58 protein-coding genes (3 of these 58 running past the window's edge) are annotated in these 56,613 nt (G+C 70.6%); 39 read left to right on the top strand and 19 right to left on the bottom strand.

Going from position 1 to position 56,613, the window contains the following annotated elements; translation table 11 throughout:
• A protein-coding gene (locus tag ACFVSU_RS03850; protein WP_387138254.1) for a DUF6716 putative glycosyltransferase crosses the window boundary here: on the top strand, positions 1–33 show its 3' portion. It extends 1,320 nt beyond the left edge of the window; the window shows 33 of its 1,353 coding nt (coding positions 1,321–1,353); its start codon lies off the left edge, out of view; its stop codon occupies positions 31–33.
• On the opposite strand, the gene ACFVSU_RS03845 is transcribed toward ACFVSU_RS03850, so the two are convergent.
• Together ACFVSU_RS03845 and ACFVSU_RS03840 are read right to left on the bottom strand one after the other, a co-directional pair.
• Positions 1–593 carry the 5' portion of a hypothetical protein gene (locus tag ACFVSU_RS03845; RefSeq protein WP_387138251.1) on the bottom strand. 49 nt of this gene lie to the left of the window's left edge, so 593 of the gene's 642 nt are visible here — the first part of the coding sequence; the start codon lies at positions 591–593; the stop codon falls past the left edge of the window. The genes ACFVSU_RS03850 and ACFVSU_RS03845 overlap by 82 nt on opposite strands.
• Before the next feature lie 116 nt (positions 594–709).
• Positions 710–1,225 carry a hypothetical protein gene (locus ACFVSU_RS03840; protein WP_387138248.1) on the bottom strand — a complete coding sequence of 172 codons (516 nt, stop codon included), beginning with the start codon at positions 1,223–1,225 and terminating at the stop codon, positions 710–712.
• A 322-nt stretch (positions 1,226–1,547) separates the two neighbouring features.
• Here ACFVSU_RS03840 and ACFVSU_RS03835 point away from each other — a divergent pair, with 322 nt between their 5' ends.
• The 7 genes from ACFVSU_RS03835 (at position 1,548) to ACFVSU_RS03805 (ending at position 5,664) form a co-directional block, all read left to right on the top strand.
• Positions 1,548–1,913 carry a hypothetical protein gene (locus ACFVSU_RS03835; protein WP_387138245.1) on the top strand — a complete coding sequence of 122 codons (366 nt, stop codon included), beginning with the start codon at positions 1,548–1,550 and terminating at the stop codon, positions 1,911–1,913.
• 49 nt (positions 1,914–1,962) lie between these two features.
• Entirely contained in the window at positions 1,963–2,328 is a 366-nt protein-coding gene (locus tag ACFVSU_RS03830) for a TraR/DksA family transcriptional regulator (protein ID WP_387138242.1), read from the top strand.
• A 1-nt stretch (position 2,329) separates the two neighbouring features.
• Positions 2,330–2,770 carry a YchJ family protein gene (locus ACFVSU_RS03825; protein WP_387138239.1) on the top strand — a complete coding sequence of 147 codons (441 nt, stop codon included), beginning with the start codon at positions 2,330–2,332 and terminating at the stop codon, positions 2,768–2,770.
• Positions 2,771–2,809: 39 nt separating this feature from the next.
• Positions 2,810–3,586, top strand: coding sequence for an isocitrate lyase/phosphoenolpyruvate mutase family protein (locus tag ACFVSU_RS03820; RefSeq protein WP_387138236.1), 777 nt, complete (start codon positions 2,810–2,812; stop codon positions 3,584–3,586).
• A gap of 62 nt (positions 3,587–3,648) precedes the next feature.
• A complete protein-coding gene (locus ACFVSU_RS03815; RefSeq protein ID WP_387138710.1) occupies positions 3,649–4,743 on the top strand; it encodes an NAD(P)-binding domain-containing protein in 1,095 nt (364 codons plus the stop codon).
• A gap of 10 nt (positions 4,744–4,753) precedes the next feature.
• Entirely contained in the window at positions 4,754–4,966 is a 213-nt protein-coding gene (locus ACFVSU_RS03810; protein ID WP_387138233.1) for an SCO4848 family membrane protein, read from the top strand.
• A gap of 53 nt (positions 4,967–5,019) precedes the next feature.
• Positions 5,020–5,664: an NAD(P)H-binding protein gene (locus ACFVSU_RS03805; protein WP_387138230.1), complete on the top strand. Its 645-nt coding sequence runs from the start codon at positions 5,020–5,022 to the stop codon at positions 5,662–5,664.
• 3 nt (positions 5,665–5,667) lie between these two features.
• On the opposite strand, the gene ACFVSU_RS03800 is transcribed toward ACFVSU_RS03805, so the two are convergent.
• A complete protein-coding gene (locus ACFVSU_RS03800; protein WP_056367137.1) occupies positions 5,668–5,961 on the bottom strand; it encodes a DUF503 domain-containing protein in 294 nt (97 codons plus the stop codon).
• A gap of 54 nt (positions 5,962–6,015) precedes the next feature.
• On the opposite strand from ACFVSU_RS03800, the gene ACFVSU_RS03795 reads away from it, so the two are divergent.
• From ACFVSU_RS03795 to ACFVSU_RS03760, 8 genes are all read left to right on the top strand, one after another.
• A complete protein-coding gene (locus tag ACFVSU_RS03795; protein WP_387138225.1) occupies positions 6,016–7,065 on the top strand; it encodes a zinc-dependent alcohol dehydrogenase family protein in 1,050 nt (349 codons plus the stop codon).
• A 115-nt stretch (positions 7,066–7,180) separates the two neighbouring features.
• On the top strand, positions 7,181–7,348 hold the full coding sequence (locus tag ACFVSU_RS03790; RefSeq protein ID WP_157005503.1) for a hypothetical protein: 168 nt from the start codon (positions 7,181–7,183) through the stop codon (positions 7,346–7,348).
• Positions 7,349–7,350: 2 nt separating this feature from the next.
• Positions 7,351–8,127, top strand: coding sequence for a PH domain-containing protein (locus ACFVSU_RS03785; RefSeq protein WP_387138216.1), 777 nt, complete (start codon positions 7,351–7,353; stop codon positions 8,125–8,127).
• Between the two features lie 278 nt (positions 8,128–8,405).
• Entirely contained in the window at positions 8,406–9,854 is a 1,449-nt protein-coding gene (rpsA, locus tag ACFVSU_RS03780) for a 30S ribosomal protein S1 (protein ID WP_310290426.1), read from the top strand.
• A 122-nt stretch (positions 9,855–9,976) separates the two neighbouring features.
• Complete coding sequence (locus ACFVSU_RS03775; RefSeq protein ID WP_387138212.1) at positions 9,977–10,546, top strand: GIY-YIG nuclease family protein; 570 nt, start codon at positions 9,977–9,979, stop codon at positions 10,544–10,546.
• A 102-nt stretch (positions 10,547–10,648) separates the two neighbouring features.
• Positions 10,649–11,302 carry a hypothetical protein gene (locus ACFVSU_RS03770; RefSeq protein WP_387138209.1) on the top strand — a complete coding sequence of 218 codons (654 nt, stop codon included), beginning with the start codon at positions 10,649–10,651 and terminating at the stop codon, positions 11,300–11,302.
• A 99-nt stretch (positions 11,303–11,401) separates the two neighbouring features.
• Positions 11,402–13,075 (top strand): sensor histidine kinase, encoded by a 1,674-nt coding sequence (locus ACFVSU_RS03765; RefSeq protein ID WP_387138206.1) that lies wholly within the window; start codon positions 11,402–11,404, stop codon positions 13,073–13,075.
• A complete protein-coding gene (locus ACFVSU_RS03760; RefSeq protein ID WP_387138203.1) occupies positions 13,072–14,238 on the top strand; it encodes a hypothetical protein in 1,167 nt (388 codons plus the stop codon). Before ACFVSU_RS03765 ends, ACFVSU_RS03760 begins: the two co-directional genes overlap by 4 nt.
• 30 nt (positions 14,239–14,268) lie before the next feature.
• Here the strand turns inward: ACFVSU_RS03760 and ACFVSU_RS03755 are convergent, their stop codons facing one another.
• Positions 14,269–15,012, bottom strand: a complete 744-nt coding sequence (locus tag ACFVSU_RS03755) for a response regulator transcription factor (protein WP_387138200.1) — start codon at positions 15,010–15,012, stop codon at positions 14,269–14,271.
• 502 nt (positions 15,013–15,514) lie between these two features.
• Between ACFVSU_RS03755 and coaE the strand changes: the two genes are divergently transcribed.
• The 3 genes from coaE (at position 15,515) to uvrB (ending at position 18,993) form a co-directional block, all read left to right on the top strand.
• Positions 15,515–16,138 carry a dephospho-CoA kinase gene (gene coaE / locus ACFVSU_RS03750; RefSeq protein ID WP_387138197.1) on the top strand — a complete coding sequence of 208 codons (624 nt, stop codon included), beginning with the start codon at positions 15,515–15,517 and terminating at the stop codon, positions 16,136–16,138.
• Positions 16,139–16,164: 26 nt separating this feature from the next.
• Complete coding sequence (locus ACFVSU_RS03745; RefSeq protein WP_387138193.1) at positions 16,165–16,830, top strand: hypothetical protein; 666 nt, start codon at positions 16,165–16,167, stop codon at positions 16,828–16,830.
• Between the two features lie 81 nt (positions 16,831–16,911).
• Positions 16,912–18,993: an excinuclease ABC subunit UvrB gene (gene uvrB / locus ACFVSU_RS03740; RefSeq protein WP_387138190.1), complete on the top strand. Its 2,082-nt coding sequence runs from the start codon at positions 16,912–16,914 to the stop codon at positions 18,991–18,993.
• A gap of 31 nt (positions 18,994–19,024) precedes the next feature.
• Here the strand turns inward: uvrB and ACFVSU_RS03735 are convergent, their stop codons facing one another.
• A complete protein-coding gene (locus ACFVSU_RS03735; RefSeq protein ID WP_045298856.1) occupies positions 19,025–19,279 on the bottom strand; it encodes a hypothetical protein in 255 nt (84 codons plus the stop codon).
• Between the two features lie 43 nt (positions 19,280–19,322).
• Between ACFVSU_RS03735 and ACFVSU_RS03730 the strand changes: the two genes are divergently transcribed.
• The 11 genes from ACFVSU_RS03730 to ACFVSU_RS03680 all read left to right on the top strand — a co-directional run bounded on the left by ACFVSU_RS03730 (position 19,323) and on the right by ACFVSU_RS03680 (position 31,332).
• A complete protein-coding gene (locus ACFVSU_RS03730) occupies positions 19,323–19,766 on the top strand; it encodes a MarR family winged helix-turn-helix transcriptional regulator (protein ID WP_387138186.1) in 444 nt (147 codons plus the stop codon).
• An 82-nt stretch (positions 19,767–19,848) separates the two neighbouring features.
• The gene (uvrA, locus tag ACFVSU_RS03725) at positions 19,849–22,800 is read left to right on the top strand and encodes an excinuclease ABC subunit UvrA (RefSeq protein WP_387138183.1); all 2,952 of its coding nucleotides are present in this window, start codon (positions 19,849–19,851) and stop codon (positions 22,798–22,800) included.
• Between the two features lie 5 nt (positions 22,801–22,805).
• A complete protein-coding gene (gene uvrC / locus ACFVSU_RS03720) occupies positions 22,806–24,740 on the top strand; it encodes an excinuclease ABC subunit UvrC (RefSeq protein WP_387138179.1) in 1,935 nt (644 codons plus the stop codon).
• Between the two features lie 61 nt (positions 24,741–24,801).
• Entirely contained in the window at positions 24,802–25,683 is an 882-nt protein-coding gene (gene rapZ / locus ACFVSU_RS03715) for an RNase adapter RapZ (RefSeq protein ID WP_387138176.1), read from the top strand.
• A gap of 69 nt (positions 25,684–25,752) precedes the next feature.
• The gene (gene whiA, locus ACFVSU_RS03710) at positions 25,753–26,730 is read left to right on the top strand and encodes a DNA-binding protein WhiA (RefSeq protein WP_375872262.1); all 978 of its coding nucleotides are present in this window, start codon (positions 25,753–25,755) and stop codon (positions 26,728–26,730) included.
• Positions 26,731–26,884: 154 nt separating this feature from the next.
• Complete coding sequence (locus tag ACFVSU_RS03705) at positions 26,885–27,511, top strand: Fe-Mn family superoxide dismutase (RefSeq protein ID WP_341999834.1); 627 nt, start codon at positions 26,885–26,887, stop codon at positions 27,509–27,511.
• 103 nt (positions 27,512–27,614) lie between these two features.
• Positions 27,615–28,619, top strand: a complete 1,005-nt coding sequence (gap, locus tag ACFVSU_RS03700; RefSeq protein WP_310290460.1) for a type I glyceraldehyde-3-phosphate dehydrogenase — start codon at positions 27,615–27,617, stop codon at positions 28,617–28,619.
• A gap of 5 nt (positions 28,620–28,624) precedes the next feature.
• Positions 28,625–29,839, top strand: coding sequence for a phosphoglycerate kinase (locus tag ACFVSU_RS03695; RefSeq protein ID WP_387138171.1), 1,215 nt, complete (start codon positions 28,625–28,627; stop codon positions 29,837–29,839).
• On the top strand, positions 29,830–30,621 hold the full coding sequence (gene tpiA / locus ACFVSU_RS03690) for a triose-phosphate isomerase (RefSeq protein ID WP_220289374.1): 792 nt from the start codon (positions 29,830–29,832) through the stop codon (positions 30,619–30,621). Before ACFVSU_RS03695 ends, tpiA begins: the two co-directional genes overlap by 10 nt.
• 106 nt (positions 30,622–30,727) lie before the next feature.
• Positions 30,728–30,976, top strand: coding sequence for a preprotein translocase subunit SecG (gene secG, locus ACFVSU_RS03685; protein WP_045298839.1), 249 nt, complete (start codon positions 30,728–30,730; stop codon positions 30,974–30,976).
• Positions 30,976–31,332 (top strand): RNA polymerase-binding protein RbpA, encoded by a 357-nt coding sequence (locus ACFVSU_RS03680; protein ID WP_056367156.1) that lies wholly within the window; start codon positions 30,976–30,978, stop codon positions 31,330–31,332. The genes secG and ACFVSU_RS03680 overlap by 1 nt, the downstream gene beginning before the upstream one ends.
• Positions 31,333–31,395: 63 nt before the next feature.
• Here ACFVSU_RS03680 and pgl read toward each other — a convergent pair whose 3' ends face one another.
• The 6 genes from pgl to tkt are packed head-to-tail and all read right to left on the bottom strand — an operon-like array spanning position 31,396 to position 39,610.
• Positions 31,396–32,175: a 6-phosphogluconolactonase gene (gene pgl, locus ACFVSU_RS03675; protein ID WP_387138166.1), complete on the bottom strand. Its 780-nt coding sequence runs from the start codon at positions 32,173–32,175 to the stop codon at positions 31,396–31,398.
• Positions 32,176–32,211: 36 nt separating this feature from the next.
• On the bottom strand, positions 32,212–33,168 hold the full coding sequence (locus ACFVSU_RS03670) for a glucose-6-phosphate dehydrogenase assembly protein OpcA (protein WP_387138163.1): 957 nt from the start codon (positions 33,166–33,168) through the stop codon (positions 32,212–32,214).
• Positions 33,165–34,715, bottom strand: a complete 1,551-nt coding sequence (zwf, locus tag ACFVSU_RS03665) for a glucose-6-phosphate dehydrogenase (RefSeq protein ID WP_310290474.1) — start codon at positions 34,713–34,715, stop codon at positions 33,165–33,167. Before zwf ends, ACFVSU_RS03670 begins: the two co-directional genes overlap by 4 nt.
• 15 nt (positions 34,716–34,730) lie before the next feature.
• A complete protein-coding gene (locus ACFVSU_RS03660) occupies positions 34,731–36,353 on the bottom strand; it encodes a glucose-6-phosphate isomerase (protein WP_387138159.1) in 1,623 nt (540 codons plus the stop codon).
• Positions 36,350–37,471, bottom strand: coding sequence for a transaldolase (tal, locus tag ACFVSU_RS03655; protein WP_387138156.1), 1,122 nt, complete (start codon positions 37,469–37,471; stop codon positions 36,350–36,352). The genes ACFVSU_RS03660 and tal overlap by 4 nt, the downstream gene beginning before the upstream one ends.
• 18 nt (positions 37,472–37,489) lie before the next feature.
• Positions 37,490–39,610, bottom strand: a complete 2,121-nt coding sequence (tkt, locus tag ACFVSU_RS03650) for a transketolase (RefSeq protein WP_387138153.1) — start codon at positions 39,608–39,610, stop codon at positions 37,490–37,492.
• A 334-nt stretch (positions 39,611–39,944) separates the two neighbouring features.
• Here tkt and ACFVSU_RS03645 point away from each other — a divergent pair, with 334 nt between their 5' ends.
• On the top strand, positions 39,945–40,946 hold the full coding sequence (locus ACFVSU_RS03645; protein ID WP_387138150.1) for a heme o synthase: 1,002 nt from the start codon (positions 39,945–39,947) through the stop codon (positions 40,944–40,946).
• Positions 40,947–41,008: 62 nt separating this feature from the next.
• Here ACFVSU_RS03645 and ACFVSU_RS03640 read toward each other — a convergent pair whose 3' ends face one another.
• Together ACFVSU_RS03640 and ACFVSU_RS03635 are read right to left on the bottom strand one after the other, a co-directional pair.
• Positions 41,009–41,488, bottom strand: a complete 480-nt coding sequence (locus ACFVSU_RS03640; RefSeq protein WP_387138147.1) for a dinucleotide-utilizing enzyme — start codon at positions 41,486–41,488, stop codon at positions 41,009–41,011.
• Between the two features lie 93 nt (positions 41,489–41,581).
• Positions 41,582–42,544 (bottom strand): heme A synthase, encoded by a 963-nt coding sequence (locus ACFVSU_RS03635; protein WP_387138144.1) that lies wholly within the window; start codon positions 42,542–42,544, stop codon positions 41,582–41,584.
• 258 nt (positions 42,545–42,802) lie between these two features.
• Here ACFVSU_RS03635 and sufB point away from each other — a divergent pair, with 258 nt between their 5' ends.
• The 8 genes from sufB (at position 42,803) to ACFVSU_RS03595 (ending at position 51,122) form a co-directional block, all read left to right on the top strand.
• Positions 42,803–44,221 (top strand): Fe-S cluster assembly protein SufB, encoded by a 1,419-nt coding sequence (gene sufB / locus ACFVSU_RS03630; RefSeq protein WP_310290495.1) that lies wholly within the window; start codon positions 42,803–42,805, stop codon positions 44,219–44,221.
• Entirely contained in the window at positions 44,222–45,409 is a 1,188-nt protein-coding gene (gene sufD / locus ACFVSU_RS03625; RefSeq protein ID WP_387138140.1) for a Fe-S cluster assembly protein SufD, read from the top strand.
• The gene (locus ACFVSU_RS03620; protein ID WP_045298814.1) at positions 45,406–45,735 is read left to right on the top strand and encodes a non-heme iron oxygenase ferredoxin subunit; all 330 of its coding nucleotides are present in this window, start codon (positions 45,406–45,408) and stop codon (positions 45,733–45,735) included. Before sufD ends, ACFVSU_RS03620 begins: the two co-directional genes overlap by 4 nt.
• 15 nt (positions 45,736–45,750) lie before the next feature.
• Entirely contained in the window at positions 45,751–46,545 is a 795-nt protein-coding gene (gene sufC / locus ACFVSU_RS03615) for a Fe-S cluster assembly ATPase SufC (RefSeq protein ID WP_387138135.1), read from the top strand.
• A 10-nt stretch (positions 46,546–46,555) separates the two neighbouring features.
• Positions 46,556–46,885, top strand: a complete 330-nt coding sequence (locus ACFVSU_RS03610) for a metal-sulfur cluster assembly factor (RefSeq protein ID WP_045298811.1) — start codon at positions 46,556–46,558, stop codon at positions 46,883–46,885.
• Positions 46,886–46,946: 61 nt separating this feature from the next.
• Positions 46,947–48,545: a serine hydrolase gene (locus ACFVSU_RS03605; protein ID WP_387138131.1), complete on the top strand. Its 1,599-nt coding sequence runs from the start codon at positions 46,947–46,949 to the stop codon at positions 48,543–48,545.
• A 43-nt stretch (positions 48,546–48,588) separates the two neighbouring features.
• Positions 48,589–49,749 carry a MalY/PatB family protein gene (locus ACFVSU_RS03600; RefSeq protein ID WP_387138128.1) on the top strand — a complete coding sequence of 387 codons (1,161 nt, stop codon included), beginning with the start codon at positions 48,589–48,591 and terminating at the stop codon, positions 49,747–49,749.
• Positions 49,746–51,122 (top strand): MFS transporter, encoded by a 1,377-nt coding sequence (locus ACFVSU_RS03595; protein ID WP_387138125.1) that lies wholly within the window; start codon positions 49,746–49,748, stop codon positions 51,120–51,122. The genes ACFVSU_RS03600 and ACFVSU_RS03595 overlap by 4 nt, the downstream gene beginning before the upstream one ends.
• 15 nt (positions 51,123–51,137) lie before the next feature.
• Here ACFVSU_RS03595 and ACFVSU_RS03590 read toward each other — a convergent pair whose 3' ends face one another.
• From ACFVSU_RS03590 to ACFVSU_RS03565, 6 genes are all read right to left on the bottom strand, one after another.
• Positions 51,138–52,046 (bottom strand): siderophore-interacting protein, encoded by a 909-nt coding sequence (locus tag ACFVSU_RS03590; protein ID WP_387138122.1) that lies wholly within the window; start codon positions 52,044–52,046, stop codon positions 51,138–51,140.
• 2 nt (positions 52,047–52,048) lie between these two features.
• The gene (locus ACFVSU_RS03585) at positions 52,049–52,912 is read right to left on the bottom strand and encodes an ABC transporter ATP-binding protein (RefSeq protein ID WP_387138119.1); all 864 of its coding nucleotides are present in this window, start codon (positions 52,910–52,912) and stop codon (positions 52,049–52,051) included.
• Positions 52,909–53,958 carry a FecCD family ABC transporter permease gene (locus tag ACFVSU_RS03580; protein WP_387138116.1) on the bottom strand — a complete coding sequence of 350 codons (1,050 nt, stop codon included), beginning with the start codon at positions 53,956–53,958 and terminating at the stop codon, positions 52,909–52,911. Before ACFVSU_RS03580 ends, ACFVSU_RS03585 begins: the two co-directional genes overlap by 4 nt.
• Positions 53,955–55,001 carry a FecCD family ABC transporter permease gene (locus ACFVSU_RS03575; protein WP_387138113.1) on the bottom strand — a complete coding sequence of 349 codons (1,047 nt, stop codon included), beginning with the start codon at positions 54,999–55,001 and terminating at the stop codon, positions 53,955–53,957. Before ACFVSU_RS03575 ends, ACFVSU_RS03580 begins: the two co-directional genes overlap by 4 nt.
• 22 nt (positions 55,002–55,023) lie before the next feature.
• Entirely contained in the window at positions 55,024–56,058 is a 1,035-nt protein-coding gene (locus tag ACFVSU_RS03570) for an iron-siderophore ABC transporter substrate-binding protein (protein WP_387138109.1), read from the bottom strand.
• A gap of 179 nt (positions 56,059–56,237) precedes the next feature.
• Positions 56,238–56,613 carry the 3' portion of a biotin transporter BioY gene (locus tag ACFVSU_RS03565; RefSeq protein ID WP_056367174.1) on the bottom strand. It continues 272 nt past the right edge of the window, so only the last 376 of its 648 coding nucleotides appear in the window; the start codon falls outside the window, past its right edge; its stop codon occupies positions 56,238–56,240.

Below are 56,613 nucleotides of genomic sequence, written 5' to 3'. Positions count from 1 at the left end.
GCGGTGCGCACCTCGACGACCCGTACGCCGTAGCCGGCGGCCGCGGCCCGGACCACGCCGGGAACCGTCCGCCACGTGCCGCTTCCGAAATCGACGGATGCCTCGAACTCGACCGTCACCGACACCGGATACGTTCCGCGGGCCCGGTACGCGTGGCTGGTCGCGGTCGGGGTGAACTGCCCCTGCCCGAGCGCCGTCCATGACGCGCCGCCCGTGTTCGCCCGCGTGGTCGTGCCGTCGCCGTTGTCGAACACGTAGGCGACCGGGACGAAGCGCACTGTCACGTCCCAGCCGAGCACCGTGCCCGGGATGCGCTGCTCGGACGCCGAGGCCAGCAGGTTCGTCGGCATGCCAACCACGCCGAAGCCCGCAGGCTCGCCGCCGAGCGTCGGCTGGGCGGGCCGGAAGGACGCGAGGTCCGCGAGGGTGACGTCCGGCGGGCCCGCGACGACGTAGTTCTCGCACCGGTTGAGCGGACCGCAGTCCTCGGGCTCGGCGGACGCTTCGGGTCTCGGACCGGCGCCTGAATTGGAGTCGGGCTCCCTGTCGGCGGCCTTGCCGGGCTGTGTCTCAGAGCGGATGATTTCGACCACTTCGCCTGTGTTGCGGCCGCACAGTCCCGCCGCTGCGTCGGCGAGGCTGCAGTCGCCACTCGCAGCGTATGGAGCGGGTGCAACCATAGCCAACGCGATGGACAGAGTCGCCGCGATCAACACGACTCGCCGTCTCCAACATCGCTATCAACGATGAGGAATGCGTCACCCACCCACTTGAACGACACCATCAATTCGAGCACTGGATCGCGTTCCGTGGGGGTTACGTCGTTTCCCGATTGGTCCACCAGTCGCGCGTCTGTTGAATCCAGACACACGACCGCGGCGACCTCGGTCCGATCGCTCGACGCGCTCTGCCCGGCGAATGAAGCGACTTCGCTCGGGCCGACCAAGTGAACGCCCAATTCCTGGAAGCGTTGCTGGCTTTCGATGTCTATCTCCAGCGCGTTGCCGCTTAGAAACACTTGAGGATCTGGTGCCGATGGATCATCGCGCCGAGCATTCTCAGCTCCCGCGTAGGCGCGGTACGTCTCCTCCGCCGCCGCGAACGCCTCTTCGTCGCTCGAGAACGCCGGAGTCGGCGTGGGCTCCGCCGGCCCGGGCGGGGTGCACCCCGCAAGCCCGAGGAGGAGCAGACCGCTGAGCACCGCCGCCGTCACCCGAGTCCGCACGCCCCCACGGTAGCCGCCGGCGTCGACGCTCCGACCGAGTTATCCACAGCGCATGCGAAGAAGCCGGCGATCGCGTCCGGGGGGTGTCGCGGATCGCCGGCTCCGGGCGGGTCGGTGAGACCGCCCCTCGTGCCCTCCGGGCGTCGGGCACGAGGGGTGGTCCCGGGCGACGCATCGCCTGCAGGGGTTTCGCGGAGGGGACCGGGATTCCCCTTCACCGCGATGCCTCCACGTTCCCAGGCCGACCTGGGAGATCCCTATCGCCGGGCCATACGAACGCCGGGCGCTGGCCGTGCAGCCGCTGGGCTGTCATCATGACGCCATGCGCATCGTCGGACCGGTCGCCTGCCTCGTACTCGTCGCCTCGCTCGCCGCGCTGAGCGGCTGCGCGTCGTCTCAGCCCGTGATCGCGCCGGTCACCCGCGACGTGGGCGACCTTCAGGGCGAGACCGTCGAGCTCGAGGTCGGGCAGGTGCTGAACATCGACACCGGCGACCTCGCCGTCGACAGCTACAGCGGCGTCGTCTCCGATCCGTCCGTCGCGAAGTTCACCGCGGGTCGCGAGGAGGGCGGCGCGACGTACAACCCGGGGGTCGAGGGACTCGCCGACGGAACGACGAAGGTGGTGCTGTCGAACGAGGACGGCGGCATCCAGGACGTCACCTTCACCGTGGAGGTCGCGGGCTGATCCGGCACGGCTGCGGCCACGACGCGGCATCCGGGCGTAGTCTCATGCGATGACCTCCGCCGCGAGCCGGACCGAGCTTCGTGGGCTTCTGGACGAGCTCCACGACGCGGCCATGGTGCGCATCGCGGCGATCGACGAGACCCTCGAGGAATTGCGCGCCGACCGGGGCTCCGACGTCGCCGACGACGAGCACGACCCCGAAGGCGTGACGCTGTCGGGGGAGTGGTCCCGCGCCGTCGCCCTCGAAGAGGCCGCACGCCGCGAGATCGCCGAGATCGACGAGGCCGTCAAGCGCTGGGAGGACGGCACCTACGGTGTCTGCGTGGACTGCGGTCGAGGCATCCCGATCGCGCGTCTTCGCGTGCGTCCCTTCGCGACCCGCTGCGTGTCGTGCGCCGAGAAGGCCGGCGTCTGACGTGTCGTTCGGCTCCGCGGCATCCCGAGCCGCCCGCGACGGCTTCCCGCGCGTCGCGGACACGGATCCCTGTCCGTGCGGCACCGGCGATCGCTTCGACGGATGCTGCGCCCCCGCGCTGCGCGGAACACCGGCGCCGACCGCCGAGCGCCTGATGCGCTCGCGCTACACGGCATTCGTCGTCGGCGACGCGGCGTATCTGCACGACACCTGGCACCCGGGCACGCGTCCCGCGGAGCTGACGCTCGACCCGGAACAGCGCTGGACCGGGCTCGAGATCGTGGACACAACGGATGGCGGCGAAGGCGACAGGCGCGGTGTCGTCGAGTTCCGCGCCGCCTGGCGCCACGGCCGCGACAGCGGCGTGCTGCACGAGCGGAGCCGCTTCGTGCGGCAGGGCGAGCGCTGGTGGTACCTCGACGGCCAGATCGATCCGGCCTGACCGGTCCCGACGGTGCCGAGCGCCGATAGCGTGGCAACCATGACCACTCAGGCTGAGAAAGCACAGACCCTCGCCCGACTGCACGCCGCCCCCGAGATCCTGCGCGTCGTGAACGTGTGGGACGCCGTGTCGGCCCGCACCATCGCCGCCCTCCCCGAGACCCGCGCCATCGCGACCGCCGGCCACTCGATCGCCGCGACCTTCGGCTACCCCGACGGCGAGATTCCCCTCGAGACGACGCTCGACATGGTCGGCCGCATCGTCGAGGCCGTGGGCGACCTGCCGGTGAGCACCGATCTCGACGCCGGGTACGGCGATCCGGGCGAGACCGTGCGCCGCGCCATCGGCAAGGGCGTCGTGGGCGCCAACGTCGAGGACCGCCTCGTGCCGCTCGCCGAAGCCGTCGCCAACGTCGAGGCGATCGTCGCGGCCGGTGCGGCAGAGGGCGTCCCCTTCGTCCTGAACGCCCGCACCGACGCGTTCGTGCGCGCGGGCAAGCGCCCGCTCGAGGAGTCGATCGCCGATGCGATCGAGCGCGGCCGCGCCTACCTCGCCGCCGGCGCCGACCTCGTGTTCGTGCCCGGCATCCTCAACGCCGACATCACCCGGCAGCTGGTCGAGGGGATCGGCGAGCGCAAGATCAGCGTGATCGGCCTGCCCGGCGCCCTGTCGGCGGGGGAGTACGAGGCGCTGGGCGTGGCCCGCATCTCGTACGGCCCCACGACGCAGCGCGTGGCCCTGACGGCGCTGCAGGACGTCGCCGCCGATCTCTACGCGGACGGCGTCATCCCCGCCTCCACGCGCGCACTGAACTGACGCGCACCTCGTCCGATCGGCCCGTGGGGAATCCCCGCGGGCCGATCGTCGTTGTGACGGGCATGGAGCCCGCACCCGTCGACGTCGTCGTGGTCGGTGCCGGGCAGGCCGGTCTCTCCGCGGCGTATCACCTGCAGCGCCGCGGATTCGTCCCGCTCGAGCGCGCGGAGGCCGCGGATCAGACGTTCCTCGTGGTCGACGCGAATCCCGAGCCTGGGGGAGCGTGGCAGCACCGCTGGCCGTCCCTGCGGATGGCGACGGTGAACGGCATCCACGAGCTGCCCGGATTCGCGGTGCCGCCTGCGGATCCGGCGGCCGCGAGCCGCGACATCCTTCCCGCCTACTTCGCCGAGTACGAGGAGCGCTTCGCTCTCGACGTGCTCCGGCCCGTGCAGGTGAAGGCGGTGCGCCGCGCCGACGACGACCCGAGCGGCCGGCTGGCCGTCGAGACCGACCGCGGCGCGTGGGCCGCCCGCTTCGTGATCAACGCGACGGGCACGTGGACGCGTCCGTTCTGGCCGCGGTACCCCGGCCAGGAGCGCTTCCGCGGACGGCAGCTGCATGTCGGCGACTACGTCTCGGCCGAGGAGTTCCGCCGCAAGCGCGTCGTCATCGTCGGTGCCGGCGTCTCGGCGGTGCAGCTCTTGGACGAGATCTCCCACGTCGCCGACACCTTCTGGGTGACGCGCCGCGAACCGCAGTGGGCCGAGGAGGACTTCGACATCCCGGCCAGGGTGGCCGCCATCGCCGGCGTCGAGGATCGCGTCCGCCGCGGCCTGCCGCCCGGCAGCGTCATCTCGGTGACCGGCATGCACTGGACGCCGTGGGCGCGGGCCGCCGAGGCGCGGGGCGTGCTGGTGCGGCACCCGATGTTCGCCTCGATCGAGGAGGACGGCGTCCGCATGCCCGACGGCACGTTCGAGCGCGCCGACGTCATCCTGTGGGCGACGGGCTTCAGGCCCGCGCTCGACCATCTCGCGCCGCTGCGCCTGCGCACGCCCGAAGGCGGGTTCCGTGTCGAGAACGGGCGCTCGATCGACGAGCCGCGGCTGTTCCTCATCGGCTACGGCCCGTCGCAGTCGACGGTGGGTGCGAACCGCGCGGGCCGCGACGCCGTCCGGGCGATCGTCGCCGACCCCGTCGCGCTCGCCGCTTAGGCTCGAACGTGTGACGCTGCTCGCCGTACTGCTGTTCCTGAACGCCGCCTTCAACGTCCTGGTCTGGCCGACGTTCTACCGCCGGGTCGCGAAGGACCCCCGCGCCCACGACGCGCAGGGCAAGGCGACCCGCTTCCTCGTCGTGCACACGGTGCTCATCGCCGTCGCGCTGACGCTGGCGGCAGCATCCGTGATCGCGGGCATCGCCGCGCTCGTCGCCTGATGCGCGACGCAGCCGCCGCGGCGTAGCGTGGAGGGCACGACGAAGGGGGACCCATGGCCCGCATCCTGATCTTCGGCGGCCACGGCCGGGTCGCGCTGCTGCTCGAGCCGCTGCTCGCGGCACAGGGGCACACCGTGACAGCCGTCATCCGCAACGCCGACCACGAGGCAGCGGTCGCGGCGACCGGGGCGCAGCCGCTCGTCGCCGACATCGAGGCGCTCGACGTCGACCAGCTCGAGAACGTGATCGCGGGCAACGACGTCGTCGTCTGGTCCGCGGGGGCAGGCGGGGGCAACCCGTCGCGCACGTACGCGGTCGATCGCGACGCCGCCATCCGCTCGATGGAGGCCGCTCTGGCCGCCGACGTGCTGCGCTACGTGATGGTGTCGTGGGTCGGATCGCGAGCCGACCACGGCATCGAGCCCGACGCGTCGTTCTTCCCGTACGCCGACGCCAAGTGGGCGGCCGATGCCCATCTCGCCGCCAGCGCGCTCGACTGGACGATCCTTGCGCCGGGCACGCTCACGCTGGACCCGCCCACCGGGCGCATCGCGCTCGATCCGGAGGACGGCGGCGCGGTGGCGCGCGCCGACGTGGCCGCGGTGATCGCCGCGACCATCGCGGACGACACCACGATCGGCCGGACCATCCGCTTCGGCGGGGGCGACGAGGTCATCGGGCACGCGATCGCGGGCTGACGCTCAGTCCTCGCTGGAGTGCAGGCCGCGGCGCGCGGACAGCAGGGTCACCTCGGGGTGGTCGGCGACGAGGCGTTCGGCGTGGTCCAGCACGTCCCGTACGTGGGACGAACCCGAGGCGACGATCGAGACGCCGATCCTGGCCCGGCGATGCAGGTCGTGCTCGCCGACCTCGGCGGCGGCCGCCTCGGTGCGCCGGCTCAGCTCGGCGATGAGCGGACGCAGCACGCTGCGCTTCTCCTTGAGGGAGCGGACGTCGCCGAGCAGCAGGTCGAACTCGATCCACCCGATCCACATGGCTCCATCGTGCCAGCGACCTCCGGCAGGCGCCCGTCGTTCTAGGCTCGTGTCATGCGCGCCACCGTCATCCACGCCGCCCGCGACATCCGCGTTGAGAACGTCCCCGACCCCGTGCTGTCCACCGGCGCCGACGCGATCGTGCGCGTCGTGGCCGCCTGCGTGTGCGGCTCGGACCTCTGGCCGTACCGCGGCGTCACGCCCACGCACGAACCGCACCGCATCGGCCACGAGTTCGTCGGCATCGTCGAGGAGGTGGGCGCCGAGGTCGAGGTCGTGCGCCCCGGTGACTTCGTGATCGCGCCGTTCTACGTGTGCGACGGCACCTGCGCGAACTGCCGCAACGGCGTGAGCACGTCGTGCCTCAACGGCGGGTGGTGGGGCTCCGACGACCGCTTCGGCGGCTTCGCCGACGGCGGTCAGGGGGAGCGCGTGCGCGTCCCGCTCGCCGACGGCACCCTCGCCGTCGTTCCCGGCCCCGTGGCCGATGCAGAGGTCCCGGGCCTGCTGACCCTCAGCGACGTCATGGGCACAGGCCACCACGCCGCGGTCTCCGCAGGCGTCGGTCCGGGTGATTCCGTCGCCGTCGTGGGCGACGGCGCGGTCGGTCTGTGCGCGATCATCGCGGCCAAGCGCCTCGGAGCCACCACGATCATCGCGATGTCGCGGCACCCGCAGCGCCAGGCGCTGGCGCGCGAGTTCGGCGCGACGCACATCGTGGAGGAGCGGGGCGACGCCGGCATCGAGGCCGTGCGCGCGCTCACCGGCGGCATCGGCGCCGACCGCGTGCTCGAGTGCGTCGGCACCAAGGAGTCGATGGACCAGGCGCTGCGCTCGACGCGCCCCGGCGGGATGGTCGGCTATGTGGGCGTGCCCAACGGCGGACCCGAGCTGCCGGTGCGGCAGATGTTCAACCGCAACGTGGGCGTCAACGGCGGCGTCGCGCCGGTGCGCGGATACATCGAAGAGCTGCTCCCCGACGTCCGCTCGGGTGCGATCGAGCCGGGCCGCGTGTTCGACCTCGAGCTCCCGCTCGAGGACGCCGCCGAGGCCTATGCTGCGATGGACGAGCGCCGCGCGACGAAGGTGCTGCTGCGGCCCTGAGCGCGTCGCGCGGCATGCCGGAACACCGGGCCGCGATTCACGACGCGCCCGCGCGCCTGCGTGTGGGAGGGTGTTCGTGCGGTAGAACAGCAGGAAGTCGAAGGGAACCCGGACCGTGAAGCTGATCAAGCGCATCGTCGTGGTGCTCGTCATCGCGTTCGCGGCGTTCTACCTCATCACCCGCCCGCAGGACGCGGCGAACGCGGTGCAGGGCGCGGTCGGCGCCGTCTGGGGCGCCGGTGTCGCCGTGGTCGACTTCTTGACGGCTCTCGCACAGGGCTGAGCATGTTCGATCCGCGGATCGAGAAGCACCTGATCTCGGATCAGGGAGAGCATGTCGTCGACGAGGTCCGCAAGCACTGGGCCGCCACGGTCTCGGCGGTGCTCGAGCTGTTCGGCGGCATCATCGTGCTCCTGCTCACGCTGTTCGTGCCGGCGCAGGCCTGGTGGGTGCCCGCGCTGCTCGGCGGCGCGGTGACCGTGCACGCGATCTGGCGGATCTTCGAGCAGCACACCGACCGCTTCGTCATCACCAACATGCGGGTCTTCCGCGTGCACGGCATCCTGTCGCAGCGCATCGCGACCATGCCCCTCGCGCGCATCCTCGACATCTCCGTCTACAAGCCCCTCGTCGGCCGCATGTTCGGCTACGGCCACTTCGTCTTCGAGTCCGCCGCGCAGGAGCAGGGTCTTCGCGAGATCAAGTACGTCGGCGATCCCGACCAGCGCGGGCTCACGATCCAGCGCGTGATCCAGCAGGCGGGCCTCCGCGGCGCGGCGGGGCGAGGCGACCAGTTCGCCGGGGCGCCCTTCGTCTCACCGTCGCCCCAGCCGGAGCCCGCGGCATCCATCACCGTCACGCCGGTCTCCGACGAGCGCACCTCGACCGCCCCGGTTCCCGACGTGCGGCGCGGCGCCACGACATCGGGGTGGGACTGGCTCGCCGATGCGCAGCGCCGGGAGGACGAGCGGCTGGCTCAGCTGCGCGGAGAGGCGACCGCCTCTCCGGCGCCCTTCGACCCCGACCGCACGAACACGGCGCCGATCGAGCTTCCCCGCTGATCCGGACGGGATGCTGCGGCCCCGCGTGACCGCGCATTTCAGGGCCATCGGGAACATCGCGAGCGACCCGGTCGTTCTGATACCCTGGAGCGTCACTCGTGTGGCTGTTTCGCCACGCCTGAGTGCCGGTTCGCGCCGGTGACCGGATCCGCAAGGGTCCGAGTGGCATCGCAAGAAAATCCGCTTCGCCTCGGCTCGAGGCATCCGTTCGCGCTCGCGCGGGGGAGCCGCAGAAGGCCGGAGCCCGACACACAACCCCTACAAGGACAACCCACTACATGACTACCGCAACGACCGCCCCGGCCACCAAGCAGGTCGCGATCAACGACATCGGATCTGCCGAGGACTTCCTGGCCGCGGTCGAGAAGACTCTGAAGTTCTTCAACGACGGCGACCTCATCGAGGGCACCGTGGTGAAGATCGACCGCGACGAGGTGCTCCTCGACGTCGGTTACAAGACCGAGGGCGTCATCCCCTCGCGTGAGCTTTCCATCAAGCACGACGTCGACCCCAACGAGGTCGTCAAGGTCGGCGACGAGGTCGAAGCCCTCGTTCTCCAGAAGGAGGACAAGGAAGGCCGCCTCATCCTCTCCAAGAAGCGCGCGCAGTACGAGCGTGCGTGGGGCGACGTCGAGAAGATCAAGGAGAACGACGGTGTGGTCACCGGCTCCGTGATCGAGGTCGTCAAGGGTGGTCTGATCGTCGACATCGGCCTGCGTGGCTTCCTCCCCGCTTCGCTCATCGAGCTCCGCCGCGTCCGCGACCTCACGCCGTACCTCGGCCAGGAGATCGAGGCGAAGATCCTCGAGCTCGACAAGAACCGCAACAACGTCGTGCTCTCGCGCCGCGCCCTGCTCGAGCAGACGCAGTCCGAGTCGCGCACCACGTTCCTCAACAACCTCCACAAGGGCCAGGTCCGCAAGGGCACGGTCTCGTCGATCGTCAACTTCGGTGCGTTCGTCGACCTCGGTGGCGTCGACGGTCTCGTCCACGTCTCGGAGCTCTCGTGGAAGCACATCGAGCACGCGTCCGAGGTCGTCGAGGTCGGCCAGGAGGTCACCGTCGAGATCCTCGAGGTCGACCTGGACCGCGAGCGCGTCTCGCTGTCGCTGAAGGCGACGCAGGAGGACCCGTGGCAGGTCTTCGCCCGTACCCACGCGATCGGTCAGGTCGCGCCGGGCAAGGTCACCAAGCTCGTTCCGTTCGGTGCGTTCGTGCGCGTCGCGGACGGCATCGAGGGCCTCGTGCACATCTCGGAGCTGTCGGGCAAGCACGTCGAGCTCGCCGAGCAGGTCGTGTCGGTCGGCGAAGAGGTCTTCGTCAAGATCATCGACATCGACCTCGAGCGTCGCCGCATCTCGCTCTCGCTCAAGCAGGCGAACGAGTCGGTCGACCCGAACGGCACCGAGTTCGACCCGGCCCTGTACGGCATGGTCACCGAGTACGACGAGCACGGCGAGTACAAGTACCCGGAGGGCTTCGACCCCGAGACCAACGCGTGGCTCGAAGGCTTCGACGAGCAGCGCGAGAAGTGGGAGCAGGAGTACGCTGCGGCCCACGCTCGCTGGGAGGCCCACAAGGCTGCCGTCACCAAGGCTCTCGAGGCCGAGGCGAACGCTCCCGTCGAGACCGGCTCGTCCAGCTTCTCGTCCGACAGCAGCCCTGTGGGCACGCTGGCCGACGACGAGGCACTCGCGGCTCTCCGCGAGAAGCTCTCGGGTCGTTGATCCTGAGCTGAGCCGCCTGGTTCGCTGAACCATCTGGTTCGAAAGGCCGTCACCACCGCTTCGGCGGGGGTGGCGGCCTTTCGCGTATCGCGGGCGTCGGAGGTCGCAGGTACGGTCGCCCTGTGCCCGTGATTCCTCCCGCCTCGCGATGTCTTGTGGACGACGACGGATGCCGCGGCCCCGTGCCTGCCGATGCGCCGGTCGCGCTGTGCGAGGCGCACCTCGCGGCGGCAGGGGAGTGGGCGGACGCCCAGTACGGCGTCACCGATGCGCTGCCCTCGCCGTGTCGCCTGTGCGGCTCGCGGCTGGGGGTCCGCTACCCATCGGGCTGGCTGTGCGCGGTGTGCGAGTGGCGCTACGGCGACCTGCCCGACGACGACATCGCGCCGCCGCGGGTCGACGTCGTGTACTACCTCCGCTACGACGACCGCGTGAAGATCGGGACGAGCGGGAATCCGCGGCAGCGCTTCGGCGCCATCTGGCATGACGAGCTGCTGGCGTTCGAGCGCGGCGGGCGCGCGCTCGAGCAGCGCCGGCACGTGCAGTTCGCGGCAGACCGGTTCCCGGGCACGGAGTGGTTCCGCCGCTCCGACGCGCTCACCGCGCACATCGCCGTGCTCGCCGCCGGGGTCGATGATCCGTGGCAGCTCCACGCGCGGTGGCTGAGCGAGGCGCTCGCGGCCCGCGGGTGACGCTGTACGCTCTGCGAGAACCGCGGCGGATCCTCCAGCGGCTTCCGAGGAAGCGCGCCTAGCGTGAGGGGCCACTCGCACTCGCAGACGACGGAGCAGCACATGGGATTCCTCGACCGACTGTTCGGAAGCACGGATGACGCGCGCCAGGCGCCGCCCGTCCCGCAGAACCGCTACGGCGCGCAGGGGCCGGGCATGCAGCCGCCCCGGAGCGAGGACGAGATCGCGATCGAGCGCTACCGGTACCTGCTGAAGACCGCGCCGCCCGAGACGATCGAGCAGGTGCATGCCGAGGCCTTCGCGAAGCTCACCGAGCCGCAGCGCCAGCAGGTGCTCGCCGAGCTCTCCGCCGGCCTCCCTCCGCAGGAGCAACCGCGCTCGACCGATCCGCAGGCGATGGCCCGTGCGGCGACCCGCGCCGAGTACACCAACCCCGGGTTCATGGAGCGCACGCTCGGGCCTCAGCGCCAGGGTCCCTCGTTCGGCTCGATGCTCGGGTCGTCGATCCTCGGGACGGTGGTCGGCTATGTCATCGGCTCGGCTCTGGTGAGCTCGTTCCTCGCGCCCGGTTTCGCGGACGACCAGGGCTACGAAGACGGCTCCAGCGCCGACGGCGGCTCCGGCGAGACCGGCGCCGCAGACGCCGGCGCGGACTCCGGGGCGGGGTGGGGCGGCGACCCGGGTTCGGGCTGGGGCGGCGACGCCGCGGCCGGCGACATGGGCGGAATCGGGGACTTCGGCGACTTCGGGTTCTGATCCCGCACCCGAGGATCCGACGCCGCGTTCCCGCACCCGGTGGGCGGCAGCGAGCGCGCCGTTCGGGCGCAGGGGCGCGGCATCCGTTACCGTCGCGGTATGACCGCCGCGACGCCGGGCGAGCCGGGTGCGCCTGCGGCGCGTTCCCGCACGGGCGGGACCGCGCCGGAGGGAGCCGACCGCACGCGTGGCCGCACCGCGATGCTGAACCAGCTGCTGCTGGCCGCGGTGGTGTTCGTGCTCGGCGTGCTCGTCGCGATCGGGCCGTTCGGCGGCGAGCCGGTGCTGTTCTTCCTCGGGGTCGTCCTCGTGGTGGCGGTGACGGCTGCCACCCTCGTGGTGCCCTGGGGGCGGCTGCGGTACGGGTGGGTCGCGGTGGTCCCCGCCATCGACATCGTCGCCATCACGCTCATGCAGGTCGCCGCGCCCGACACGGTGCTGGGCCTGCTGTGGATCTTCCCCGCGACGTGGCTCGCCGGCGGGTTCGGGCTGCTCGGGCTGTTCGGCGTGATCGTCGCGATCGCGGGGATCGTCAGCGTGCTCACGGCGCTCAGCGCCACCGAGGTCACGTACCGGACGTTCCTGCTGCCGCTGGTGATCGTCGCGGTCGCCGCCACCAGCCACCTCAACGCGCGCCGGTCGGATGCGCAGCGGATGCTGCTGGCCAAGCAGTCGGCGCTGCTGGCGAGCGTGCTCGCGCGCACCCGGCGCCAGGAGCAGGTCGTCACGGAGGTGCTGGACGCCGTCGACTTCGGGGTGGTGCGCATGGGGACGAGCGGCGGCGTCGCCGTCACGAACGAAGCCCACGGCAAGCTCCTGCAGGGATTCGAGCTCGACCCCGACGGCATCGAGGTGCCGGCGTTCCGTGACGACGGCACCTCGCCGCTGCCGCCCGACGAGCTCCCGCTCGAGCGCGCGCGCCGCGGAGAGGCGTTCGACGACCAGGTGGTGTGGTTCGGGGCAGAGCCCGGACCGCGCCGCGCGCTCACGATCACCGCCCGTCGCCTCATCGACCCCGACGGCGGCGACGCGGGTGCGGTGGTGGTCTCGCGCGACGTGACCGCCGAGCTCAGCGCCCTTCGCGCGCGCGACGACCTCGTGGCCTCGGTGTCGCACGAGCTGCGGACCCCGCTCACCTCGATCCTCGGCTACCTCGACCTCGCGATCGAGGATCCCGACACCCCCGACGCAGTGCGCGCCAGCCTCGACGTGGCCGAGCGCAACGCCGAGCGCCTGCTGCGCATCGTCGCCGACATCCTCGCGGCGTCGAGCTCGTCGCCGTCGTCGGTCGAGGCATCCCTCGCCCCTCAGCTCCTCGACGCGCGCGACCTCATGCGCGGCGCCGCGGCCGACGCCCTCCCGCGGGCCGCGGCACGGGCGATCACGATCGACGAGACGGGCCTCGAGCCCGCGACCGCGTGGGCCGACCCGCTGCGCCTGCGCCAGGTCGTCGACAACCTCGTGTCGAACGCCATCGCCTACAACAAGGACGGCGGCACGGTGTTCGTCGGCACGACGACGGACGGCACATCGAGCTGGATCCTGGTGCGCGACACCGGCGTCGGCATCTCTGACGCCGACCGGTCGCGGCTCTTCCAGCGCTACTACAAGGCGGGCGGCGAGCGCAGATCGGGCACCGGCCTCGGCCTCGCCATCACCCGTGACATCGTGCGCGCGCACGGCGGCGAGCTCGCGCTGCACAGCGCGCCCGGCGTCGGGTCGACCTTCATCGTGAAGCTGCCCGCCATCGGCCCGGAAGGAGAAGAACGATGACCCTCGATCTGGCGAGCGTGCTCATCATGACCGCTCTGGTCGTCAACGTCAGCGGCGTGCTGTTCATCCTCGAGACGCTGCTGCGACGGGACGAGGGCGCGGGGCGCATCTGGTCGATCGCGTTCCTCGCGGCGATGCTCACCACCCTCGCGTACACGATCTGGGTGCAGTCGGAGGGCGCGTGGTGGGCCATCGCCGTCGGCAACGCGGCCTTCGTCGCGGGCACCGGCTGCATGTGGCTGGGATGCCGCCGCTTCAACCGCCGCGACATGCGCTGGTCCTCGATCCTGGTCGCCGTGGCGGTGGCCGCCGCGGCCACGGCGGTCGCGATCGAGGGGGAGGCCGGCGGCGACTGGGCCGGTGCGCTGTGGATGTTCGTCCCACTTCTCTGCTTCGCCGGCGCGGGGGCCGTGGAGTGCCTCCGCGGCGACATGCGGGAGTCGCGCACGGCGTGGGTGCTCGGGGCGGTCCTCGGATTCCAGTCGCTGTACTACGTGTCGCGCACGACGGCGTTCGTGACCTCGGGCCCCGACAGCGCCCTGTTCCAGGCCGCGTTCGGCACGATCAGCACGAGCTACCTCACGGTGACGCTCACGATCGTCGCGGTCGTCGTGACCTCGGTCCTGCGGGCGAGCCGCGCGCCGATGCGCGGCTACCTGCGCGAGACACAGGCCGTGGACGAGGAGCAGGGCATCCTCACCGAGGGCTCCTTCGCCGTCGTGCTCGAGGGCATGTGCCGGCGCGCCGAGCGCCGGTTCGAGCCGATCGCCGTGACCGCGGTGCGCCTGGACGACCTCGATCAGATCTCCACGGCGTTCGGCAGCGATGTCGCGGGGGCGCTGGCGGCGACGTGGCGCACCGGTGTGCGCCACCACGCGCCGACGAACGCCGTCGTGGGGCAGGACGGCCACACCGGGCTCGTCGTCGGGCTCGCGGTGGCGTCCTCGCAGGAGGCGCGCCGGCAGGCCGGCGCGATCTACCGCGGCCTCTTCGACGACCTGGGGAAGGTCGGCGGGGGAGTGATCCCCGTGGTCGGCGTCGGCGTCGCGCTGAGCGAGACGGCGGGCTACGACCCCGCTGAGCTCATGCGCGTCGCCCGCGAGGCGGCGAGCCGTGCGGCCGCGAACGTGGAGACCTCGGTGCTCGTCGACGAGGGCGAGTAGCGGCATCCGTCCGCCGCTGCGGAGCCTCCGTCAGGCGGTGAGCCGGTAGCCGACTCCGCGCACGGTCTCGATCCACCGCGGCTGCGCGGGCGACTCGCCGAGCTTGCGGCGAAGGTTCGCCATGTGCACCTCGATCGCCCGGGCGTCGCTGTCGGAGACGAAGTCGCTGACGGCGTACTGGTCGCCGCGGAGCATGAGGGCGAGATCGGACTTCGCACGCACGCGCCGGCCGGCCACGAGCAGGTCGGCGAGGATGTCGAACTCGCTGCGCGTCAGCTCGACGTCGTGCTCGTCGACGGTGACGAGGTGCGTCGAGGCGTTCAGGCGCAGCCCGTGGTGCTCGAGCCAGACACCGTCGGGCGGCCCGTTCTCGCTCACGGCGTCGACGTCGGCGGGTGCCACATGCCGCGGCCGGCGCAGCATGGCGTCGATGCGGGCGCGCAGCTCGCGCGGACGGAACGGCTTGGCGACGTAGTCGTCGGCGCCGGCCTCCAGACCCTGGAGCGCGTCGATCTCCTCGGTGCGGGCGCTGAGCATCACGATGTACGTGGAGCTGATGGCCCGGATGCGCTTGGCGGTCTCGAACCCGTCCATCCCGGGCATGTTCACGTCGAGCGTGGTCACGAGCGGCCGGTGCTCGCGGACGAGTTCGACGCCGTCCGCGCCGTTGGCCGCGCCGTGCACCTCGAAGCCCGCCTGGGCGAGCACGGTCGACAGGAGAGAACGGATGTCCGCTTCATCCTCGATCACGACCGCGACGCGCGCTTCTTCCACCGATGCACCCTCCGGGTCCGGTGCTGTCGACGGACCCTGGACGTCGGTCATGATATCCCAGAACGCGCTCCGGAACGGGTGCGGCAGGCCGTCGATCACGGGACGCGACCGTACGCGGGACGGGCCAGGGAGCTGTGCTCGCGTGCGTCCGCCACCCCGCCGGTCCGGCGGGCCGCGCGTAGGGCGGGAGCTATCCCCATATCCCGCCCTGCGCGCGTCCTCCGTGCACGGACCTGAGCCGCTGTCGTCCCCACGCGCGCGGCCTGTCCGTACCTCAGGATGATCGGGCTGGTGCAGCGGGGCGGAGTAAGGTCGGTCGCCACGATGTCGCGTCCGGCGCTCATCTCCCGCCCTCCCCAGTGCCACACGGGTTGATCTGTCCTTCGGGTGCCCCGAGGCTACCTCCGGTGCCTCAACGCCTGCTCAGGCCCGCCTCAGGAACCGCGCAGGCTTGCGGGCGCCCGCGACACTCCGCTCCGGCGCGGCGTGGCATGCTCGAACCATGCCGCTCGTCGCCCTCACCGGAGGCATCGCCTCCGGAAAGTCCACGATCGCCCGTCGCCTGGCCGAGCACGGCGCGGTCGTCGTCGACGCGGATCAGCTGGTCCGCGAGGTGCAGCAGCCCGGCTCGCCCGTGCTGGCCGCGATCGCCGAGACCTTCGGGGAACGGATGCTGCGCCCCGACGGATCCCTGGACCGCGCCGCCCTCGGCGGCCGGGTGTTCGGCGACGACGCGGCGATCGCGAAGCTCAACCGGATCGTCCACCCCGCCGTCCGCGCTGAGTCCGCGCGTCGCTTCGAGGAGGCGTTCGCCGCGGATCCCGACGCTGTCGTGGTCTACGACGTGCCGCTCCTCGTCGAGGCGCGCGTCGACGACCCCTGGCAGCTCATCGTGGTCGCGCACGCGCCCGAGGACGTCCGCCTCCGGCGCCTCGTCGAACTGCGCGGCATGACCGAAGCCGACGCGAGCGCCCGGCTCGCGTCGCAGGTGCCCGACGAGGCCCGCCTGCGGATCGCCGATGTCGTCATCGACACCGCGGGCTCGCTCGAGAGCACCCTGCGCCAGGTCGACGCGCTGTGGGAGTCGATCGACGCGCACATCGCGCAGCGCGCCGCACGCTCGTAGTCTGGAGAAGGATCGAGGAGGTTCCGATGGCCGTGTTCTCGAGGTTCCGCCGTCGTCGCAAGTCGCCGTACGGTGCGACGACCGAGGAGGAGCGCATCGCGCGGTACGTCTATCTCCTCAACACCCTGCCCGCGTCCGTGATCGAGAGCGCCCACGCGTCGGCCTTCGCCGACCTGCCGCCGGAGCGCCGGCGCGAGATGTTCGAGCAGCTGCGGCCGTTCCTCGCGGACTCGGAGCGCGACGCGGCCGCGGAGGACCCGACCGTGATCGCACGGCTCGTCCGCCGTGCCGAGGAGCACAAGGCGCGCCGCGCCGAGAGCAGCGGAGCGGATGCTGCGACCCAGGCCGCGGCCGACCCTGCGCGCACGGCGGTCGGGGCCCTCGACCGCGACCCGCGCGACGACGTCGACGTGCGCTCGATGCTCGTGAACGCGGGCGCGCTGACCATCGTGGCGAACCAGTTCCTGCTGTCGAGCTCGGTGGCCGCGTACTACACGGTCGGCGCCGGGTCCCTGCAGCTGGGTGACAGCCCGGCGTGGATCGGCGACACGTACGACCCCGGCTCGGGCGGGTTCGACGGCGGTGGTGGCGGGTTCGACGGCGGCGGGTTCGACGGGGGCGGTTTCGGCGGCGGATACGACGCCGGTGGCTTCGGTGGAGGATTCGACGGCGGCGGGGGCTTCGGCGGCTGATTCCCGCGCGGACCGCGGGCCGAGGCATCCGCTCCTCGCGAACGCCGCCCCGATGTCGGGGGTCGCGCCTACGCTGGATTGGTGCAGACCACACGATCCGTTCGGCCGTTCGAGGTCGTGAGCGAATACGAGCCGTCGGGCGACCAGCCCCAGGCGATCGCGCAGCTGGCGGCGCGCATCAACGCCGGCGAGACCGACGTCGTGCTGCTCGGCGCGACCGGTACCGGCAAGTCGGCGACCACTGCCTGGCTCGTCGAGGCCGTGCAGCGCCCCACCCTCGTGCTCGCGCACAACAAGACCCTGGCCGCACAGCTGGCGAACGAGTTCCGCGAGCTCATGCCGCACAACGCGGTGGAGTACTTCGTCAGCTACTACGACTACTACCAGCCCGAGGCCTACGTCCCGCAGACCGACACCTTCATCGAGAAGGACTCGTCGGTCAACGCCGAAGTCGAGCGGCTTCGCCACTCGACGACGAACTCCCTGCTCAGCCGCCGCGATGTGATCGTGGTGAGCACGGTGTCGTGCATCTACGGCCTCGGGGCGCCCGACGAGTACCTGCGCGCGATGGTGGCGCTGCAGGTGGGCGAGGTCTACGACCGCGACGCCCTTATCCGCAAGTTCATCGCGATGCAGTACAACCGCAACGACGTGGACTTCTCGCGCGGCAACTTCCGCGTGCGGGGCGACACCATCGAGATCATCCCGGTCTACGAGGAGTACGCGATCCGCATCGAGATGTTCGGCGACGAGATCGAGGCGCTGTTCATGCTCCACCCCCTCACGGGCGATGTGGTGCAGCGGCTCGACAGCGTGCCGATCTTCCCGGCCTCGCACTACGTCGCCGGCACCGAGACGGTGCAGCGCGCGATCGGCACGATCGAGGACGAGCTCGCCGAGCGGCTGAAAGAGCTCGAGTCGCAGAACAAGCTGCTCGAGGCGCAGCGCCTGCGCATGCGCACCACGTTCGACCTCGAGATGCTGCAGCAGCTCGGGTTCTGCTCGGGCATCGAGAACTACTCGCGCCACATGGACGGGCGCGAGCCGGGCGAGCCGCCGCACACCCTGCTCGACTTCTTCCCCGACGACTTCCTCATGGTGATCGACGAGTCGCACGTCACCGTCCCGCAGATCGGGGCGATGTACGAGGGGGACGCCTCGCGCAAGCGCACCCTCGTCGAGCACGGGTTCCGCCTGCCGAGCGCGCTCGACAACCGGCCGCTGCGGTGGGACGAGTTCAAGGACCGCGTCGGTCAGACGGTCTACCTGTCGGCGACGCCCGGCCGGTACGAGATGGGCATCGCCGACGGCGTGGTCGAGCAGATCATTCGCCCGACGGGCCTGGTCGACCCCGAGATCGTCGTGAAGCCGTCGAAGGGCCAGATCGACGACCTGCTCGAAGAGATCCGCCTCCGCGTCGAGCGCGACGAGCGCGTGCTCGTCACGACGCTCACGAAGAAGATGGCGGAAGAGCTCACCGACTTCCTCGGCGAGCACGGCGTGCGCGTGCGCTACCTGCACTCCGACGTCGACACGCTGCGCCGCGTGGAGCTGCTCAGCGAGCTGAGAGCGGGCGTCTACGACGTGCTGGTCGGCATCAACCTGCTGCGTGAGGGCCTCGACCTGCCAGAGGTCTCGCTCGTGTCGATCCTCGACGCCGACAAGGAGGGGTTCCTCCGCAGCGGCACCTCGCTCATCCAGACGATCGGTCGCGCGGCCCGCAACGTCTCGGGTCAGGTGCACATGTACGCCGACACGGTGACCGACTCGATGGCGAAGGCCATCGAAGAGACCGATCGTCGTCGCGAGAAGCAGATCGCCTACAACACCGCCAATGGCATCGAACCGCAGGCGCTGCGCAAGCGCATCGCCGACATCACCGAGGTGCTCGCGCGCGAGGCGTCCGACACGGATCGGATGCTGCGGGGCAAGGCCGCGGCGAAGACCAAGTCCGGCATGGGCAAGAGCCCGACCCCGCAGCTGCGGCGCGAGGGCATCGCGGCCGAGGGGGCGGAGCAGCTCGAGGCGACCATCGCGGATCTCAGCCAGCAGATGCTCGCCGCGGCCGGGGAGCTGAAGTTCGAGCTGGCCGCGCGGCTGCGCGACGAGGTGCAGGACCTCAAGAAGGAGCTGCGCGCCATGGAGCGCGCAGGCCACGCCTGACCCTTCGATGTCGCCCAGGGGCCATCAGGGGTTACGGGCAGTGCATGAGGGGCTTGGGCCCCGAGCGGTCGAACGTGTGCTGGGAGATGGGCGCGCCGCAGAGCGGGCACGCGCGCTCGGCCCGTTCCGCCTGGCTCGGCGGGGGAGTCGTCTCGTAGGGGCCGACGGCGGCGGGACCGGCGACGCGGATGAGGTTCGTATTGAGGAACGCGTACCAGCCCCCGGCTTCGCGCACGCGCTCGCGGAGCGGACGACGGTCGGGGGTGGGGGCATCCGTGTCTGGCATGTTCCTTAGTGTACTAATGATTAGTGGGCGATAGGATCATTTCGTGACCGATGCCGAAATCGACCCCGACGACCTGCTCAAGCTCGACAACCAGGTGTGCTTCGCGCTGGTGACCGCGGCGCGCAACGTCGTCGGGCTGTACCGGCCGATCCTCGAGCCGCTCGGCCTCACGCATCCGCAGTATCTCGTGATGCTCGCGCTCTGGGAGCGGTCGCCCCGCTCGCTGCGCGAGCTCGCCGCCGAGCTCGCGCTGGAGCCGGCGACGCTGTCGCCCCTGGTGAAGCGCCTCGAGGCGCAGCACCTGGTCACCCGCTCGCGGCGCGACGACGACGAGCGGGTGCTCGACGTCCGCCTCACGGAGGCCGGCCGGCGTCTGCGCGCGCAGGCGCTGGAGGTTCCCGGCAAGGTGATGGCGAGCGTGGGGACGGATGCCGCGGCGCTTCTGGCGCTCCGCGACGCACTGCAGCCCTTCGCCGGCGCCCGCTGATCAGGGCCGCTCGGCACCGCGTCTTCGCCCACGGCGAACGGCTCCCAGCCCCCGTGTCGGAGGCCCCACCTAGACTTGTCGGGTGCCCATCGTCCCTGTCGCCCTGCCCGCAAACATGCCCGGAAACTCCGTCGGCGGTAGCAGCGGAAAGCTCAGCGTCCGCGGTGCCCGCGTGCACAACCTCAAGGATGTCGACCTCGACATCCCGCGCGATTCGCTCGTGGTCTTCACCGGCCTCTCCGGCTCGGGCAAGTCGAGCCTGGCGTTCGACACGATCTTCGCCGAGGGCCAGCGCCGCTACGTCGAGTCGCTGAGCGCGTACGCGCGGCAGTTCCTGGGGCAGGTCGACCGTCCCGACGTCGACTTCATCGAGGGCCTGAGCCCCGCCGTCTCGATCGACCAGAAGTCCACGAACCGCAACCCGCGGTCGACGGTCGGCACGATCACCGAGATCCACGACTACATGCGTCTGCTGTGGGCGCGCATCGGCGTGCCCCACTGTCCCGACTGCGGGGCCGTCATCCAGCGCCAGACGGTGCAGCAGATCGCCGACCAGCTCATGGAGCTGCCCGAGCGCACGCGCTACCAGATCGTCGCCCCCGTCGTCTCGCAGAAGAAGGGCGAGTTCGTCGACCTCTTCAAGGAGCTCGGCGCGAAGGGCTACGCCCGGGCCATCGTCGACGGCGAGCTGATCCAGCTCGCCGAGCCGCCGGCGCTCAAGAAGAGCTACAAGCACGACATCGCGGTCGTGGTCGACCGTCTCGTCGCGGCTCCCGGCATCCTGGACCGCGTCACCGACTCCGTCGAGACCGCGCTGTCACTCGCGGGCGGCGTCGTGCAGGTCAACTTCGTCGATGAAGAGGGGGATGCCGCGTGGCAGTCCTTCTCCGAGAAGCTCGCGTGCCCGAACGGCCACCCGCTGCAGCTCACCGAGATCGAGCCCCGCACCTTCTCGTTCAACGCGCCGTTCGGTGCGTGCCCCGCGTGCTCGGGCCTCGGGACGCGCATGTCGGTCGACGTCGAGCTCATGCTGGGCGACGAGGACCTCTCGATCCGCGAGGGCGTCCTCATCCCCTGGACGACGCAGGGCAAGGGCCTCTTCCAGTACTACGAGCGCCTGCTCGAAGGACTCGCGGCCGACCTGGCCTTCTCGCTCGACACGCCGTGGAAGCGCCTCCCGTCCGAGGTGCGCGAGGCGGTGCTGCGCGGTGAGAACTATAAGGTCACGGTCAAGTGGAAGAACCGCTACGGCCGCGAGATGCGCTACTCGTCGGGCTTCGAGGGCGTCGTGCCCTACATCGAGCGGCAGTACACGCAGGCCGAGTCCGACACGCAGCGGCAGCGCTGGTCGGAGTACCTCCGCGAGGTGCCGTGCCCGGTGTGCGACGGCGCCCGGCTCAAGCCCGAGGTGCTGGCCGTGCAGGTGCACGGGCACTCCATCGCGGATGCCTCGCGCCTGAGCCTGGGCGAGGCGCGGGAGTACTTCGCGAAGCTGACACTCACCGAGCGCGAGGCGACGATCGCCGCGCAGGTGCTGCGCGAGATCCGCCTCCGGCTGGACTTCCTGATCCGCGTCGGCCTCGACTACCTGAGCCTGAGCCGCGCCGCGGCGACGCTCTCGGGAGGGGAGGCGCAGCGCATCCGGCTCGCGACCCAGATCGGCTCGGGCCTCACCGGCGTGCTGTACGTGCTCGACGAGCCGTCGATCGGCCTCCACCAGCGCGACAACCGCCGCCTCATCGAGACCCTCGTGGCGCTGCGCGACCTCGGCAACACGCTCATCGTCGTCGAGCACGACGAGGAGACGATCCACGCCGCGGACTGGGTGGTCGACATCGGCCCCGGTGCGGGCGTCAACGGCGGTGAGGTCGTGCACTCCGGCCCGATCGGCGAGCTCCTCGCCGACCCCGACTCGATCACCGGCGATTACCTGTCGGGCCGCCGCTCCATCCCCACCCCGAAGAAGCGCCGCAAGATCGACAAGAAGCGTCAGGTGTCGGTCGTCGGCGCACGGGAGAACAACCTCAAGAACGTGACGGTCGACTTCCCGCTCGGCGTGCTCACCGCGGTCACCGGAGTCAGCGGCTCGGGCAAGTCCTCGCTGGTCAACGGCATCCTGTATCAGGTCCTCGCGACGCGTCTCAACGGCGCCCGCCGGGTCGCCGGCAAGCACACCCGCGTGACCGGGCTCGACAACCTCGACAAGGTCGTGCACGTCGACCAGGCGCCGATCGGCCGCACGCCGCGGTCGAACCCGGCGACCTACACCGGCGTGTTCGACCGCATCCGCACGCTGTTCAGCGAGACCCCCGAGGCCAAGGTGCGCGGCTACCAGCCGGGGCGCTTCAGCTTCAACGTCAAGGGCGGCCGCTGCGAGGCGTGCTCGGGCGACGGCACGATCAAGATCGAGATGAACTTCCTGCCCGACGTCTACGTCGACTGCGAGGTCTGCCACGGCAAGCGGTACAACCGCGACACCCTCGCGGTGCACTACAAGGGCAAGAACATCGCCGAGGTGCTCGAGATGCCGATCGCCGAGGCGGCGGAGTTCTTCGAGCCGATCCAGGCGATCCACCGCTACCTGAAGACGCTCGTCGACGTGGGGCTCGGGTACGTGCGACTCGGCCAGTCCGCGACGACGCTCTCGGGCGGCGAGGCGCAGCGCGTGAAGCTCGCCACCGAGCTGCAGCGGCGCACGAACGGCCGCTCGATCTACGTGCTCGACGAGCCGACGACGGGTCTGCACTTCGAGGACGTGCGCAAGCTCCTCGAGGTGCTCAACGGACTCGTCGACAAGGGCAACACGGTCATCGTGATCGAGCACAACCTCGACGTCATCAAGTCCTCGGACTGGGTGATCGATCTCGGTCCCGAGGGCGGCTCGGGCGGCGGCCAGGTGATCGCGACGGGCACGCCCGAGCAGGTCGCGCGCGCCGAGGGCAGCCACACCGGTGCGTTCCTCGCCGAGGTGCTGGGGCTTCGCGCCCCGACGCACGCGGTCACCGAGCTCGTCGAGGCCCGCAAGGCCGGCTGAGCCGCATGGCGCGCTCCGCTCCCACCGTCCCGTACAAGCCGCAGCCGGGCGAGATCCCGACGAATCCCGGGGTCTACCGCTTCCGCGACCGCGACGGACGCGTGCTGTACGTCGGCAAGGCGAAGAACCTCCGCGCCCGGCTGTCGAACTACTTCGCGCCCCTGCACACGCTCCACGAGCGCACGCGGCGCATGGTGATGACCGCGGCATCCGTCGAATGGACCGTCGTCGCGACCGACGTCGACTCGCTGCAGCTCGAATACCAGTGGATCAAGGAGTTCGATCCGCCGTTCAACGTCCGCTACAAGGACGACAAGTCGTACCCGTTCATGGCGATCACGCTCGCCGACGAGGCACCGCGTGTCATCGTGACGCGCAACCGCCGCATCCCGGGAGCGAAGTACTTCGGCCCGTACCCGAAGGTGTGGGCGGTGCACGACACGATCGACCTGATGATCAAGGTGTTCCCGATCCGCACCTGCAGCGATTCGTCGTACAAGAAGGCGATGGCCACCGGGAGGCCGTGCTTCCCGGGGCAGATCGGGCGCTGCGGCGGGCCGTGCTCGATGAAGGTCACCATCGAGGAGCACCGGGCGATCGTCGACGACTTCATCGCGTTCATGTCCGGGGGCGATCAGCGCTTCACCCGAGAGCTCACCGCGCGCATGCGTGAGGCGTCCGCCGCCATGGATTATGAGGCGGCCGCCGTCTACCGCGACCGGCTGCAGTCGATCGACGCCGTGCTGAACCGCAGCGCGCTCGTGCTCGCCGCCGACACCGACGCCGACCTCTTCGGCATCGCCGAGGACGAGCTGGCCGCCACGGTGCAGCATTTCGTGATCCGGGGCGGCCGCGTGCGCGGTGTGCGGGCGACGACGATCGAGAAGGAGCTCGACATCACCGGCGGCGAGCTCGTCGACCAGGTGCTGCAGCGGACGTACGGCAACGCCGCGGGCGCCGACATCCCGAAGCAGGTGCTCGTGCCGGCGATGCCCGACGACGCCGCCGACCTCGAGGAGTGGCTGCGCGGGCGCCGTGGCAAGGCCGTGACGATCCAGATCGCCCAGCGTGGCCGCAAGGCCGACCTCATGCGCACGGCCACGCTCAACGCCCAGCAGGCGCTGATGCTCCACAAGACCCGCCGTACGAGCGACTACGTCGCCCGCAGCCAGGCGCTCACCGATCTGCAGGAAGCCCTCGACCTCGTCGAGGCGCCGCTGCGCATCGAGTGCTTCGACGTGTCGCACCTGAGCGGCACGAACGTCGTGGCATCGATGGTCGTCTTCGAAGACGGCCTGCCCCGCAAGGACCAGTACCGCTCGTTCGGCGTCGCCGAGACCACCGACGACACCGACTCGCTCTACCAGGTGCTCACGCGCCGTCTCGCGTACCTCGATCGTCCGGAGGAGAACGAGCCGGACGCCGCGCCCGACCCGACTGCGGACGGCGAGGTCGTGACCGAGCGGCGCCGCCCGCGCTTCGCGTACCGGCCGCAGCTGCTGGTGGTCGACGGCGGCAAGCCGCAGGTCGAGGCCGCGGCGCGGGCGCTCCGGGATGCCGGCCACGAGGAGATCGCGCTGTGCGGCATCGCGAAGCGCCTGGAGGAGGTGTGGCTGCCGGGGGAGGAGTACCCCGTCATCCTGCCGCGCACGTCGGAGGCGCTCTACCTCCTGCAGCGGCTGCGCGACGAGGCCCACCGCTTCGCGATCACGCATCAGCGCAAGCGCCGCCGCCGCGACATCCAGAGCGTGCTGGCGGAGGTGCCGGGCCTCGGCGAGGCGCGTATCAAGGCGCTGCTGCGCCACTTCGGGTCGGTGTCGGCGCTGAAGAAGGCGACACCGGAGGAGATCGCCGAGCTTCCGGGCGTCGGCCCCAAGCTCGCGTCGGCCATCCACACCCACCTCGCCCAGCCGGCCGCCGCCCTTTCCGACGCGTCATAGCGCACGTCGCGCCGACGGGCGGTCGTCCGGTATGACTAGGCTTGTCGGGACGGGGGTGGTCATGGGCGAGGCGACGCGTCAGGACGTCGGAGAAGTGCTGATCGTCACGGGGATGTCGGGCGCCGGACGCTCCACCGCGGCGAACGCGCTGGAGGATCTCGACTGGTACGTCGTCGACAACCTCCCCCCGCAGATGCTCAAGCCGCTGCTCGACCTCACCGAGCTCGCCGGGGGAGTGCTGCCCCGGGTCGCCGTGGTGGTCGACGTGCGCGGCCGGGACCTCTTCTCGGACCTCCCCGACGCGATGCGCGCGCTCCGCGAGCGCCGCCAGATCCGGGTGCTGTTCCTGGATGCCTCGAACGAGGTGCTCGTGCGGCGTTTCGAGGCCGTGCGGCGCCCGCATCCGCTGCAGGGCGACGGCACGATCCTCGACGGCATCCGTCGCGAGCGCGTGCGCCTCGCGGCCGTCCGGGAGAGCGCCGACGTCATCATCGACACGTCGTCGTACAACATCCACCAGCTGGCCACCAAGGTCGCCGACCTCTTCAGCGAGGAGGGCGCGGCCCGGCACACGATGACGCTCCAGAGCTTCGGCTTCAAGTACGGGCTGCCGCCGGACGCCGACATCGTGGCCGACATGCGGTTCCTCCCGAACCCGTTCTGGGACGAGCGGCTCCGCCCGTTCACGGGGGAGGACGAGGAGGTCCGCAAGTACGTCCTCGGCCAGGAGGGCGCGGAAGAGTTCCTCGACGCGTACAGCGCCGCGCTGCGTCCGGTGCTCGAGGGGTACCAGCGTGAGAACAAGAGCCATTCGGTCGTCGCGATCGGCTGCACCGGCGGGAAGCACCGCTCGGTGGTGATGGTGCGCGAGCTCGCGCAGCGCCTCGCGAGTGTGCCCGGCGTCGCCGTCCGCGTGACGCACCGCGATCTCGGACGCGAGTGACGAGCCCGCCCGGCCGGAGCGGCCGGGTAGGCTTGACGGTCGTTCCCGCAAGACCCATGAAGGAGACCCGTGTCGCTGACCGCTGACGTGAAGGCCGAGCTGATCACCGTGCGAGACCCGCGCCCTACGGCACGGGTGGCGGAGCTCACGTCGCTGCTGCGATTCTCGGGTGGCCTGCACTCGATCGCCAACCGCGTCGCGGTCGAGGCCGAGCTGGACTCCGACATCCTCGCCCGCCGCACCGCGCGCGACCTCATGGAGCTCTACGGCGTGCGCCCCGAGCTCGTCCACGTGCAGGGCTCCGGCGCGCGCACGGGCAGCCACTACGCCGTCCGCGTGATCGAGGGCGGCGAGACGCTCGCCCGCCAGACCGGCCTCCTCGACCAGCGCCGCCGCCCCGTCCGCGGCCTCCCCAACAAGCTCACCACCGGGTCGCGCGGCGACCTCGCCGCCATCTGGCGCGGCGCGTTCCTCGCCGCCGGCACGCTCAGCGACCCGGGCCGCTCGGCCGCGCTGGAGATCACCTGCCCCTCGTCCGAGGCCGCGATGGCGCTCGTCGGCGCTGCGCACCGGCTCGGCATCGCCGGCAAGGCGCGCGAGGTGCGCGGCATCCCGCGCGTCGTCGTGCGCGAGGGCGAGGCGATCCGCGCCGCCCTGGCCGCGATGGGCGCCGTGCGCGCCGCCGCGGAGTGGGACCAGATGCGCCAGCGCCGCGAGGTGCGCGCGGGCGTCAACCGGCTCGTGAACTTCGACGACGCCAACCTGCGCCGCTCGGCGCAGGCCGCCGTCGCCGCCTGCGCGCGGGTCGAGCGCGCACTCGAGATCCTCGGCGACGAGGTGCCCGACCACCTCCGTCAGGCGGGCGACCTGCGTCTCGCGCACCGCGACGCGAGCCTGGACGAGCTCGGCCACCACGCCGACCCGCCGCTCACGAAGGACGCCGTCGCCGGCCGCATCCGCCGCCTCCTGGCGATGGCCGACAAGAAGGCCGAGGCCGAGGGGCTCCCGGGTACCGAGGCGGCCGTCCCGGCGGGCATCGAGGACTGAGATCCGTCACGGATGCTGCGGGCCGCAGCATCCGCTCTTCCACACGTCACAGTCGGAAGCAACCCGGCCGCGCGAGCGTTGCCGCTCAGTAGGATGAATCCGTCACCCTCGCTGCGCCGGGGATTTCGGCGCGCGCCGACAGGAAGAAGAGAACATGGCGAAGTACACCTTGCCCGACCTCCCTTACGACTACGCCGCACTCGAGCCGCACATCAGCGGCAAGATCATGGAGCTGCACCACAGCAAGCACCACCAGGCGTACGTGACCGGCGCGAACACCGCGCTGGAGCAGCTGGCCGAGGCGCGCGAGTCCGGCAACCTCGCGAACGTGAACAAGCTCGAGAAGGACCTCGCGTTCCACCTCGGCGGTCACGTCAACCACTCGATCTTCTGGACCAACCTGTCGCCCGAGGGCGGCGGCGAGCCCGAGGGCGAGCTGCGCGCGGCCATCGACGAGTTCTTCGGCGGCTTCGACAAGTTCCAGGCGCACTTCACCGCCGCGGCCAACGGGATCCAGGGTTCCGGCTGGGCCGTCCTCAGCTGGGACCCGATCGGCGAGCAGCTCATCATCCAGCAGCTGTTCGACCAGCAGGGCAACACCGCGCAGGGCACGATCCCGATCTTCCAGCTCGACATGTGGGAGCACGCCTTCTACCTCGACTACCTCAACGTGAAGGCCGACTACGTCAAGGCCGTCTGGAACATCGCGAACTGGCAGAACGTCGCGCAGCGCCTCGACGCCGCCCGTCAGAAGACCTCCGGCCTCCTGGTACTGTCCTAGTTAGCGCGGCCGTCCCGGCGGGACAGCCCGCCGGGACGCCGTTGTCCTCGTTCGCATCGCAACAACCGCGCATTCGCGCACGACACATCTCAGGAGAAACTCCGTGACTGTCAAGATCGGCATCAACGGCTTCGGCCGAATCGGACGCAACTACCTCCGCGCGGCTCTCGCGCAGGGCGCGGACCTCGACATCGTGGCGGTGAACGACCTCACCGACAACAAGACGCTGGCGCACCTGCTCAAGTACGACTCGATCCTCGGCCGCCTCGACCAGGAGGTCTCGTACACCGAGGACTCGATCACGGTCGGCGACAAGACCATCAAGGTCTTCGAAGAGCGCGACCCGGCCAACCTCCCCTGGGGCGAGCTCGGCGTCGACATCGTCATCGAGTCGACCGGTCGCTTCACCAAGGCCGTCGACGCCGCGAAGCACATCGCGGGCGGCGCCAAGAAGGTCCTCATCTCCGCTCCCGCCTCCGGCGAGGACGGCACGTTCGTCATCGGTGCGAACGAGGAGACCTACGACCCCGAGACGCAGCACATCATCTCGAACGCCTCGTGCACCACGAACTGCCTCGCGCCGCTCGCCAAGGTGCTCAACGACGAGTTCGGCATCGTCAAGGGCCTCATGACCACGGTCCACGCCTACACGGCCGACCAGAACCTCCAGGACGGCCCGCACAGCGACCTGCGTCGCGCCCGCGCCGCCGCGCTGAACATCGTCCCGACCTCGACCGGTGCCGCCAAGGCCATCGGCCTGGTGCTGCCGGAGCTCAAGGGCAAGCTCGACGGCTTCGCGCTGCGCGTCCCGGTCCCCACCGGCTCGGCGACCGACCTCACGGTCGAGCTCGAGCGCGAGGTCACCGTCGACGAGATCAAGGCGGCCTACAAGGCTGCCGCCGAGGGTCCCCTCAAGGGCATCCTCAAGTACACCGAGGACGAGATCGTCTCGAGCGACATCGTCACCGACGACCACTCCTGCATCTTCGACGCCGGCCTGACCCGCGTCATCGGCAACCAGGTCAAGGTCGTCGGCTGGTACGACAACGAGTGGGGCTACTCGAACCGCCTCGTCGACCTCACCGAGATCGTCGCCTCGAAGCTCTGATCCCGATGGCTCTGCGCACCCTCAGCACGCTGGGTTCGCTGGCCGGCAAGCGTGTCATCGTCCGTGCTGACCTCAACGTCCCCCTCAAGGACGCGGTCATCACGGACGATGGCCGTGTACGGGCCACGCTCCCCACGCTCAACGCCCTGATCAACCAGGGCGCCCGCGTCATCGTCTGCTCGCACCTCGGCCGCCCCGACGGCGCTCCCGACCCGAAGTACAGCCTCGAGCCGGTCGCCCAGCGCCTCTCGGAGCTGCTCGGGAAGCCTGTCGCGTTCGCGCGCGACACGGTGGGGGAGTCGGCCCGCGAAGCGGTCGCCGCCCTCGAGGACGGCGACGTCGCGATCATCGAGAACCTCCGCTTCAACCCGGGCGAGACCGCCAAGGACGATGCGACGCGTCGCGCGTTCGCGGAGGAGCTCGCCACGCTCGGCGACGTCCTCGTCTCCGACGGGTTCGGCGTCGTGCACCGCAAGCAGGCGTCGGTCTACGACCTCGCCGAGCTCCTGCCGTCCGCGGCCGGCTTTCTCATCGAGAAGGAGGTCGACGTCCTCGACCGCCTGACCGAGAACCCCGAGCGGCCTTACACCGTCGTGCTCGGCGGCTCGAAGGTCAGCGACAAGCTGGGCGTCATCGACCACCTGCTGCCGCGCGTCGACCGCCTGCTCATCGGCGGCGGCATGCTGTTCACCTTCCTCGCGGCGCAGGGCCACAAGGTCGGCTCGAGCCTTCTCGAAGCAGACCAGCTCGACACCGTGCGCGAGTACATGCGACGTGCCGAGGAGTCGGGCGTCGAGCTCGTGCTCCCGACCGACGTCGTCGTGGCCTCGAAGTTCGGCGCCGACGCGGAGCACGTCGTGACGGCGGCCGACGGCATCGAAGACACCGCGTTCGGGGCAGCAGGCCTCGGACTCGACATCGGTCCCGACACCGCCGAGCGCTTCGCGGCGCTCGTGCGCGACTCGAAGACGGTGTTCTGGAACGGCCCGATGGGCGTGTTCGAGCTCGCGCCGTTCGCGGCGGGCACCAAGGCGGTCGCACAGGCGCTCACCGAGGTCGACGGCCTCTCGGTCGTCGGCGGCGGCGACTCCGCCGCGGCGGTCCGCCAGCTCGGATTCGCCGACGACGCCTTCGGTCACATCTCGACCGGCGGCGGCGCCAGCCTCGAGTTCCTCGAGGGCAAGAAGCTCCCCGGACTGGAGGTCCTCGGATGGCAGTGAGCAGCCGCACCCCGCTCATCGCGGGCAACTGGAAGATGAACCTCGACCACCTGCAGGCGGTCGCGTTCGTGCAGAAGCTGCATTGGACCCTGAAGGACGCCAAGCACGAGGACGGCTCGGTCGAGGTCGCGGTGTTCCCGCCCTTCACCGACCTGCGCACCGTGCAGACGCTGCTCGACGCCGACAAGATCCCGTTCGCCCTCGGCGCGCAGGACCTGTCGGCGCACGACTCGGGCGCGTACACCGGCGAGATCTCGGGCGCGTTCCTTGCCAAGCTCGACGCGAAGTACGTCATCATCGGCCACTCCGAGCGCCGGCAGTACCACGACGAGACGGACGAGGTCGTGGGCTCGAAGGTCAAGGCCGCGCTCAAGCACGGCCTCGTGCCCGTGATCTGCGTCGGCGAGACCAGCGAGGACCTGGAGAAGTTCGGCGCGAGCGCCGTGCCGGTCAGCCAGCTGTCGGTCGCGCTCGAAGGGCTGAAGGCCGACGCCGACATCGTCGTCGCCTACGAGCCCGTCTGGGCGATCGGCTCGGGCCAGGCCGCGACGCCGGAGCAGGCGCAGGACGTGTGCGCCAAGCTCCGCGAGGTCATCGGCGAGAAGCTCGGCGCGGACGCGGCAGCGCGCACGCGCGTGCTCTACGGCGGGTCGGTGAAGTCCGCGAACATCGCGAGCTTCATGCGCGAACCCGACGTGGACGGCGCCCTGGTCGGCGGTGCGAGCCTCGTCGTCGACGAGTTCGCCGCGATCATCCGCTACCAGAAGCACGTCGGGGTCTGACCCCGCGACCGGCGGGCGGTGAGGATTCCTCACCGCCCGCCGGCCTACACGTATACTTGACCCTTGTGCGATCGGCGAACGATCGCAGCGAAAGGCTTCAACGACTGTGCAGATCCTCGAGTTCGTCCTGCAGGTGCTTCTCGGCATCACGAGTCTCCTGCTGACCCTCCTCATCCTGCTCCACAAGGGGCGCGGCGGCGGCCTGTCCGACATGTTCGGCGGCGGCATGACGTCGGCCCTCGGCTCCTCGGGCCTCGCCGAGCGCAATCTCAACCGGTTCACGGTGGTCCTCGCCCTGGTGTGGTTCGCCTCGATCGTCGCGCTCGGCCTGATCACGAAGTTCCAGGCGCTCTGATGGCGACCGGAGGCAACGCGATCCGCGGCACCCGCGTCGGTGCCGGACCCATGGGCGAGCAGGACCACGGCTTCCACGCCGAGCGCGTGGCGGTCTCCTACTGGGACGCCCTCGGCAACGAGACCGTGCGCTACTTCGCGGCGGGCATCCCCGAGGAGGAGATCCCCGACACGATCGACTCGCCGCACTCCGGCCTGCCGGCCGGTCGCGACAAGGAGAACCCTCCGGCCGTCGCGAAGACCGAGCCGTACAAGACGCACCTCGCGTACGTGAAGGAGCGCCGCACCGAGGAAGAGGCCGAGACCCTCCTCGACGACGCACTGAAGCAGCTGCGCGAGCGCCGCGGCCAGGACTGAGTCGCAGACAGACAGACGAGAAGAGCGGATGCCGAGGCATCCGCTCTTCTCGTGTGTCCGGGGTCAGTACTCCCGGTCGATCAGATCCGGCGGCACCTGGGCGGCGGCGGCCTGGTCGACGAAGAACGTCGTGCGCTTGCGGCCCTTCGCGCCGGCGGCCGGCACACTGGCGTAGCTGGCCCCCGCGAGGGCGAGGCCGAGGGCGGCAGCCTTGTCGGCGCCCGCCAGCACGAGCCACACCCGCTTCGAGCTGTTGATCACCGGGCGCGTCATGGTGATGCGCTCCGGCGGCGGCTTGGGGGAGTCGCGCACCGCGACCACGGCGCGATCCGTGATCTGGATCTCGGAGCGGTCCGGGAAGAGCGACGCGATGTGCCCGTCGGGTCCGACGCCGAGGAAGCACACGTCGAACGACGGCCACGCGCCCTCGGCTCCCGGGAAGCGCGCGAGCTCCTCGGCGTACGCCGCAGCGGCGGTGTCGAGGTCGGCGCCGTCGTCGCTCCCGAGGGTCGCGTGGATGTTCTCCTCAGGGATCTCGAGAGCGTCGAGGAAGGCCTCACGGGCCTGGCGATCGTTGCGGTCGGCGTGGCCGAGCGGAACGAAGCGCTCGTCGCTCCACCAGAAGTGCACCCGCGACCAGTCGATGCGCGCCGCGCGCGGATTGCGTGCGGCGGCGGCGAGCACGGCCGCACCCATCGATCCGCCCGTGAGCGAGATGTGCGCGAGCTTGCCCTCGTCGATCCGCTTGATGACCCGGCTCAGGAAGCGGGGCGCGACCGACTCGGCCAGTGCGGCGGGATCGGAGCTGATGATGACGCGTTTCTCTGCCCAGCCCTCAGGCATGCGTCTCTGTCCCGTTCGTCACCCGAGCACTGCTCATCAGGCTTGCGTCTCCTTCGTCGCCGGGGGGTCGAGTAGCTCCCAACCCTCGGTGATGACTCGACCATACAGGACGTCCGGGTCGAGCCGACGAAGCTCCTCCGCGAGGCATTCGCGCAGCGTCCGGCGGGGGAACGCGAGGTCGTGCGTCGGCTGACCCGGCTGCGTGAGGATGGCCACGCCGGGCGTGGGGCGCTCGAGGAGCACCTCGCCGCTCGGACGCACGAGCGCGACCGACTTGATGCCGTGCGGCCACTCGTCGGCGTCGAGGTACGCCCAGTCGACCGGCACGTCGAGGGTGAGCCGCAGCCACGCCGCCAGGAGCGCGGTGGACGGCGAATCGGACGCCCCGCGCACCCGCACGCCCACGACGGGCTCGTACGGCGGCTGGTCGAGGATCGCCGCCAGCTGCTCGCGCCAGCGCGTCAGGCGCGTCCACGCGAGGTCGGTGTCGCCCGGCGCGTACTGCTCGCCGAGGTCGGCGACCCAGGCCGACGGGTCGGACTTGGTCGCGGCATCCGTGATCCGGCGCTGCGCGATGCGGCCGATCGACGTCTTCGAGATGTGGTCGGGGGTCCGGTTGGGCCACCACACCACCACGGGGGCGTCGGGAAGCAGGAGACCGGTGACGAGGCTCTCGAGGTTCGAGCGGCCGGCGTCTCCGAACGCGCGCAGCGTGACGACCTCGCTCGCGCCGGCGTCGCCGCCGACACGGATCTGCGCGTCGAGGCGGGACTCGCCGTCGCCGGAGTCCGGGATCATGAGCACGATGACGCGCATCGGGTGCTCGCGCGACGCGTCGTTCGCGGCCTCGATGACCTCTTCGACGGCGCCTTCACGCGTCAGGATGACGAGCGTCAGCACACGGCCGAGCGCGACCGCCCCGCCCTCCTCGCGCACGTTGACCAGTGCGCGGGAGATCTTGCTGACGGTGGTGTCGGGAAGATCGACGATCACGGGCGCCTCCAGGTGCGGCCATCGCGGGAGAGCATCTCGTCCGCGGAATCCGGGCCCCACGACCCGGGCGAGTACTGTTCGAGCGGTCCGCCCTGGGCGTCCCAGAACTTCTCGATCGGGTCGAGGATCTTCCACGACAGCTCGACCTCTTCGTGCCGCGGGAACAGCGGCGGGTCGCCGAGCAGCACGTCGAGGATCAGGCGCTCATAGGCCTCGGGGCTGGCCTCGGTGAACGCGTGGCCGTAGCCGAAGTCCATCGTGACGTCGCGCACCTGGGCGCCGGCACCGGGCACCTTCGAGCCGAAGCGGATCGTGACGCCCTCGTCGGGCTGCACACGGATCACGAGGGCGTTCTGGCCCTGACCCGAGGTCTGGCTGCGCGAGAACAGCAGCTCGGGCGCGCGCTTGAACACCACGGCGATCTCGGTCACGCGGCGGCCGAGGCGCTTGCCGGTGCGCAGGTAGAACGGCACGCCGGCCCAGCGGCGCGTGTTCACCTCGAGCGTGACGGCGGCGTACGTCTCGGTCGTGGACTGCGGGTTCATGCCGTCTTCCTCGAGGAAGCCGAGCACCTTCTCGCCGCCCTGCCATCCGCCCGCGTACTGACCACGGGCGGTCGAGCGCGCGAGGTCGGCCGGGAGCGTGACGGCCGCGAGGACCTTCTCCTTCTCGGCGCGGAGGTCCTTCGCGTCGAACGAGATGGGCTCCTCCATCGCGGTGAGCGCCATCAGCTGCAGCAGGTGGTTCTGGATGACGTCGCGCGCGGCGCCGACACCGTCGTAGTACCCGGCACGGCCGCCGACCCCGATGTCCTCCGCCATCGTGATCTGCACGTGATCGACGTAGTTGCGGTTCCAGATCGGCTCGTACAGCTCGTTCGCGAAGCGCAGCGCCAGGATGTTCTGGACCGTCTCCTTGCCGAGGTAGTGGTCGATGCGGAAGATCGAGTCGGTCGGGAACGCCGAGCGCAGCACGTCGTTGAGAGCGCGCGCCGACTCCTGGTCGTGGCCGAACGGCTTCTCGATGACGACGCGGCGCCAGCGGTCGGGCTGGTCGGCGGTGTCGTCGACGAGGCCCGACGCCTTCAGCTGCTCCGCCACGAGCGGGAACGCCTTCGGCGGGATCGACAGGTAGTACGCGTGGTTGCCCATCGTGCCGCGCTCGGTGTCGAGCTTGTCGACCGTGTCCTTCAGACGGCGGAAGGCATCCGGGTCGTCGAACTCGCCCGAGACGAAGCGGATGCCCTGGAGCAGCTGCTGCCACGTCTCGTCGCGGAATTCGGTGCGCGCGTGCTGGCGCACGGCGTCGTAGACGACCTTGGCGAAGTCCTGGTCCTCCCAGTCGCGCCGCGCGAAGCCGACGAGCGCGAAGCCGGGAGGCAGCAGCCCGCGGTTGGCGAGGTCGTAGACGGCGGGCATGAGCTTCTTGCGGGAGAGGTCTCCCGTGACGCCGAAGATGACGAGCGCGCTCGGGCCGGCGATGCGGTTGAGGCGACGGTCTTCGGGGTCGCGCAGCGGGTTGTGCCCGCGCGAGATCTCGACGGTCATGTGGGGATCGAACTCCTACTGTGCCGCTTCGAAGAGCGAGAGCACTTCGATCCGGGGGTCGGTGAGGGTCAGGGTCACGACGGGACGGCCGTGGCCTTCGGCGAGCACGGCCGCGTCGCCCGCGGCCTGCGCCTGGATCAGCTGGCCGAAGGTGAACGGCCGGCCGGGGATCTCGAGGTCGACATCCGTGCGCTCGAGGATCTGCACGAACACGCCGTTCGCCGGGCCGCCCTTGTGGTACTGGCCCGTCGAGTGCAGGAACCGGGGCCCCCAGCCGAACGTGGTCGGGCGGGCGGAGTCCGCGGCGACGAGTTCGCGCAGGCCCGAGAGCTGGCTGAGCTCGAGACGGTTGACGTACGCCTGGATCGCGACGTAGCCGTCCTCGGGAAGGCGCGCCCAGAGCGCGTCGAGCACACCTGCGACGGTTCCGGATGCTGCGAGCTCGGGGTCCGAGACGCGCACCTCGACGCCCTCCACGGCGAAGGCCGGGGCGGTGGGCTCGGGACGCGCGTCGAGCAGTCCGCGGGCCGCGACCTTGGCGGACTCGACGTCGGGCTGGTCGAACGGGTTGATGCCCAGCATCCGTCCCGCGATCGCCGTCGCGTACTCCCACACCACGAACTGCGCGCCGAGGGAGCCGCTCACGAGGATCTCGCCCTCGTGGTGCTCGAACAGGTGGAACTTCTTGGCCTCGTCGACGAAGCGCACGATCTGCACATCGGCGGACTTCGCGTCGACCTCGGGGGAGACCGGCAGCAGGACGACCGGCAGGATGCCGGTGCCCTCCTTGCCCGTCGACTCGGCGACGAGCTGCTCGATCCAGTCCGGGAGCCCCACGATGTGGGTGCCGTCCGTGATGAGGCCCAGCTTGTCCTTGCGCGGCTCGCCACCGGCGATCGCCGCGGCGAGCACGAGCGCCGGGTTGTCGGGGCTGTCGATCGAGACCTCGAGCAGCGACGCCTCGGCCTCGTCGAGGAGCTCCGAGATGTCGGCCCCGGCGAGCCCGGCCGGCACCAGGCCGAACGCGGTCAGCGCGGAGTAGCGGCCTCCCACGTTCGGGTCGGCGTTGAACACCGTGTACCCGTCGGCACGGGCCTCCGCATCGAGAGGCGAGCCCGGGTCGGTCACGACGATGATCCGCTCGGCCGGGTCGATCCCGAGGTCGCGGAAGGCGGCCTCGAACGCGCGCTTGGCCGAGTCCGTCTCGACGGTGGATCCCGACTTCGACGACACCACCAGCGCGGTGCGCGTGAGGTCGCCGGCCTCGGCGTCGCCGTCGATCGCGGCGAGCACCTGGCCCGGCGCGGTCGAGTCGAGGATCACCAGCGGCGCCCCCGAGGTCTGCGTGATGACCTCCGGCGCGAGCGACGAGCCGCCCATGCCCGCGAGCACGATACGGGTCACGTTGCGCGCGTGCAGGCGCTCGCGCAGCGCGAGGATCTCGGGGACGAGCGGACGCGAGACGCTGACGGCCTCGGTCCACCCGAGCCGACGGGATGCCTCGTCCTCCGCCTCGGGACCCCACAGCGACGAGTCGCCGCCGGTGATCCCCGACGCCACCAGACTCGCGACGAGCCCGGGGAGCGTCGCCTCGACGACCGACTTGACGTGCCCCGACAGGTGGATGTCGAAGCTCATCGGGTGGCCTGGAGTGCGTCCTCGAGGGCCGTCTTCACGGTGCCCTGCAGGTCGTGCCATGAGGCGATGAACTTGCTGACGCCCTCGTCCTCGAGCACCTGCGTGACGTCGGCGAAGTCGACGCCGACGGCGGCGAGGCGGTCGAACACGTGGTGCGCGGCCTCGTAGGTGCCGGTCACGGTGTCGCCGGCGATCTGACCGTGGTCGAAGGTCGCCTCGAGCGTCTTCTCCGGCATCGTGTTGACGGTGCCGGGGGCGACGAGCTCGGTGACGTACAGCGTGTCGGGGAGGTTCGGGTCCTTGACGCCGGTCGAGGCCCAGAGCGGACGCTGGGCGTGGGCTCCGGCATCCGTCAGCGCCTTCGCGCGGTCGGTGGCGAACTCCTTCTCGTACAGCTCGTACGCGAGGCGCGCGTTCGCGACGCCGGCGAGCGACTTCAGGCCTGCGGCCTCGTCGGTGCCGATCGCGGCGAGGCGCTTGTCGACCTCGGTGTCCACGCGCGAGACGAAGAACGACGCGACGGAGTGGATCTGCGAGATGTCGTGACCGTTCGCCTGCGCCTGCTCGAGGCCCGCGAGGAAGGCCTCGATGACCTCGGCGTAGCGCTCCAGGCTGAAGATCAGCGTCACGTTGACCGAGATGCCCTCGGCGAGCACCGCGGTGATGGCGGGCAGGCCGGCCTTCGTCGCGGGGATCTTGATGTGCACGTTGGGCCGGTCGACCTTCGCCCACAGCTCCTTGGCCTGCGCGATCGTCGCGTCGGTGTCGTGGGCGAGATCGGGGGAGACCTCGATCGACACGCGGCCGTCCACACCGTTCGTGGCGTCGTAGACGGGACGGAAGATGTCGGCCGCGTCGCGCACGTCGTCGGTCGTGGCCGCGAAGATCGCGTCGTCGACCGACGCGCCCGCCTTGGCGAGCTCGCCGATCTGGTCGGCGTAGGAGTGTCCGCCGCCGCCGATCGCGCCCTGGAAGATCGTCGGGTTCGTGGTGACGCCCGACACGTTGCGCGTCGAGATGAGTTCGGTCAGGTTGCCCGACGTGATGCGCTCGCGCGACAGGTCGTCGAGCCAGATGCTCACGCCTTCGGCGACCAGCTTCTCAGTGGGGGTGCTCATTCTGCCTTCTCCTCGTGCTTACTTCGCCGTTGCGAGTTCGAATGCTGCCGTGGCCGCGAGGGACTCGCGGGCGGCCTCGACGACGTGCTCGGCGGTGATGCCGAACTTCTGGAACAGGGTCTTGTAGTCGGCCGACGCACCGAAGTGGTCGATGGCCACGGAGCGGCCGGCGTCGCCGACGATGCCGCGCCAGGTGAGCGCGGAGCCGGCCTCGACCGACACGCGCGCCTTGACAGCGGCGGGCAGGACCTTCTCGCGGTAGGCGGCGTCCTGCTCGTCGAACCACTCGAGCGACGGGGCCGACACGACGCGGGCGTTGACGCCCTCGGCGGCGAGCGTCTCGCGGGCGGCGACCGCCAGCTGGACCTCGGAGCCGGTCGCGATGAGGATGACGTCGGGGGTGCCGTTCGGCGCCTCGGCGAGGATGTACGCGCCCTTGGCGACGCCGTCGGTCGACGCGAAGACGGCACCCGATGCCTCGCCGGTGCCGCGTGCGAACACCGGGATGTTCTGGCGGGTGAGCGCGATGCCCGAGGGGCCGCCCTGACGGCGGACGATCTCGAGCCACGCGGCCGAGGTCTCGTTCGCATCGGCGGGGCGCACCACCGTGAAGTTCGGGATGGCGCGCAGCGTCGCGAGCTGCTCGACCGGCTGGTGGGTCGGGCCGTCCTCGCCGAGCGCGACGGAGTCGTGCGTCCAGACGAAGATCGACGGGATGTTCATCAGCGCGGCCAGACGCACCGACGGGCGCATGTAGTCGCTGAAGATGAGGAACGTGCCGCCGAACGGACGGGTCGGGCCGTGCAGCTTGATGCCGTTGACGATCGCGCCCATGGCGTGCTCGCGGATGCCGAAGTGCAGCACGCGGCCGTACGGGTCGCCCGACCACTCGTGGGTCGACCACTCGGCCGGGATGAACGACTTCGCGTCCTTGATGGTGGTCAGGTTCGACTCGGCGAGGTCGGCCGAGCCGCCCCACAGCTCGGGCAGCACCGCGGCCAGCGCGTTGATGACCGTGCCCGACGCGGCACGCGTCGAGACGTCCTTGCCGGCTTCGAACGAGGGGAGAGCGGACGCCACGTCCTCGGGAAGATCGCCGGCCTCGAGGCGGTCGAACAGCGCCTTGCGCTCCGGGTTGGCCGCGGCCCACGCGTCGAACGAGGTCTGCCAGACGGCGCGCTCCTCGGCGGCACGGTCGGCGAGGGCACGGGTGTGCGCGATCACGTCGTCGGCGACCACGAAGGACTGCTCGGGGTCGAAGCCGAGGACCTTCTTCGTCGCGGCGAGCTCGTCGCCACCGAGCGCGGAGCCGTGGATCTTGCCGGTGTTCTGCTTGCCGGGCGACGGCCAGCCGATGATGGTGCGCAGCACGATGAGCGACGGCTTGGACGTCTCGCCCTTCGCCGCCTCGATCGCCGAGTAGAGCTCCGCGACGTCCTCGACGTACTGCCCGGTCTTCTTCCAGTCCACGACCTGCACGTGCCAGCCGTACGACTCGTAGCGCTTGGCGACGTCCTCGGTGAACGCCACGTTGGTGTCGTCCTCGATGGAGATCTGGTTCGAGTCGTAGATCGCGATGAGGTTGCCGAGCTCCTGGTGACCCGCGAGCGACGACGCCTCGGAGGTGACGCCCTCCTGCAGGTCGCCGTCACCGGCGATCACGTAGATGTGGTGGTCGAACGGCGACTCACCCGCGGCGGCCTCCGGGTCGAACAGGCCGCGCTCGTAGCGGGCCGCGTACGCGAAGCCCACCGCCGAGGCGAGACCCTGGCCCAGCGGGCCGGTCGTGATCTCGACGCCCTTGGTGTGGCCGTACTCCGGGTGACCCGGCGTGAGCGAGCCCCACGTGCGCAGCGCCTTCAGGTCGTCGAGCTCGAGCCCGAATCCGCCCAGGTACAGCTGCACGTACTGGGTGAGCGACGAGTGGCCGGCCGACAGGATGAACCGGTCGCGTCCGACCCAATGGGTGTCCGTGGGATCGTGGCGCAGCACGCGCTGGTACAGCAGGTACGCCGCGGGCGCCAGGCTCATCGCCGTGCCGGGGTGGCCGTTGCCGACCTTCTCCACCGCGTCCGCTGCCAGGACGCGGGCGGTGTCCACCGCGCGCCGATCGATCTCATCCCAAGCCAGTTCCGACACCGGGCCGCCTTTCGTTGGAGGTGCGCCCAAGAATGTGGCCGGCTCGCGGCCCTTGTCCGGATGGAGAAGGGGGAATCGGCGACGGGCGCGCGTGTTTCTCAGCATAGCGAAGGGGCATACCGCCTCGGCCATGCAAGCCGTCTATGTGACAGAGTCTTGCGAAGCCCGGGTCGCCGTCGGTGACATCCCGGTGTCGTGGGAGTCACGTTCTGCTCACGCCCGCCGTTCGGACGATGTGATCAGCCGGGCGCCGCTGCACGCGCCTCGCGGGCCGGGCGCGACACGCCGATGCCCTAGACTTGGGGGGATTCTGCAGGCAGCGATTGCGGGGGCCATGGACAGCACGAGAACGGCCGTGACCGTAGCGGGGCCCACGCGCCCAGAGGCTCCGCGCAACGCGCCAGCGGTGCGTGGAGGGGGCGTGGGGACAGTCGACGGATCCAGCCGACCTCCGCAGACCTTCGGCCGCACCGTCCGCGCGTACATCGCGCTGATGAAGCCGCGCGTGCTCGAACTGCTCCTGGTGACGACCGTGCCGGTCATGATCCTCGCGCAGGGCGGCTTCCCCGATGTGTGGCTGGTCGTCGCGACTGTCATCGGCGGCACCGCGAGCGCCGGATCGGCCGCCGCGTTCAACATGTACCTCGACCGCGACATCGACGCGCACATGCAGCGCACGGTGAACCGTCCGCTCGTCACCGGCGAGGTCTCGCCGCGGGGCGCGCTGATCTTCGCGTGGTCGCTCGCGGTGTTCTCGACCGTCTGGCTGTGGCTCACCACGAACTGGCTGGCCGCGACCCTGTCGGCCGCCGCCATCTTCTTCTACGTCGTGATCTACACGATGATCCTCAAGCGCCGCACCGAGCAGAACATCGTGTGGGGCGGCATCGCGGGCTGCTTCCCGGTGCTGATCGGCTGGACCGCGGTGACGGGCTCGCTCGCGTGGCCGCCGGTCATCCTGTTCACCCTCGTCTTCCTGTGGACGCCGCCGCACTACTGGCCGCTGTCGATGAAGTACAAGGACCAGTACGAAGGGGTCGACGTGCCCATGCTCGGCGCGACGCGCGCCGGCTCGCAGGTGGGCCTGCAGGTCATCCTCTACGCGTGGGCCACTGTCGTGTGCTCCCTGCTGCTGATCCCCGTCGCCGACATGGGTCTCGTGTACACGGTGTCGTCGCTCGTCTTCGGCGGCTGGTTCATCTACGAGTCGCACGTGCTGTACAACCGCGCCGTGCGGGGCACCGAGCCGCGCCCGATGCGCGTCTTCCACGCCTCGATCACGTACCTCACGCTTCTCTTCGTCGCGATCGCGGTCGACCCGCTGCTCCCGTTCTGATCTGACACAGACGCGAAGAGGCCGCCCCGAACGGGGCGGCCTCTTCGTTTGTGCGGGGTGGATCAGCGTGCGGCGACGGTCCCCACGCCTTCTCCACGCGCCGCTGACGCGTCGCGCGGAGCCTCCGGGCGCGTGGGCCCAGCCTCGGCCTCGGCGTCGACCGGCTCAGCGGTCTCGGCGGGGGCGGCGTCGGCCTTCGCCTCGGCGGCCTGGGGCCCCTCGGCGGAGGTCTCGGCCTCAGAGTTCCAGTCGATGGGCTCGACGACCTCGACCGGCGCGTGCGGGCGGAGCGTCGAGACGGCGGCGACGCCGAGCGCGATCAGGACGCCGATGACGCCGGCGCCGATGAGGATCGCGCCGAGCTGGGCGATCGACTGGCCGACGTACACGTCGACGCCGGTCGCGGTGCCGTCGGTCAGGGTCGTGGTCATCGAGGCGATCTTGTCGGTGGTGATGAACCAGCCGCCGGCGATCGTCGCGATGGAGACGACGACGAGGCCCCAGAAGGGGATGCTGCGGACGAGACGGGGGCGGGTGGGCATGTGTCGATCACTCCTCGGGATGCGCGACCCGGGTGGTCGCGGCATCCCACCCTCGCAAAGGAGTCCGTGCGACGCCAATCGGGTTGCTATGGATCAGCTGTGGACGGCCTCGGTCGCGGGCGCCTTCAGGTGCAGCACGACGGTCGTCATCGCCGCGGCGGCCAGGGCGGCGAGGACCATGTGGACGCCGACCGCGAGCTCGGGCAGTCCGTTGCGCGCCTGGTACAGCCCCACCGCGATCTGCACGAGTTCGACGCCGAGCAGGACCACGGTCCAGCGCAGCAGCGCCGGAGCGGCCGCGCGCGCCCGCCAGCCGGCGAACACGAGCGCGACGGTCAGGGCGAACAGCGCGTAGCCCGGCCACGCGTGGACGTGCTCCAGCAGCTCGGCATTGAAGCCGTTGCGGCCTGCTTCGGCATCGCCGGAGTGGGGACCGGCGCCGGTGGTCAGCACGCCGAACGCGATGGTGAGCGCCATCGCGAGCGTCGTGACATGCGCCAGCACCGCGTGCCAGCGCGGAACGGCGAGCGTGCGCGGTCCGGCGGGCTGCGACATGCGCACCAGGAATGCCGCGGTGACGCAGACGAGCGCGAGGGACGAGACGTAGTGGAAGCCGACGATGAACGGGTTGAGGCCCGTGAGCACCGTGATGCCGCCGACGATCGCCTGCGCGGCGACGCCGCCGAGCACGACGACGGCGAGCACGTAGAGGTCGCGGCGCTCGTTGCGGATCTTCAGCACGAGGATCCACACGGCAAGGGCGATAAGACCTACTACGCCGGTCATGAGCCGGTTGCCGAACTCGATCAGCGAGTGGATGCCCTCGTCGATGCCCGGCAGCGGCACGAGGGACTCCGGAGTGCACAAGGGCCACGTGGGGCAGCCGAGGCCCGAACCGGTGAGGCGCACGGCGCCGCCCGTGCCGATGATCGTCACCTCGGCGATGAACGACAGCCACGCGAACACGCGGATCCGCTTGTCGACGCGGTCGGGGAGCCACTGCCAGAAGCGCTGCCGGATTCCGGGGGCGGTGGTCGTGGACTGGGGCGCGGACATGCGGGGGATGCCTCCTGGCAGAGGCTCCACGTGCTGCGCGTGACAGACGGGGCGCGTCCGCGGCGGGGTGGAACCTGTAGAATCGAGGGGTCGGTTGCGCACGCACTTCACAGCGCCGCGCACCACTGACAGTCTAGGCGCGATGGTCGGCGCCGCTTGAGAGGGCCCGAGAAGCGGCATCCCCCCTCCGGTATCTCCACCGGAGAACACGGATGCCGGGACGGATGACACCGCCAGGGCCCGGAGGAGAACGTGACGATGTCTGATGTGCTGATCGATCGCCCTGAGCTGGACGGCCTGGGCGTCTACGAGTTCGGGTGGCATGATGCCGACGCCGCGGGAGCCGTGGCGAAGCGAGGCATCGATGAGGCCGTGGTGCGGGGCATCTCGGCGCTCAAGAGCGAGCCCGAATGGATGCTCAAGACCCGGCTGAAGGGCTATCAGCTGTTCGGCCGCAAGCCGATGCCCACGTGGGGCGCGGATCTCAGCGAGATCGACTTCGACAACATCAAGTACTTCGTGCGGTCGACGGAGAAGCAGGCCGGCTCGTGGGAGGAGCTGCCCGAAGACATCCGCAATACGTACGAGAAGCTCGGCATCCCCGAGGCGGAGCGTCAGCGTCTCGTCGCGGGCGTGGCCGCCCAGTACGAGTCCGAGGTCGTGTACCACCAGATCCGCGAGGACCTGGAGCAGCAGGGCGTCATCTTCATGGACACCGACACCGCGCTGCGCGAGCACCCCGAGTTCTTCGAGGAGTACTTCGGCACGGTGATCCCCGCCGGCGACAACAAGTTCGCGGCGCTGAACACGGCCGTGTGGTCGGGCGGATCGTTCGTCTACGTGCCGCCGGGCGTGCACGTCGAGATCCCGCTGCAGGCGTACTTCCGGATCAACACCGAGAACATGGGCCAGTTCGAGCGGACGCTCATCATCGCCGATGAGGGCTCGTACGTGCACTACATCGAGGGCTGCACCGCCCCGATCTACAAGAGCGACTCGCTGCACTCGGCCGTCGTCGAGATCATCGTGAAGAAGAACGCCCGCGTTCGCTACACGACGATCCAGAACTGGTCGAACAACGTCTACAACCTCGTCACCAAGCGCGCCGTGGCGCACGAGGGCGCGACGATGGAGTGGATCGACGGCAACATCGGCTCGAAGGTCACGATGAAGTACCCGTCGATCTTCCTCATGGGCGAGCACGCGAAGGGCGAGACCCTCTCGGTCGCCTTCGCGGGCCCCGGTCAGCACCAGGACGCCGGCGCGAAGATGATCCACATGGCGCCGTACACGCAGTCGTCGATCGTCTCGAAGTCGATCGCCCGCGGCGGAGGCCGTGCCGGCTACCGGGGCGAGGTCCGCGTCGACGCCAACGCGCACCACTCGGCCAACACCGTGCGCTGTGATGCTCTCCTGGTCGACACGATCTCGCGCTCCGACACGTACCCGGCGATCGACATCCGCGTCGACGACGTGCAGCTCGGCCACGAGGCCACGGTCTCCAAGGTCAGCGAGGAGCAGCTCTTCTACCTGATGAGCCGCGGCATGCCCGAAGACGAGGCCATGGCCATGATCGTGCGCGGCTTCATCGAGCCGATCGCGCGTGAGCTGCCCATGGAGTACGCGCTCGAACTCAACAAGCTCATCGAGATGGGCATGGAAGGATCCGTCGGCTAGATGAGCCCCACCACCGAGGCCCCCACCGTTCCCGGCGCGAAGGGCCACACCGATGGCGCCGGTGCCTTCGTGCCCGTGCAGACCCGCTCCGAGCGACCCTGGTCGTTCGACCCGACCGCCTTCGAGGCGCCCACGGGCCGCGAGGTCAACTGGAAGCACACGCCCGTCCAGCGCCTGCAGCGCCTCTTCACGGATGCCGCGGGCGACGCCGGCGCCGTGTCCGTGGCCGTGACCGGCCCGCTCGCGGCCGCCGGTCTCGCGGTCGGCGCCGCGCCGCGCGGCGAGGTCTTCCAGCCCGAGGATCTGTCTGCGGCCGTCGCCTGGAGCCGCTCCGCCGAAGCCCTGTACGTGTCGGTCCCCGCCGAGACCGAGCTCGACGAGCCGGTGGTCATCGAGGCCACAGGTGCGGGCGCCGAGCTCCTCGCCCACGGGCACGTCGTGATCGAGGCATCCCGTCACAGCCGCGCCACCGTCGTGCTGCGTCACGCCGGCAGCGCCCAGTTCGCCCAGAACGTCGAGATCATCGTGCGCGAAGGCGCCCATCTCGAGCTGGTCACCGTGCAGCGCTGGGACGACGACGCCGTGCACGTGTCGTCGCACCAGGCCCGCGTCGAGCGCGACGCGACCCTCCGCCACGTCGTCGTCAGCTTCGGCGGCGGCATCGTCCGGGTGAACCCGAGCGTGGAGCTCGCGGGCACCGGGTCGCGCGCCGAGCTCTACGGCCTCAGCTACTCCGACTCGGGGCAGCACCTCGAGAGCCAGGTGTATCTGCACCACAAGGGCGCGGAGACGTCGGGCGACGTGCTGTACAAGAGCGCCCTGCAGGGCGCCGCGGCGCGCACGGTGTGGATCGGCGACGTCCTCATCGGACCGGATGCCGTCGGCACCGACTCGTACGAGGCCAACCGCAACCTCGTCCTCACCGAAGGCGCCCGCGCCGAGTCGATCCCGAACCTCGAGATCGAGACGGGCGACATCCGCGGCGCGGGCCACGCCAGCGCGACCGGACGCTTCGACGACGAGCAGCTGTTCTACCTGCAGGCCCGCGGGATCACCGAGGACGAGGCGCGGCGCCTCGTCGTGCTCGGATTCCTCGCCGAGATCGTGCAGAAGATCGGTGTCGAAGACCTCGAGGCGGAGCTGTTCGCCGCCATCGAGGAAGAACTCGCCAAGGAGGCCGGCCTGTGACCGCTCAGCGTGTGTGCGCCCTCAGCGACCTCGTCCAGGACGAGGCCACCCGGGTCGAGGTGGACGGCGTCGCGATCGCCGTCGTGCTCGACTCGAACGGCGAGGTCCACGCGATCGGCGACGTCTGCACCCACGGCGACATCTCGCTGTCGGAAGGCTTCGTCGACGGCGAGTCGCTCGAATGCTGGGCACACGGCTCGGCGTTCTCGCTGCGCACCGGCAAGCCCCTCAACCTCCCCGCGTACGAGCCGGTCCCGGTCTTCGCGGTCACCGTCGACGGCGATGACGTGCTCATCGACGCGACCGTCAAGCTCGAAGTGAACTGAAGAAGGTACTGAAGAATGTCTGTTCTCGAGATCCGCGACCTCCACGTGACGGTCGAGACGGATGCCGGCACCACGCCGATCCTCAATGGTCTGACGCTCACGATCCGCACGGGTGAGACCCACGCGATCATGGGCCCCAACGGCTCGGGCAAGTCGACGCTCGCCTACACGATCGCCGGACACCCCAAGTACAACGTCACGAGCGGCTCGATCACGCTCGACGGCGAGGACGTCCTCGCGATGTCGGTCGACGAGCGTGCCCGCGCGGGACTGTTCCTCGCGATGCAGTACCCGGTGGAGATCCCCGGCGTCACCGTCACCAACTTCCTGCGCACCGCGAAGACCGCGATCGACGGCGAGGCGCCCTCGATCCGCACGTGGACGAAGGACGTCAAGGCGTCGATGAAGAACCTGCGCATGGACCCGAAGTTCGCGTCGCGCAACGTCAACGAGGGCTTCTCCGGCGGCGAGAAGAAGCGCCACGAGATCCTCCAGCTCGAGCTGCTCAAGCCGCAGATCGCCGTGCTCGACGAGACCGACTCCGGCCTCGACGTCGACGCGCTGAAGATCGTGTCGGAGGGCGTGAACCGCGCCAAGGCGGAGACCGACCTCGGTGTGCTGCTCATCACCCACTACACCCGCATCCTGCGCTACATCGCACCCGACTTCGTGCACGTCATGGTGAACGGGCGCATCGTCGAGGAGGGCGGCCCCGAGCTCGCCGACCGCCTCGAGGACGAGGGCTACGACCGCTTCCTGCCTGCGGGCGAAGTGGAGTCGGCCGAGGCCCCCGTCGGCAGCGAAGCGTAGGATCGACCTTATGACGGCGACGCTCACCCCTGAGAAGTACGACGAGGTGACCGAGGCTCTCAAGGACGTCATGGACCCCGAGCTCGGGATCAACGTCGTCGACCTCGGCCTCATCTACGATCTCGCGTGGGACGACGAGAACGACGCGCTGGTCATCCACATGACGCTCACGTCGGCCGGGTGCCCGCTCACCGACGTGCTCGAGGAGCAGACGGCCCAGGCCCTCGACGACATCGTCGAGCGGTTCCGCATCAACTGGGTGTGGATGCCCCCGTGGGGCCCCGAGCGCATCACCGACGACGGGCGCGACATGATGCGCGCGCTCGGCTTCGCGATCTGACGTCACCGTCGCACGAACGGGGATGGTCGCGCCGCGCGCCTGAACCTGCCACACTCCCCACATGGAGGCGAACAGGTCAGGGCGGCTGAGCGGTGTCGGGATTCTGCTGGTCGTGGGGCTGATCGCGACAGGCTGCACCTTCGCACCGGCCGCGTCGCAGCCGACGCCGTCGACCTCGCCGCCGGAGGTGAACGCGGATCCGAGCGTGGATTCGCTCGCCACGGTGACCGCCGAGCAGGTCGACGCCGCGGTGAAGGATCTCCCCGACGCCGTGCGTGACGCGATGGACCTGTCCGGCACGCCGGGCGTCGGGGTGGGCGTGGTCTACGACGGCGAGGTCGTCTTCGCCGAAGGCTTCGGCGTGCGCGATGTCGATTCGGGTGACGCCGTGGATGCCGACACGGTGTTCGCGATGGCGTCGGTCTCGAAGTCGCTGGGGGCCACGGTCGTCGCCCGTGCGATCGACGAGGGCATCGTCACCTGGGACACGCCCGTCGCCGCGAACCTCGACGGCTTCACGCTCTCAGATCCGTATGCCGGCGAGAACGTGACGATCGCCGACATGTACGCGCACCGGTCGGGGCTGTACGAGCACGCCGGAGATGAGCTCGAAGAGATCGGGTACGACAGAGCCGAAGTGCTCGAGCGACTGCGCTTCGTGCCCCTCGAGCCGTTCCGGGCCGTCTATCACTACGGGAACTTCGACATCACGGCCGCCGGCGAATCGGTCGCGCGCGCGGCGGGGGAGGACTGGGCGGACCTCTCGGAGCGCCTCCTCTACGCGCCGCTCGGCATGACCTCCACCTCGTCGCGCTTCGCCGACCTGGAGTCGCGCGAGAACCGCGCCCTCGGCCACATCCAGCAGGACGGTGAGTGGATCGTCAACCCCGAGCAGCGTCAGCCCGATGAGCAGTCACCGGCCGGCGGGGCGAGCTCGAGCATCGCCGACATGCTCACCTGGACGACGATGCTGCTCGCGGCCGGGGAGCAGGAGGGCGACGTCTTCATCGAGCAGTCCTCGCTGCTTCCGGCGATGTCGCCGCAGATGATCATGGGCGCGCCCACCCAGTTCGGCGCGCGGGCGGGCGCGTACGGATACGGCTTCAACGTGTCGACGTCGGTGGGTGGCATGGTCGACGTCAATCACTCGGGCGCGTTCGCGATGGGGACCGGAACCATCGTGAAGATGCTCCCCGCTGCGGGCCTCGGCATCGTGGTGCTGTCCAACGCCGCCGCGAACGGCGTCGCAGAGGGCGTGGCCTCGCGGTTCATGGACGTCGCGCAGTTCGGCGAGGAGCGGCGCGACTGGGTGACGTTCTGGAACGGCGTCTTCGAGCGGTTCAACGCGCCGTTCGGCTCGCTCGTCGGCGAGGAGCCGCCGAAGGACGCGGAGCCGGCTCGCACGCTCGCGGAGTACGCGGGCTCATACGCGAATGAGTACTTCGGCGCGGCCGAGGTGGCGGTCGAGGGCGACGACCTCGTGCTCAGGCTGGGACCGACCGGCGAGTGGCCGCTCGAGCACTGGACGGGTGACGAGTTCGTCTTCCGCCCTTACAGCGAGAACGCGAACCCCGGGAGCATCTCGAAAGCGACCTTCACCGGCGACACCCTCGTCCTGGAGTACTTCGACCAGCACGAGCTCGGCACCTTCACACGGTGACTCACTCGGGGGCGCGATCGCCCCGGCTCGGTAGGGTCGAGGGGTGAGCGTCACCCCCCTTCGAGCCCTGCCCATCGACGAGCTGCGTCAGCGCACGAGCACGAAGTGGCGCAAGTACGGGGAGGACGTCCTGCCGTTCTTCGTCGCCGAGACGGACTACGCCCTGGCACCGGCGATCACCGAGGTGCTGACGCGGGCCGTGCAGCTCGGCGACACCGGCTACACCCCGCCGGAGCCCGGCGTGCGCGAGGCGTTCGTGGGCTTCGCCGCTCGTCGCTGGGGCTGGAACGTCGACCCGTCCCACGTCTTCTGGACCGGCGACGTGATGATGGGCGTCGTCGAGATCCTCCGCCGCGTGATCGAGCCCGGCGACCGCGTCGTCGTGATGCCGCCGGTGTACCCGCCGTTCTACGACACCGTGGAGGAGGCGGGCGGCGTCGTCGAGCGCGTGCCGCTCGTCGAGGGATCCGGCGGGTGGGAGATCGACCTCCTCGGCGTCGAGGCCGCGCTGGCCGGCGGCGCGCGGGCGGTGCTGCTGTGCAACCCGCACAACCCCACCGGCACCGTGCACACGCCCGAGACGCTGTCGGCGCTGGCCGACATCGCCGAAGGGTTCGGAGCGACCGTCATCAGCGACGAGATCCACGGGCCCCTGACCTATGCCCAGAAGCCGTTCACGCCCTTCCTCTCGGCGTCCGAATCCGCGGGGCGCGTCGGCTACGCGGTGACCAGCGCGAGCAAGACGTTCAACCTCGCCGGCCTCAAATGCGCCGTGATGGTGGCGGGTGGCGACCCCCAGGCCAAGGAGCTGCGTGCCCTGCCCTGGGAGGTCGAGTGGCGCACCGGCCTGTTCGGAGCGCTCTCGAACGTCGCCGCCTACTCGGCCGACAGCGACGAATGGCTGGCGAGCCTGCTCGCGGCCCTCGACGCGAACCGGATGCTGCTGGCCGACCTCCTCGCCGAGCACCTGCCCGAGGCGCGCTACTTGCCGCCCGATGCCGGCTTCCTGGCGTGGGTCGACCTCTCCGCATACGGCTGGGGGGAGAACCCCGCCGTCAAGGTGCTGCGCGATGCGAAGGTGGCGCTGCACCACGGCCCGCTGTTCGGCACCGAGGGCAAGGGCTACGTCCGCATCAACTTCGGCTGCGACCCCGACCTGCTCCGCGAGGCGGTGGAGCGCGTCGGCGCCCTGGCGCGATCGTGACGGCTGAGCCGGAGTCCGCGCCCGCCACCGGGATCTGGCAGGGCCGATTCGTCTGGGTGACCGTCGGCGCCGTCGCGCTCATCTTCCTGGCGGCGATGCAGTCGCTCGCCGTCACCACGGTGATGCCGGTGGTGAGCGCCGATCTCGACGGTGAGCGCCTGTACGCCGTGGCGTTCGCGGGCACCCTGGCGACCAGCGTCATCGGCATGGTCGCGGTCGGCGCGTGGTGCGACCGCGGCGGCGTGCTCGCTCCGCTCAGCACCGCCGTCGCGCTGTTCGTCGTGGGCCTGCTCATCGCCGGATTCGCCTTCACCATGCCGGCGCTGGTCGCGGGCCGCCTCGTGCAGGGCCTCGGCACCGGCGGGCAGACCGTGGCCCTCTACGTGGTCGTCGCCCGCGTGTACCCGGGCGCCATGCACGGCCGGGTCTTCGCCGCGTTCTCGGCGGCGTGGGTCGTCCCGTCGCTCATCGGCCCGTTCCTCGCCGGGGCCGTGACGGAGTTCCTGCACTGGCGGTGGGTGTTCCTCGGCGTCGCGGCGCTCACCGTCGTGGCGTTCGCGATGGTCGTCGCCCGGCTGCACGGACTCCCGCTCGACACCGATGAGCCGTCGACGGCCCGCATCGCACCGCGCCTGGCGTGCGCGGTCGCGGTGGCGGTCGGGGCGCTCGGGCTCAGCCTCGCGGGCGAACTCGGAGCGTGGGCATGGGCGGCGGTGGCAGCATCCGTCGTCGTCATCGGCCTCGCGTCACGGCCCCTGCTGCCGCGCGGCACGCTCGTGGCCGCGAGAGGGCTGCCGAGCGTCGTGCTGATGCGCGGGCTGATCGCGGGTGCGCTGTTCGGCGCGGAGATCTACGTGCCGTATCTGCTGATCGACGGCTACGGGTTCTCGCCGACGTGGGCGGGGCTCGGGCTCACGGCCGCGGCGCTCGCGTGGGCAGTCGCCGCCGACGTGCAGGGGCGCTTCGGCGACCGCCTCGGCAACGCACGCATCACGCTCATCGGCACCGCGCTGCTCGTGACGGCGCTGCTCGTCGCGGGGGCGACCGCGCTCCTCGGGCTTCACCCCGCCGTGCTCATCGCGGGATGGGGTCTGGCGGGCGGCGGCATGGGTCTCATGTACCCGCGTCTGACCGTGCTGACGCTCGCGTACTCTACGCCGCAGAATCAGGGCTTCAACTCGTCGGCGCTGTCGATCTCGGACGCCGTCGGCTCGGCGTCCTCGATCGCGGTCATGGGTCTCGTCTTCACCGCGCTCGTGGGGACGGATGCCGGCTTCCCTGCGGTGTTCGGCATCGCCGTGGTGCTCGCGCTCGGCGCGCTGATCCCGGGCCTCAGGCTCGGGCACGCGCACGAGGCGGCGCGACGCGCCTGAGCCGGCGGAAGTGCGTCAGTTCTCCGCTCGACCCAGACGCCAGTAGCCCATGAAAGCGACGGCGCGGCGGTCGACGCCGCGCTCGGTGACGAGGTGGCGGCGCAGGGCCTTGATCGCGCCGGCCTCGCCGGCGAGCCACGCGTAGAGGCGCGCGCTCTTCAGCGCCGCCCCGCCCTTGGCCGTGCGCGGCACCTCCCACAGGATGTCGGTGTCGATGTCGACCTCCTCGACGTCCGCGCCGGCGCCCGCGGGAACCAGTCGGGCCGCGGCATCCGTCACCGACTCCACGAGGTGCGCGTGACGCTCGCCGTCCGCGCGCGCGCCGATGCGGTACTCGAAGCCGGGATGCTGCGGGAAGTACGCGGCGTCGTCGGCGTGCGGCAGCTCGACCGCCACCACTCCGCTGGCGTCGCGGGGGAGCTGCTCGAGGATCGCGGCGATCGCGGGCGCCGCGGTCTCGTCGCCGGCGAGCAGGATCGAGTCGACGCGGGCCGGGGGCACGAAGTCGATGCCGAAGCTCACGCCGCTGTGGGCGGTGGTCGGCGCGAAGATGAGCACCTCGTCGCCCACCTGCGCGCGATCGATCCAGTCGGAGGCGGGGCCGATCACGTCGTGCGAGACCATGTCGACGTCGACCTCGCTGAGGTGGTTGCGCACGTAACGCGTCGTGTAGGTGCGGAACGGCAGGCGCTGCTCCTCGGGCAGCTCGCGCCACTGCGTGTACCAGTCGTCGCCGAGGGGCATCGCGTCGAGGCCGAGCGTGCGGGTGGGGAACACGATCTTGATGCGCTGGTCGAGCCCCGGGTCGCCGTAGTCGGCGAGGTCGCCGCCGCCGAACGTGAAGCGGCGGAAGCTGGGCGTCACATCGGCGATGGCCGTCACGCGCGCACGGAAGAAGCGCGAGGGCACGTCGGTGTCGGTCATCTTCAGGCTCCTGTCGGCAGGGGAGTGGGGGCCGCGGCGAGCGGGGCTGCGGCGGCGGACACGCGGGGCGACACGTGATGCCGGCCGCGGGGGAGGACGATGGGCGAGCCCGACACGGGATCGGGCACGACGAGAGCGTCGAGGTCGAAGACCTCGCGGATGAGCTCGCCGGTCATGACGTCGCCGGGCGCGCCGCTCGCGACGACGCGGCCGGACTTCAGGGCGAAGAGGTGGTCGGCGTACCGGGCGGCGAGGTTCATGTCGTGCAGGACCATCACGATCGTCGTGCCGCGGTCGCGGTTGAGGTCGGTGAGGAGGTCGAGCACCTCGACCTGGTGCGCGACGTCGAGGAAGGTCGTGGGCTCGTCGAGCAGCAGGATGTCGGTCTCCTGTGCGAGTGCCATCGCGATCCACGCGCGCTGGCGCTGTCCGCCCGACAGCTCGTCGACGGACCGGTCGGCGAGCTCCTCGATGCCCGTGGCGGCGAGCGCCTGAGCGACGACTTCGTAGTCGTGCGAGCTCCAGCGTGCCAGCAGCTTCTGGTGCGGGTGCCGACCGCGACCGACGAGGTCGGCGACGGCGATGCCCTCGGGAGCGATCGGGCTCTGGGGAAGGAGCCCCAGGGTGCGCGCGATCTCTTTCGTCGCGCGGCCGTGCAGGGCCTTGCCGTCCAGGATGACCTGGCCGTCACGCGGCGAGATGAGACGCGCGAGCGCGCGCAGGAGGGTCGACTTGCCGCACCCGTTCGCGCCCACGATCGCGGTGATCCGACCGGGCGGGATCACGAGGTCGAGACCCTCGACGATCGTGCGGTCACCGTACGACAGCGTCAGGCGCTCCGCCGACAGGCTGTGGGATTCGGTCATAGCGAGCCTCCGGAGCGGTTCGTCCTGATGAGGAGGTAGATGAGGAAGGGTGCGCCGAGCACGCCGGTGACGACCCCGACCGGGTAGCGGCTGTCGAATGCGAACTGTCCCAAGAGGTCCGACAGCTGCACCAGGAGCGCGCCGACGAGGGCGGACGGCAGCAGCAGCGAGCCGCCGGGGCCGACGATGCGCGCCGCGATGGGGCCGGCCATGAATGCGACGAACGCGATCGGGCCGGTGGCCGCGGTCGCGAACGCGAGCAGCGCGACGGCCGCGACGATCACCACCACCCGGGTGCCCTGAAGACGGATGCCGAGGCTCGCGGCCGCGTCGTCGCCGAGGCGCAGGACGTTCAGGTCGCGACCCTTCGCCAGCAGCGCCGGCACGAGCACGACGCTCGCGATCGCGAGCGGGAGCACCGTGGACCAGGTCGCCCCGTTCAGGCTCCCGGTGAGCCAGCGCATCGCCGCCTGCAGGTCGTAGGCGGGCGCTTTCGAGAGCACGTAGGTGACCGCCGCGTCGAGCATGGCGGCGACGCCGATGCCGATGAGGATCAGGCGCGTGCCCGCGAATCCGCCCTTGTTCGAGAGCAGGTAGATGGCGAGGGCGGTCGCGAGGCCGCCCACGACGGCGAGCACCGACACCGCGGTCTCGCTGAGCGACAGGATGACGATGCCGAACACCGCGGCCGCGCTCGCACCGGCGGTGATACCGATGATGTCGGGCGACGCGAGCGGGTTGCGCAGCATCGTCTGGAACGTCACGCCCGCGATGCCGAACGCGAATCCCGCGAGGATCGCGAGGACCGCGCGCGGGAGGCGCAGCTCGCCGACGGTGAACGAGGCGCCGGGGACGGTCTGCCCGAGGATGACACGGACGACCTCGTCGAGGCCGTAGAACGTCTGCCCGATCATGAGCGACGCGACGAAGACCAGCACGACGCCGGCCGCGAGGGCGGCTGTCACGATGACGCGGCGACGGCTGCGGCGCCGTCGTCCGGCGATGACCGCCTGCGCAGCGGGACGGAGGAGGGTGTCGGCGCTCACAGCTCTCGCACCTTCTGCCTGCGGACGATCCAGATGAAGAACGGGGCGCCGACGAGCGCCGTGAGGATGCCGACCTCGATCTCGTCCGGCCGGGCGATGACCCGGCCGACGATGTCGGCGGCGACGAGCAGCACCGCTCCGGCGACCGCCGAGAACGGGAGCAGCCAGCGGTGGTCGGTGCCGACGAGCAGACGGCACAGGTGCGGGATGATCAGGCCCACGAAGGCGATCGGACCCGCGATGGCCACCGCCGCACCGCACAGGATGACGGCGCCCGCCGACGCGATGAGCCGGGTGCGCAGGACGTGCTCGCCGAGGCCCGTCGCGACGTCGTCGCCGAGCGCGAGCGAGTTCATGCCGCGTGCGCAGACGAGGGTGATCACCGCGCCGACCGCCAGGATGGGGAGGATCGTCGCGATGCGATCCCAGGTCGCGCCGCCGACCCCGCCGATCTGCCAGAACCGGAAGGTCTCGAGCAGATCGACGCGGGGGAGGAGCACCGCGCTCACGAGCGACATGAAGGCGGCCGAGGTCGCGGCACCCGCGAGCGCGAGTTTGAGCGGCGTCGCGCCGCCCCGGCCGAGCGAGCCGACCGTGTAGACGAAGACGGCAGCGCCGCCGGCGCCGATGATCGAGGCCGCGATGAAGGCGTAGGGGTCCGACATGCCGAAGAACGCGATGCCGATGACGACCGCGAGCGCGGCGCCGCCCGAGATCCCGAGGATGCCGGGGTCTGCCAGCGGGTTGCGGGTCACCGCCTGCATGGCTGCGCCCGACATCGCCAGCGCCGCGCCGACGAGGATCGCGAGCACGGTGCGGGGAACCCGGGCCACCACGGCGGCCTGTGCGACCCCGCTGGTGTCGCCGCCGAGGCCGGCGAGGATGTCGCTCAGCGCGACGTCGCGGACGCCGAACGCCACGCTCGCGACGCAGAGCATCGCCAGCACCGCGAACGACACCGCGAGCCACGCCAGTCGCACCGCTGCCGGGCGCCGCAGGGTTGCGGCATCCGGCAGCGGCGTACGCGTCTCGGTGACAGTCACCCGGCCGAGCTCCTGGCCTCGGTCAGTCAGCCGTGAGGGCGTCGTTGAGCAGCGCGAAGTACTCGTCCACGCCCCAGCCGATCGACAGCGGCGACGGGTTGGCCGAGGCGGCGAGCGGGGTCGCCTCCTCGAGGATCGCGATGCGACCCTCGGCGATCGCCGGGATCTGCGACAGGAGCGGGTCGGCCTGCAGCTGCGCGATGATCGAGCCGCTCGCGTCGCCGTAGGTGACGAACACGTCGACGTCGGCGAAGCGGTCGGCCTGCTCGGCGCTCACGGTGGTGTAGAACTGCACGCCGTCGGACTCCTCCTCGACGACGGCGGGCACCGGGAAGCCGAGGCCCTCGAGGAAGCCGGGACGCGTGTCGAGGCTCGTGTAGAAGCCGACCTGGCTGAAGTCCGACGGGTCGATGTAGGAGAAGAGCACGCGGGAGTCGGCGAGCTCGGGGTAGTTCGCGAGCGCCGCGTCGACCTCGCCGTGCAGCTCCTCGATGAGGGCGTCGCCTTCCTCCGCGAGGCCGAGCGCCTGCGAGTTGAGACGGATCATGTCCTCGTACGACGTGCCCCACGCGACCTCGGGGTACGCCACCACGGGCGCGATCTTCGAGAGGGTGTCGTACTCCTCCTGCGTGAGGCCGGAGTAGGCGGCGAGGATGACGTCGGGCTGCGTGTCGGCGACGGCCTCGAAGTCGATGCCGTCGGTCTCGTCGAAGAGGACCGGGGTCTCGGCGCCGAGCTCCTCGAGCTTGTCCTCGACCCAGGGCAGCACGCCGTCGCCGTCGTCGTCGCCCCACGTGACCTCGGCCATGCCGACGGGCACGACGCCCAGCGCGATCGGCACCTCCTGGTTCGACCACGCGACGGTCGCGACGCGCTCGGGCTTGGACTCGATGACCGTCTCGCCGTACGCGTGCTCGATCGTGACCGGGAAGCCGGCACCCGAACCTGCGGCGGCCGTGTCGTCGGTGTTGTCGGCGGTCGCGCTGGCGCATCCGGCGAGGGCGATCGCGGCGACGGCGAGCATCGCGGTGGCGGCGGCGGGGCGGTTGAGGCGCACGGAATCCTCCGAGGATGTGTTAGGTAAGGATGCCCTTAGGCGAGGGCGCAGTAAGGCCAACCTTACCCAGCCGTTTCCCAGATTGCGAATCCGTTGCGTCACGGCCCTGCACGCGAAAGCCCCCGGCTGTGCAGCCGGGGGCTTTCGAGGGAGGGATGCCTCGGGCCGAGGCATCCGTCTCAGTTCTTGCTCTGGTCCGCCTTGCGGACGAGTGCCCACGCGCCGGGGATGATCGCGGCGGCGAGCGCCGCCTTGATGAGGCCGCCCAGGATGAACGGGAGGAGGCCGACGGCGAGCAGCTCGCCGAACGAGTAGTCCAGGCCCATCACGACGTTGAGGATGAAGGCCATGTACGGGATGCCGAACAGGAACGGCACGACGCTCGCGGCGGCGAAGCCGAGGAAGGCGAGCCCGGGACGGCGGTCCCACGCGCGCTCGGCGAACCAGCCGGCGACGAACGCCGAGAAGATGAAGCCGATGACGAACCCGAAGCTCGGCTTGCCGATCGCGGCGACGGTGCCGGTGAAGCCGGCGAAGACGGGGAGTCCCGCGAGA

The sequence above is a fragment of the Microbacterium sp. NPDC058062 genome (genome assembly GCF_042885375.1).
GTDB classification, from domain to species: domain Bacteria; phylum Actinomycetota; class Actinomycetes; order Actinomycetales; family Microbacteriaceae; genus Microbacterium; species Microbacterium trichothecenolyticum_C.
Note: the sequence above shows the minus strand (reverse complement) of the source record. Positions and strands in the feature narration are given on the sequence as shown.

Coding starts and splice junctions, on each gene's coding strand:
- ACFVSU_RS03835 (WP_387138245.1), top strand. CDS start 1,548: ATGCGCATCGTCGGACCGGTCGCCTGCCTCGTACTCGTCGCCTCGCTC.
- tpiA (WP_220289374.1), top strand. CDS start 29,830: ATGGCAGTGAGCAGCCGCACCCCGCTCATCGCGGGCAACTGGAAGATG.
- ACFVSU_RS03635 (WP_387138144.1), bottom strand. CDS start 42,544: ATGTCCGCGCCCCAGTCCACGACCACCGCCCCCGGAATCCGGCAGCGC.
- ACFVSU_RS03765 (WP_387138206.1), top strand. CDS start 11,402: ATGACCGCCGCGACGCCGGGCGAGCCGGGTGCGCCTGCGGCGCGTTCC.
- sufD (WP_387138140.1), top strand. CDS start 44,222: ATGAGCCCCACCACCGAGGCCCCCACCGTTCCCGGCGCGAAGGGCCAC.
- ACFVSU_RS03585 (WP_387138119.1), bottom strand. CDS start 52,912: ATGACCGAATCCCACAGCCTGTCGGCGGAGCGCCTGACGCTGTCGTAC.
- ACFVSU_RS03695 (WP_387138171.1), top strand. CDS start 28,625: ATGGCTCTGCGCACCCTCAGCACGCTGGGTTCGCTGGCCGGCAAGCGT.
- ACFVSU_RS03735 (WP_045298856.1), bottom strand. CDS start 19,279: ATGCCAGACACGGATGCCCCCACCCCCGACCGTCGTCCGCTCCGCGAG.
- ACFVSU_RS03800 (WP_056367137.1), bottom strand. CDS start 5,961: ATGTGGATCGGGTGGATCGAGTTCGACCTGCTGCTCGGCGACGTCCGC.
- ACFVSU_RS03815 (WP_387138710.1), top strand. CDS start 3,649: ATGGAGCCCGCACCCGTCGACGTCGTCGTGGTCGGTGCCGGGCAGGCC.
- ACFVSU_RS03785 (WP_387138216.1), top strand. CDS start 7,351: ATGTTCGATCCGCGGATCGAGAAGCACCTGATCTCGGATCAGGGAGAG.
- sufC (WP_387138135.1), top strand. CDS start 45,751: ATGTCTGTTCTCGAGATCCGCGACCTCCACGTGACGGTCGAGACGGAT.
- ACFVSU_RS03590 (WP_387138122.1), bottom strand. CDS start 52,046: ATGACCGACACCGACGTGCCCTCGCGCTTCTTCCGTGCGCGCGTGACG.
- ACFVSU_RS03770 (WP_387138209.1), top strand. CDS start 10,649: ATGGGATTCCTCGACCGACTGTTCGGAAGCACGGATGACGCGCGCCAG.
- ACFVSU_RS03705 (WP_341999834.1), top strand. CDS start 26,885: ATGGCGAAGTACACCTTGCCCGACCTCCCTTACGACTACGCCGCACTC.
- sufB (WP_310290495.1), top strand. CDS start 42,803: ATGTCTGATGTGCTGATCGATCGCCCTGAGCTGGACGGCCTGGGCGTC.
- ACFVSU_RS03610 (WP_045298811.1), top strand. CDS start 46,556: ATGACGGCGACGCTCACCCCTGAGAAGTACGACGAGGTGACCGAGGCT.
- coaE (WP_387138197.1), top strand. CDS start 15,515: ATGCCGCTCGTCGCCCTCACCGGAGGCATCGCCTCCGGAAAGTCCACG.
- ACFVSU_RS03680 (WP_056367156.1), top strand. CDS start 30,976: ATGGCGACCGGAGGCAACGCGATCCGCGGCACCCGCGTCGGTGCCGGA.
- ACFVSU_RS03795 (WP_387138225.1), top strand. CDS start 6,016: ATGCGCGCCACCGTCATCCACGCCGCCCGCGACATCCGCGTTGAGAAC.
- rpsA (WP_310290426.1), top strand. CDS start 8,406: ATGACTACCGCAACGACCGCCCCGGCCACCAAGCAGGTCGCGATCAAC.
- ACFVSU_RS03805 (WP_387138230.1), top strand. CDS start 5,020: ATGGCCCGCATCCTGATCTTCGGCGGCCACGGCCGGGTCGCGCTGCTG.
- zwf (WP_310290474.1), bottom strand. CDS start 34,715: ATGACCGTCGAGATCTCGCGCGGGCACAACCCGCTGCGCGACCCCGAA.
- ACFVSU_RS03830 (WP_387138242.1), top strand. CDS start 1,963: ATGACCTCCGCCGCGAGCCGGACCGAGCTTCGTGGGCTTCTGGACGAG.
- uvrC (WP_387138179.1), top strand. CDS start 22,806: ATGGCGCGCTCCGCTCCCACCGTCCCGTACAAGCCGCAGCCGGGCGAG.
- rapZ (WP_387138176.1), top strand. CDS start 24,802: ATGGGCGAGGCGACGCGTCAGGACGTCGGAGAAGTGCTGATCGTCACG.
- tal (WP_387138156.1), bottom strand. CDS start 37,471: ATGAGCACCCCCACTGAGAAGCTGGTCGCCGAAGGCGTGAGCATCTGG.
- ACFVSU_RS03820 (WP_387138236.1), top strand. CDS start 2,810: ATGACCACTCAGGCTGAGAAAGCACAGACCCTCGCCCGACTGCACGCC.
- pgl (WP_387138166.1), bottom strand. CDS start 32,175: ATGCCTGAGGGCTGGGCAGAGAAACGCGTCATCATCAGCTCCGATCCC.
- ACFVSU_RS03760 (WP_387138203.1), top strand. CDS start 13,072: ATGACCCTCGATCTGGCGAGCGTGCTCATCATGACCGCTCTGGTCGTC.
- ACFVSU_RS03660 (WP_387138159.1), bottom strand. CDS start 36,353: ATGAGCTTCGACATCCACCTGTCGGGGCACGTCAAGTCGGTCGTCGAG.
- ACFVSU_RS03645 (WP_387138150.1), top strand. CDS start 39,945: ATGGACAGCACGAGAACGGCCGTGACCGTAGCGGGGCCCACGCGCCCA.
- ACFVSU_RS03640 (WP_387138147.1), bottom strand. CDS start 41,488: ATGCCCACCCGCCCCCGTCTCGTCCGCAGCATCCCCTTCTGGGGCCTC.
- ACFVSU_RS03745 (WP_387138193.1), top strand. CDS start 16,165: ATGGCCGTGTTCTCGAGGTTCCGCCGTCGTCGCAAGTCGCCGTACGGT.
- ACFVSU_RS03605 (WP_387138131.1), top strand. CDS start 46,947: ATGGAGGCGAACAGGTCAGGGCGGCTGAGCGGTGTCGGGATTCTGCTG.